This is a genomic window from Devosia submarina, from assembly GCF_003056345.1.
GTDB classification, from domain to species: Bacteria; Pseudomonadota; Alphaproteobacteria; order Rhizobiales; family Devosiaceae; genus Devosia; species Devosia submarina.
This window is the reverse complement of record NZ_PYWB01000006.1, coordinates 56,287-113,957: the sequence shown is the minus strand read 5'-3', so window position 1 is coordinate 113,957 and position 57,671 is coordinate 56,287. Positions and strand designations below refer to the sequence as shown.

52 protein-coding genes (2 of these 52 only partly in view) are annotated in these 57,671 nt (G+C 60.3%); 17 read left to right on the top strand and 35 right to left on the bottom strand.

Annotation, left to right across the window (positions count from 1 at the left end; all coding sequences use genetic code 11):
- Nucleotides 1–276, top strand: the 3' portion of a protein-coding gene (locus tag DDE77_RS10135; RefSeq protein ID WP_108397354.1) for a CinA family protein. The gene continues 222 nt to the left of window position 1, outside the view; the window shows 276 of its 498 coding nt (coding positions 223–498); its start codon lies off the left edge, out of view; its stop codon occupies nucleotides 274–276.
- Between the two features lies 1 nt (nucleotide 277).
- Here DDE77_RS10135 and DDE77_RS10130 read toward each other — a convergent pair whose 3' ends face one another.
- The 9 genes from DDE77_RS10130 to DDE77_RS10090 form a co-directional block, all read right to left on the bottom strand.
- Entirely contained in the window at nucleotides 278–718 is a 441-nt protein-coding gene (locus tag DDE77_RS10130; protein ID WP_108397353.1) for a type II toxin-antitoxin system RatA family toxin, read from the bottom strand.
- A gap of 137 nt (nucleotides 719–855) precedes the next feature.
- Nucleotides 856–1,809, bottom strand: coding sequence for a lipoyl synthase (lipA, locus tag DDE77_RS10125; RefSeq protein ID WP_108397352.1), 954 nt, complete (start codon nucleotides 1,807–1,809; stop codon nucleotides 856–858).
- 74 nt (nucleotides 1,810–1,883) lie between these two features.
- Complete coding sequence (locus DDE77_RS10120) at nucleotides 1,884–2,924, bottom strand: Gfo/Idh/MocA family protein (protein WP_108397351.1); 1,041 nt, start codon at nucleotides 2,922–2,924, stop codon at nucleotides 1,884–1,886.
- 179 nt (nucleotides 2,925–3,103) lie between these two features.
- Nucleotides 3,104–4,543 (bottom strand): dihydrolipoyl dehydrogenase, encoded by a 1,440-nt coding sequence (gene lpdA / locus DDE77_RS10115; protein ID WP_108397350.1) that lies wholly within the window; start codon nucleotides 4,541–4,543, stop codon nucleotides 3,104–3,106.
- A 27-nt stretch (nucleotides 4,544–4,570) separates the two neighbouring features.
- Nucleotides 4,571–5,212: an SGNH/GDSL hydrolase family protein gene (locus DDE77_RS10110; protein ID WP_108397349.1), complete on the bottom strand. Its 642-nt coding sequence runs from the start codon at nucleotides 5,210–5,212 to the stop codon at nucleotides 4,571–4,573.
- 13 nt (nucleotides 5,213–5,225) lie between these two features.
- Entirely contained in the window at nucleotides 5,226–6,632 is a 1,407-nt protein-coding gene (locus DDE77_RS10105; protein ID WP_108397348.1) for a pyruvate dehydrogenase complex dihydrolipoamide acetyltransferase, read from the bottom strand.
- A gap of 11 nt (nucleotides 6,633–6,643) precedes the next feature.
- Nucleotides 6,644–8,008: a pyruvate dehydrogenase complex E1 component subunit beta gene (locus DDE77_RS10100; RefSeq protein ID WP_425430745.1), complete on the bottom strand. Its 1,365-nt coding sequence runs from the start codon at nucleotides 8,006–8,008 to the stop codon at nucleotides 6,644–6,646.
- A gap of 124 nt (nucleotides 8,009–8,132) precedes the next feature.
- Complete coding sequence (gene pdhA, locus DDE77_RS10095) at nucleotides 8,133–9,152, bottom strand: pyruvate dehydrogenase (acetyl-transferring) E1 component subunit alpha (RefSeq protein ID WP_108397346.1); 1,020 nt, start codon at nucleotides 9,150–9,152, stop codon at nucleotides 8,133–8,135.
- A 115-nt stretch (nucleotides 9,153–9,267) separates the two neighbouring features.
- On the bottom strand, nucleotides 9,268–9,666 hold the full coding sequence (locus DDE77_RS10090) for an FtsB family cell division protein (protein WP_108397345.1): 399 nt from the start codon (nucleotides 9,664–9,666) through the stop codon (nucleotides 9,268–9,270).
- Nucleotides 9,667–9,767: 101 nt separating this feature from the next.
- Between DDE77_RS10090 and DDE77_RS10085 the strand changes: the two genes are divergently transcribed.
- Nucleotides 9,768–10,364, top strand: coding sequence for an exopolysaccharide biosynthesis protein (locus DDE77_RS10085; RefSeq protein WP_157959762.1), 597 nt, complete (start codon nucleotides 9,768–9,770; stop codon nucleotides 10,362–10,364).
- 7 nt (nucleotides 10,365–10,371) lie between these two features.
- On the opposite strand, the gene DDE77_RS10080 is transcribed toward DDE77_RS10085, so the two are convergent.
- From DDE77_RS10080 to aspS, 4 genes are all read right to left on the bottom strand, one after another.
- Nucleotides 10,372–10,662, bottom strand: a complete 291-nt coding sequence (locus DDE77_RS10080; RefSeq protein WP_108397343.1) for a Dabb family protein — start codon at nucleotides 10,660–10,662, stop codon at nucleotides 10,372–10,374.
- The gene (locus DDE77_RS10075; protein WP_281261298.1) at nucleotides 10,659–12,944 is read right to left on the bottom strand and encodes an NADP-dependent malic enzyme; all 2,286 of its coding nucleotides are present in this window, start codon (nucleotides 12,942–12,944) and stop codon (nucleotides 10,659–10,661) included. The genes DDE77_RS10080 and DDE77_RS10075 overlap by 4 nt, the downstream gene beginning before the upstream one ends.
- A 104-nt stretch (nucleotides 12,945–13,048) precedes the next feature.
- On the bottom strand, nucleotides 13,049–14,650 hold the full coding sequence (locus tag DDE77_RS10070) for an EAL domain-containing protein (RefSeq protein ID WP_157959761.1): 1,602 nt from the start codon (nucleotides 14,648–14,650) through the stop codon (nucleotides 13,049–13,051).
- Nucleotides 14,651–14,793: 143 nt separating this feature from the next.
- Nucleotides 14,794–16,584 (bottom strand): aspartate--tRNA ligase, encoded by a 1,791-nt coding sequence (aspS, locus tag DDE77_RS10065; protein ID WP_108397341.1) that lies wholly within the window; start codon nucleotides 16,582–16,584, stop codon nucleotides 14,794–14,796.
- 185 nt (nucleotides 16,585–16,769) lie between these two features.
- On the opposite strand from aspS, the gene rnd reads away from it, so the two are divergent.
- Both rnd and DDE77_RS10055 read left to right on the top strand, forming a co-directional pair.
- Nucleotides 16,770–17,939 carry a ribonuclease D gene (rnd, locus tag DDE77_RS10060; protein WP_108397340.1) on the top strand — a complete coding sequence of 390 codons (1,170 nt, stop codon included), beginning with the start codon at nucleotides 16,770–16,772 and terminating at the stop codon, nucleotides 17,937–17,939.
- A 62-nt stretch (nucleotides 17,940–18,001) separates the two neighbouring features.
- Entirely contained in the window at nucleotides 18,002–18,361 is a 360-nt protein-coding gene (locus DDE77_RS10055; RefSeq protein WP_108397339.1) for a DUF1622 domain-containing protein, read from the top strand.
- Between the two features lies 1 nt (nucleotide 18,362).
- Here the strand turns inward: DDE77_RS10055 and DDE77_RS10050 are convergent, their stop codons facing one another.
- Genes DDE77_RS10050 through DDE77_RS10035 form a run of 4 tightly spaced genes read right to left on the bottom strand, consistent with a single transcriptional unit; the run spans nucleotide 18,363 to nucleotide 23,866 of the window.
- On the bottom strand, nucleotides 18,363–19,898 hold the full coding sequence (locus DDE77_RS10050) for a Ppx/GppA phosphatase family protein (RefSeq protein ID WP_108397338.1): 1,536 nt from the start codon (nucleotides 19,896–19,898) through the stop codon (nucleotides 18,363–18,365).
- Between the two features lie 3 nt (nucleotides 19,899–19,901).
- Nucleotides 19,902–22,067 (bottom strand): RNA degradosome polyphosphate kinase, encoded by a 2,166-nt coding sequence (locus tag DDE77_RS10045; protein WP_108397337.1) that lies wholly within the window; start codon nucleotides 22,065–22,067, stop codon nucleotides 19,902–19,904.
- Nucleotides 22,060–22,806 carry a P-loop NTPase family protein gene (locus tag DDE77_RS10040; RefSeq protein WP_157959760.1) on the bottom strand — a complete coding sequence of 249 codons (747 nt, stop codon included), beginning with the start codon at nucleotides 22,804–22,806 and terminating at the stop codon, nucleotides 22,060–22,062. The genes DDE77_RS10045 and DDE77_RS10040 overlap by 8 nt, the downstream gene beginning before the upstream one ends.
- The gene (locus tag DDE77_RS10035; protein ID WP_108397335.1) at nucleotides 22,775–23,866 is read right to left on the bottom strand and encodes an AI-2E family transporter; all 1,092 of its coding nucleotides are present in this window, start codon (nucleotides 23,864–23,866) and stop codon (nucleotides 22,775–22,777) included. The genes DDE77_RS10040 and DDE77_RS10035 overlap by 32 nt, the downstream gene beginning before the upstream one ends.
- Nucleotides 23,867–24,023: 157 nt before the next feature.
- Here DDE77_RS10035 and purM point away from each other — a divergent pair, with 157 nt between their 5' ends.
- Together purM and purN are read left to right on the top strand one after the other, a co-directional pair.
- Nucleotides 24,024–25,100, top strand: coding sequence for a phosphoribosylformylglycinamidine cyclo-ligase (gene purM, locus DDE77_RS10030; protein ID WP_108397334.1), 1,077 nt, complete (start codon nucleotides 24,024–24,026; stop codon nucleotides 25,098–25,100).
- A gap of 44 nt (nucleotides 25,101–25,144) precedes the next feature.
- Entirely contained in the window at nucleotides 25,145–25,690 is a 546-nt protein-coding gene (gene purN / locus DDE77_RS10025) for a phosphoribosylglycinamide formyltransferase (RefSeq protein WP_425430744.1), read from the top strand.
- Here the strand turns inward: purN and DDE77_RS10020 are convergent.
- The 3 genes from DDE77_RS10020 to DDE77_RS10010 form a co-directional block, all read right to left on the bottom strand.
- Entirely contained in the window at nucleotides 25,671–26,576 is a 906-nt protein-coding gene (locus DDE77_RS10020; protein ID WP_108397332.1) for a 5'-methylthioadenosine/S-adenosylhomocysteine nucleosidase, read from the bottom strand. The two genes, purN and DDE77_RS10020, sit on opposite strands and share 20 nt — an antisense overlap.
- Before the next feature lie 84 nt (nucleotides 26,577–26,660).
- Nucleotides 26,661–26,951 (bottom strand): DUF4260 domain-containing protein, encoded by a 291-nt coding sequence (locus DDE77_RS10015; protein WP_425430743.1) that lies wholly within the window; start codon nucleotides 26,949–26,951, stop codon nucleotides 26,661–26,663.
- 497 nt (nucleotides 26,952–27,448) lie between these two features.
- On the bottom strand, nucleotides 27,449–28,480 hold the full coding sequence (locus DDE77_RS10010) for an aldo/keto reductase (protein ID WP_108397543.1): 1,032 nt from the start codon (nucleotides 28,478–28,480) through the stop codon (nucleotides 27,449–27,451).
- 263 nt (nucleotides 28,481–28,743) lie between these two features.
- Between DDE77_RS10010 and DDE77_RS10005 the strand changes: the two genes are divergently transcribed.
- Together DDE77_RS10005 and topA are read left to right on the top strand one after the other, a co-directional pair.
- A complete protein-coding gene (locus tag DDE77_RS10005; RefSeq protein WP_108397331.1) occupies nucleotides 28,744–29,145 on the top strand; it encodes a hypothetical protein in 402 nt (133 codons plus the stop codon).
- Between the two features lie 125 nt (nucleotides 29,146–29,270).
- On the top strand, nucleotides 29,271–31,907 hold the full coding sequence (topA, locus tag DDE77_RS10000) for a type I DNA topoisomerase (protein ID WP_108397330.1): 2,637 nt from the start codon (nucleotides 29,271–29,273) through the stop codon (nucleotides 31,905–31,907).
- An 856-nt stretch (nucleotides 31,908–32,763) separates the two neighbouring features.
- Here the strand turns inward: topA and DDE77_RS09995 are convergent.
- Complete coding sequence (locus tag DDE77_RS09995; RefSeq protein ID WP_108397329.1) at nucleotides 32,764–33,810, bottom strand: dipeptidase; 1,047 nt, start codon at nucleotides 33,808–33,810, stop codon at nucleotides 32,764–32,766.
- A 411-nt stretch (nucleotides 33,811–34,221) separates the two neighbouring features.
- Between DDE77_RS09995 and rnr the strand changes: the two genes are divergently transcribed.
- The 3 genes from rnr to rpmG all read left to right on the top strand — a co-directional run bounded on the left by rnr (nucleotide 34,222) and on the right by rpmG (nucleotide 37,406).
- The gene (gene rnr / locus DDE77_RS09990; RefSeq protein ID WP_108397328.1) at nucleotides 34,222–36,504 is read left to right on the top strand and encodes a ribonuclease R; all 2,283 of its coding nucleotides are present in this window, start codon (nucleotides 34,222–34,224) and stop codon (nucleotides 36,502–36,504) included.
- 4 nt (nucleotides 36,505–36,508) lie between these two features.
- Nucleotides 36,509–36,904, top strand: a complete 396-nt coding sequence (locus DDE77_RS09985; RefSeq protein ID WP_108397327.1) for a DUF983 domain-containing protein — start codon at nucleotides 36,509–36,511, stop codon at nucleotides 36,902–36,904.
- Between the two features lie 334 nt (nucleotides 36,905–37,238).
- Nucleotides 37,239–37,406 carry a 50S ribosomal protein L33 gene (gene rpmG / locus DDE77_RS09980; RefSeq protein WP_056233989.1) on the top strand — a complete coding sequence of 56 codons (168 nt, stop codon included), beginning with the start codon at nucleotides 37,239–37,241 and terminating at the stop codon, nucleotides 37,404–37,406.
- A gap of 399 nt (nucleotides 37,407–37,805) precedes the next feature.
- Here the strand turns inward: rpmG and DDE77_RS09975 are convergent, their stop codons facing one another.
- Together DDE77_RS09975 and DDE77_RS09970 are read right to left on the bottom strand one after the other, a co-directional pair.
- Nucleotides 37,806–39,176 carry a PleD family two-component system response regulator gene (locus DDE77_RS09975; RefSeq protein WP_108397326.1) on the bottom strand — a complete coding sequence of 457 codons (1,371 nt, stop codon included), beginning with the start codon at nucleotides 39,174–39,176 and terminating at the stop codon, nucleotides 37,806–37,808.
- An 80-nt stretch (nucleotides 39,177–39,256) separates the two neighbouring features.
- The gene (locus DDE77_RS09970; protein WP_108397325.1) at nucleotides 39,257–39,628 is read right to left on the bottom strand and encodes a response regulator; all 372 of its coding nucleotides are present in this window, start codon (nucleotides 39,626–39,628) and stop codon (nucleotides 39,257–39,259) included.
- Nucleotides 39,629–39,728: 100 nt separating this feature from the next.
- On the opposite strand from DDE77_RS09970, the gene DDE77_RS19435 reads away from it, so the two are divergent.
- The 6 genes from DDE77_RS19435 to DDE77_RS09940 all read left to right on the top strand — a co-directional run bounded on the left by DDE77_RS19435 (nucleotide 39,729) and on the right by DDE77_RS09940 (nucleotide 44,692).
- Nucleotides 39,729–40,007, top strand: a complete 279-nt coding sequence (locus DDE77_RS19435) for a DUF3572 family protein (RefSeq protein ID WP_281261297.1) — start codon at nucleotides 39,729–39,731, stop codon at nucleotides 40,005–40,007.
- Between the two features lie 3 nt (nucleotides 40,008–40,010).
- The gene (locus DDE77_RS09960) at nucleotides 40,011–41,360 is read left to right on the top strand and encodes a DNA polymerase IV (RefSeq protein ID WP_108397324.1); all 1,350 of its coding nucleotides are present in this window, start codon (nucleotides 40,011–40,013) and stop codon (nucleotides 41,358–41,360) included.
- Nucleotides 41,332–41,790, top strand: a complete 459-nt coding sequence (locus DDE77_RS09955) for a RidA family protein (RefSeq protein WP_108397323.1) — start codon at nucleotides 41,332–41,334, stop codon at nucleotides 41,788–41,790. The genes DDE77_RS09960 and DDE77_RS09955 overlap by 29 nt, the downstream gene beginning before the upstream one ends.
- Nucleotides 41,791–41,916: 126 nt before the next feature.
- Nucleotides 41,917–43,092 carry a GNAT family N-acetyltransferase gene (locus DDE77_RS09950; RefSeq protein WP_108397322.1) on the top strand — a complete coding sequence of 392 codons (1,176 nt, stop codon included), beginning with the start codon at nucleotides 41,917–41,919 and terminating at the stop codon, nucleotides 43,090–43,092.
- A gap of 54 nt (nucleotides 43,093–43,146) precedes the next feature.
- Nucleotides 43,147–44,271 carry a hypothetical protein gene (locus DDE77_RS09945; RefSeq protein ID WP_108397321.1) on the top strand — a complete coding sequence of 375 codons (1,125 nt, stop codon included), beginning with the start codon at nucleotides 43,147–43,149 and terminating at the stop codon, nucleotides 44,269–44,271.
- Nucleotides 44,272–44,275: 4 nt separating this feature from the next.
- Nucleotides 44,276–44,692: an HIT family protein gene (locus DDE77_RS09940; protein WP_108397320.1), complete on the top strand. Its 417-nt coding sequence runs from the start codon at nucleotides 44,276–44,278 to the stop codon at nucleotides 44,690–44,692.
- A 174-nt stretch (nucleotides 44,693–44,866) separates the two neighbouring features.
- Here the strand turns inward: DDE77_RS09940 and DDE77_RS09935 are convergent, their stop codons facing one another.
- The 12 genes from DDE77_RS09935 to nuoI all read right to left on the bottom strand — a co-directional run.
- Nucleotides 44,867–45,553, bottom strand: coding sequence for an ABC transporter ATP-binding protein (locus DDE77_RS09935; RefSeq protein ID WP_108397319.1), 687 nt, complete (start codon nucleotides 45,551–45,553; stop codon nucleotides 44,867–44,869).
- Entirely contained in the window at nucleotides 45,546–46,850 is a 1,305-nt protein-coding gene (locus DDE77_RS09930; RefSeq protein WP_108397541.1) for an ABC transporter permease, read from the bottom strand. Before DDE77_RS09930 ends, DDE77_RS09935 begins: the two co-directional genes overlap by 8 nt.
- A 59-nt stretch (nucleotides 46,851–46,909) precedes the next feature.
- Complete coding sequence (gene proS, locus DDE77_RS09925; protein WP_108397318.1) at nucleotides 46,910–48,259, bottom strand: proline--tRNA ligase; 1,350 nt, start codon at nucleotides 48,257–48,259, stop codon at nucleotides 46,910–46,912.
- A gap of 435 nt (nucleotides 48,260–48,694) precedes the next feature.
- A complete protein-coding gene (locus DDE77_RS09920; RefSeq protein WP_108397317.1) occupies nucleotides 48,695–48,943 on the bottom strand; it encodes a DUF1467 family protein in 249 nt (82 codons plus the stop codon).
- A 52-nt stretch (nucleotides 48,944–48,995) separates the two neighbouring features.
- Entirely contained in the window at nucleotides 48,996–50,669 is a 1,674-nt protein-coding gene (locus DDE77_RS09915; protein ID WP_108397316.1) for a ribonuclease J, read from the bottom strand.
- Between the two features lie 71 nt (nucleotides 50,670–50,740).
- On the bottom strand, nucleotides 50,741–51,571 hold the full coding sequence (locus tag DDE77_RS09910; protein ID WP_108397315.1) for a biotin--[acetyl-CoA-carboxylase] ligase: 831 nt from the start codon (nucleotides 51,569–51,571) through the stop codon (nucleotides 50,741–50,743).
- A complete protein-coding gene (gene nuoN / locus DDE77_RS09905; protein ID WP_108397314.1) occupies nucleotides 51,572–53,017 on the bottom strand; it encodes an NADH-quinone oxidoreductase subunit NuoN in 1,446 nt (481 codons plus the stop codon).
- A gap of 9 nt (nucleotides 53,018–53,026) precedes the next feature.
- Complete coding sequence (locus tag DDE77_RS09900) at nucleotides 53,027–54,601, bottom strand: NADH-quinone oxidoreductase subunit M (protein ID WP_108397313.1); 1,575 nt, start codon at nucleotides 54,599–54,601, stop codon at nucleotides 53,027–53,029.
- Nucleotides 54,602–56,704, bottom strand: coding sequence for an NADH-quinone oxidoreductase subunit L (gene nuoL, locus DDE77_RS09895; protein WP_108397312.1), 2,103 nt, complete (start codon nucleotides 56,702–56,704; stop codon nucleotides 54,602–54,604).
- A gap of 11 nt (nucleotides 56,705–56,715) precedes the next feature.
- Nucleotides 56,716–57,024, bottom strand: a complete 309-nt coding sequence (gene nuoK, locus DDE77_RS09890; protein WP_108397540.1) for an NADH-quinone oxidoreductase subunit NuoK — start codon at nucleotides 57,022–57,024, stop codon at nucleotides 56,716–56,718.
- Between the two features lie 15 nt (nucleotides 57,025–57,039).
- Nucleotides 57,040–57,648, bottom strand: coding sequence for an NADH-quinone oxidoreductase subunit J (locus DDE77_RS09885; RefSeq protein WP_108397311.1), 609 nt, complete (start codon nucleotides 57,646–57,648; stop codon nucleotides 57,040–57,042).
- 11 nt (nucleotides 57,649–57,659) lie between these two features.
- Nucleotides 57,660–57,671, bottom strand: partial view of an NADH-quinone oxidoreductase subunit NuoI gene (nuoI, locus tag DDE77_RS09880; protein WP_108397310.1) — the end only. Its footprint extends 477 nt past the window's final position; the window shows 12 of its 489 coding nt (coding positions 478–489); its start codon lies off the right edge, out of view — the gene reads right to left on this strand; the stop codon is at nucleotides 57,660–57,662.

Here is a 57,671-nt window from a genome sequence, read left to right as displayed (position 1 = left end):
GGCGCTGTCAGCAATCAGGTCGCCCGCGCTATGGCCGATGGTGCCCGCAACACCGCCCGCGCAGATTATGCCGTTGCGGTCACCGGCATTGCCGGGCCCGGCGGCGGCAGCGAGAAGAAGCCGGTGGGTCTAGTCTATGTGGCTGTCTCGTCCGAACTTGCCACGGTCGTCATCGAACACAAATTCGGCGACCTCGGCCGCGACGGCATCCGCAAGGCCACCGTCAGCGCGGCGCTCGACCTGGTGCTGCAGGTGCTGACCAGCGACGCCGACTAGCCTAGCCGAACCGCCGGTCCGCCTCTTCGCAGAACGCCCGCATGATTTCTTCCTGCTTGGCCGCAAAAGCCGGCTCAGCCACGGCGGCGATGAACACGTTGGAAATCTTGAAGTCGATCTCGAACCGCACGCGCGTGCCCTGCCCTTCGGGCTCAAAGCTCCATACGCTGTCGAGATAGGAAAAAGGCCCATCCACCGCCTTGGCGCGGATGGTCAGCGCTTCGGGATCGATCGTTACCCGGCTGGTATAGGACTGGGTGATCGGTCCAAAGAACAGCGTCATCTTGGCAAGCAACACCCTGCCATCCCCCGCCGCCGGATCAGGCCGCAGCTGCATGGCCTTGCAGTTGGGAATGAAGCGCGGATAATCGTTCATATCGGCAACGATCTCGAACATGCGCTGCGGCAGGTGCGGCACATGCCGCTCAAAAAAACGCTTCATGGATCCATGTTCTAGCAGACATTTTCAGTAGACCTCATCCTGAGCCTGTCTAAGGACGAGGTCGTGGCGGGTCCGGCGAAGCGACCTCGTGGTTCGACAAGCTCACCATGAGGTCTGCCCCTAACCGTGAAGTGCACTTACCGCCCCAGCTTCGCCAAGCGCGCAGCCTTGAGTGCCGCGAAATCCTCCCCCGCATGGTGCGAGGACCGCGTCAGTGGGCTCGATGACACCAGTGAAAAGCCCTTCGCCGTAGCCACGGTGGCATAGGACTTGAACTCTTCGGGTGTCACGAACCGCTGCAGCGGATAGTGCTTCTTGGTCGGCTGCAGATATTGCCCGATGGTCAGGAAATCCACATCAGCCGAACGCAGATCGTCCATCAGCTGGAGCACTTCGTTGCGCTCTTCGCCCAAGCCAACCATGATCCCCGACTTGGTGAACATGGTCGGATCGAGCTCCTTGACCTTCTGCAAGAGCCGGATGGAGTGGAAATAGCGCGCGCCCGGCCGCACCTTGAGGTATTTGGACGGCACGGTTTCGAGGTTGTGGTTGAACACATCAGGCTTGGCCGCCACCACGATCTCCAGCGCGCCTTCCTTGCGCAGGAAGTCCGGGGTCAGGATCTCGATGGTCGTACGCGGATTGCGCGCGCGGATCGCCAGGATCACATCGGCAAAATGCTGCGCCCCGCCATCAGCCAGATCGTCACGGTCGACGGACGTGATTACCACATGCTCCAGCCCGAGCTTCTCGACAGCCAAGGCCACCTTCTCGGGCTCACTCGGATCGAGGGGGCCTGGCATGCCCGTGCGCACATTGCAGAATGCGCAGGCGCGGGTGCAGATCTCGCCCATGATCATCATGGTCGCGTGCTTCTTGCTCCAGCACTCCCCAATATTGGGGCAGCCCGCTTCCTCGCACACCGTGACCAGACCGTGCTCACGCACGATCTGCTGGGTTTCCTTGTAGACCGGCGAGCCCGGTGCCTTGACGCGGATCCAGTCGGGCTTGCGCAGCACGACGCTGTCGGGCCGATTGGCCTTTTCGGGGTGGCGCGGCCGAAGGGCCGAAATGTCAATGAGCGTAACCAATTTTTGGTCCTGACTGGGCGTAATGCCCGTTATATCGCTCCCAATGCGGGCCGGTTCAACCGGCCTCGTTCAACCTATTGCAAGATCTCGGCGAGTTCGACCCAATCGCCACCCCGTGAAGCCGACAGGATCGTCGCCTGCACCAGCGCGAGGGAATGCAGATTGTCCTCGCCCGAACTGAAGCGCGCAGGCACGGCGCCTGTCTCGATCACGCGCGCAATCGTCGCAAGAGTGCCTTGTCGATCCGAAAACTCCAGCTTCTGCAGCTCCACCGGACTTGCTTCACCATCTCGCGGCTGCAGGCTCAAACGGTCCGGCCCTGCCTTGCCCATGAAGTGATCGCGCGATGTCCAGAAGATCTGCCCTTCCGAGCAATCCATCGTCCATTCACCAGCCCATGGCGTCACAGGTCCGCTGCTCATCCAGCTACCGCGATAGGATACGATCGTGCCCTTTTCGAACTCCAGCGTCGCCACCCCGATAGGATGGTGCCCAAAGGGGCTCGCCGGCGGATTCCACGTACGGCAGGACACCTGCTTGGCATTGTCATTCAACACCATGCGCATCAGGTCGAAATGGTGGATCGACATGTCAGCCAGCAGCGGATCGGGCATGTCCCAGTAGCGGTAACCCTGGCTCGGCGCATGGCGGCGGAAGTCTATCGAAACCAGATTCACCGGTCCGAACTTCTGCGCGCCGATCAGTTCGGTCGCGGCGATTGGCGCTGGCTGGAACCGGTAGTTCTGGCTGACCATCAGCACCCTGCCCTGCGCCTTTGCGAGCTGCACCAATTCCTTGGCCTGCGCAATCGTGGAAGCAAACGGCTTTTCCACCAGGACACTCAGGCCCAGTTCCAGGCAGCGCTTGGCTACGGGATAATGCGCCTCGGTCCGCAACGTGCAGATCGCAAGCTCCGCCTCCGAGGACTTCACGGCCTCTTCGAGATTGGTGAACAGCAGCTTGTCCGGCACGCCGAGCTCGCTTTTGACGCGCTCGGTGGCTTCTGGATTGCTATCCACATACCCCACCATCTCGATACTGGGAACTTTGGGGATAACTTCCTTGGACCAGTCGAAACCCCAATGTCCCAGCCCGATCTGAATTGCCTTGACCATGTGGATAACTCCTTGTTCAGCTGGCTATTTGGACGTTGTTTTAATCAGCAGGTTTATCGCCACCACGATGTCACCGCGGCCTTGCGCCGGAATCCATCCCGAGATGGTACCGGCTTAGCCGATCTCGAGACGCCCCCGGCTCCAGGCCGGGGTGACCTGAAGCTTGTGGGCGGAGAGGCTCAAATATTCAGCGCGCGTCCATAAGCATCGAGCACGCTTTCCTTCATCGTCTCGCTGAGCGTGGGATGCGGGAAGATGGTGTGGATCAGCTCTTCCTCTGTTGTCTCGAGGTTCATCGCGACAACGAACCCCTGGATCAACTCGGTCACCTCGGCGCCCACCATGTGCGCGCCCAGCAATTCACCCGTCTTGGCATCAAAGATGGTCTTCACCAAACCATCCGGCTCACCCAAGGCAATCGCCTTGCCATTGCCCACAAAGGGGAACCGCCCGACCTTGATCTCGCGGCCAGCTTCCTTGGCTTTGGCTTCCGTCAACCCGACGCTCGCGACTTGAGGCTCGCAATAGGTGCAGCCCGGAACCTTGGTTTTGTCTAAGCCATGCACATTCAACCCGGCGATCTTTTCAACCGTGATCACGGCTTCATGCTCGGCCTTGTGTGCCAGCATGGGTGGGCCAGCCACGTCGCCGATGGCCCAGATGCCATCCACACTGCTCTTGCCATATTGGTCGATCACGATGGCGCCACGCTCGGTTTTCACGCCAATCGTTTCAAGCCCGATGTTCTCGATATTGCACTGCACGCCCACGGCCGAGATTAGCTTCTCGCCTGCGATCTGCTGCTTGGAGCCATCCTTGAGCTCCACATGCGCGACGACGCCTTCGGCAGTCTTCTCAACCTTGGCGACCTTGGCATCGGTCAGGATCTTGATGCCGCGCTTTTCCAGCCGCTTGCGCGCGAGGCCCGCAATCTCGACGTCCTCCACCGGCATGATCTGCGGCAGCAGCTCAATGATCGTAACTTCAGCGCCCATGGAGCGGTAGAACGACGCGAACTCGACGCCAATGGCACCCGAGCCCATCACCACCAGCGACTTGGGCATGGCAGCCGGCTTCATCGCCTCGAAATAGGTCCAGATCTTGTCCCCATCAGGCTCGATCCCCGGCAGCACGCGAGGACGCGCACCCGTGGCAATGATGATGTTCTTGGCCTTATAGGTGCCCTCGCCCAAGGCGTTCTTCGGCACGGGACCCTGCGGCTGCACGATCGGCTTCTTGGTCGGCGCAACACGCACTTCACCAGGCTTGGTGATGACAGCCTCGCCCCAGATGATGTCGATCTTGTTCTTCTTCATCAGGAACTGCACGCCATTGTTCATCTGCGCGGCAATGGCGCGCGAACGCTTGACGACTCCGTCCATGTCAAAGCCGAACTGGTCGGCCGTAAGCCCATAGTCCTTGGCGTGGCTCATATGGCCATAGATCTCGGCCGACCGCAGCAACGCCTTGGTCGGGATACAGCCCCAGTTCGAGCAGATGCCAGCCATGTGCTCGCGCTCGATGATACCTACCTTCATGCCCAGCTGCGCACCACGAATGGCGGCCACATAGCCGCCCGGGCCGGCGCCGATCACGAGAAGGTCGTATTGGTCAGCCATTTGGGCCTCCAGAATGGTCTAGTCGGGTCACAGACCCAGCATTTGTGTAACGAGCGGCGCAAGTCCCTCGCCAATGGCGCGGGTATTGGCCGGATCAAGATGAACGCCATCGGCACGATCGGCAACCGCCACGCTCGCGGCGTTGAAATACCCGGCGCCAAGCTCATTGGCGACGCGGCTATAGTAGAAGTCGAACAGCTTTGCTTCGTCTGCCCGCGGTGCAAACATCGGGTGCAAATCGACGTGGTCGGTCTCCACCGTCAACGGCGGCGCCACCACGATCACCTGCGGAACAGGCATTCCCGCGTCGTAAGGATGAGTGCGCACAATCTGGACCAGCCGCTTGATCCCCATGGCGGCGCCAAAGGCGGTGCCATTGAGGTAAACCTTGAGGTCATTGGTGCCGAGCATGATGATGACAAGGTCGAGCGGCTTGTGGCTTTCGAGCAAGGTCGGCAACACGCGCGCACCATTGCGATCGGCAGCGTTCGAGAAATCATCGAACACTGTCGTGCGCCCGCCAAGTCCCTCGGCAATCACGCGCGCCTTCCCACCCAGCGCTGTCTCCAGCGCCGTCGGCCAACGATCCTCATAGGCATGCCGCTGCCCATTGGGCTGCGGATTGGCCCCAAACGTCAAGCTGTCGCCAAAGGCGAGAATGGTTTTCATCGCCAGACCGCCCTTAAGCCAGCATCATGACCGGGTTTTCGATCAGCCCCTTGAACACGCCGAGCACTTCTGCGCCAAGCGCACCGTCCACTGCACGGTGATCGCAGGAGAGCGTCACAGTCATGAACTGGCCAATCTTGATCTGCCCATTTTCGGGATAAACGCGCTCCTCGCCCACACCAACGGCCAGGATTGTGCCATGCGGTGGGTTGATCACTGCCGAAAAATGCTTGATGCCGAACATGCCCAAATTGGAAACCGAGGAGGCACCGCCCTGGTATTCATGCGGTGCCAGCTTCTTGCTCTTGGCGCGGCTTGCCAGATCCTTGACCTCTTCGGAGATCTCGCGCAGCGTCTTGGTGTCGCAAGACTTCACCACCGGCGTGAACAGCCCACCCGGCACCGCCACGGCAACCGCGACGTCACTGCGCTTATGGTAGAGGATAGAGTCCCCTGCCCAGGTGGCGTTCGCCGCAGGCACGCGCTGCAGCGCCACGGCCCAGGCCTTCATCACGAAGTCATTGACCGAAAGCTTGAACGCGGGCTTGCCGTCCTTGCCCTTGGGGGCAGATGCATTGATCTGCTCGCGCGCCGCCATCAACGCGTCGATCTTGCAGTCGAGCGTCAGATAGAAATGCGGCACGGTCTGCTTGGATTCGGTCAGGCGCTGCGCCACGACCTTGCGCATGCCATCGTTGGGCACGAGCTCGTAGGAGCCTTCTGGATAAAGCGCCAATACCTGCGCCTTGGTCATGCCACCAGCTGGAGCTGCGCCACCAGCAGCTTGTGCAGTTACGGGCGCCGACGCTGCGGCCTTGAGCGGCGTCTTGCCAGACTTGGCGGCTTCCACGTCCGATTTCACGACGCGTCCCTTGGGACCCGAACCAGAAATCGCTGACACATCGATGCCAGCTTCCTTGGCGAGCCGTCGCGCCAGCGGGGAGGCAAACACCTTGCCGCCCTCGGACTTGCTGGCTGGAGCCGCAACTGCCTGGGGAGCGCTGCTCCCTGTGTTGCTGTTGGCAACCGGAGCGGTCGAACCCGTCTGCGTGCCCTTGTCATACATAAGCGTACCAGCATCGGCCTTGGGCGAATCTGGCTTTGGCGCTTCGGCTTTTGGTGCCCCGGCAGGCTTTGGTGCCTCCGCCTGCGGTGCAGGCGCTGCATCAGCGCTTTCGCCTTCCTGCAGCAGCACGGCGATAACGGCGTTGACCTTCACGCCCTCGCTGCCCTCGGCAACCATGATCTTGCCGATCTTGCCCTCGTCCACGGCCTCGACTTCCATCGTGGCCTTATCGGTTTCGATCTCGGCGATCACGTCACCGGAAGAAACGCTGTCCCCTTCCTTGACGTGCCACTTGGCGAGCTTGCCCTCTTCCATCGTGGGAGAAAGGGCCGGCATGGTAATATTGATCGGCATCCCAGATCTCCTTACGAGCGGTAGGTGACAGCGTTAACCGCGGCCACCACTTCATCGACGTTCGGCAGCGCCAGCTTTTCCAGGTTTGCCGCATAGGGCATCGGCACGTCCTTGCCGGTGACGCGCATCACAGGCGCGTCGAGGTAGTCGAACGCCTGTTCCATCACGCGGGCCGACAGCTCGGCGCCGATACCGCCCTGCGGCCAGCCTTCTTCCACCGTCACAAGGCGACTGGTCTTCTTGACCGACTCGATCACCGTGTCGCTGTCCATCGGCCGCAGCGTGCGCAGGTCGATCAATTCCACATCGACACCTGCATTGACCAGGATTTCGGTTGCCTGCGTCGCATAGCGCATGCCCATGGAAAACGACACGATGGTCACGTCAGCACCCTTGCGGGCGATACGCGCCTTGCCGATCGGCAGCAGGAAATCGTCCATTTTGGGCACAAGGCCGGTGGAGCCATAGAGAATTTCGTTCTCGAGGAACACGACCGGATTGGGCGAACGGATTGCCGATTTCAGCAGCCCCTTGGCGTCTGCCGCACTATAGGGCGCAATCACGGTGAGACCCGGCACATGCGAATACCATGCCGAGAAATCCTGGCTGTGCTGCGCACCTACGCGCGCCGCTGGACCGTTCGGGCCGCGGAACACCATGGGAGCCGTAACCTGGCCACCGGACATATAAAGCTGCTTGGCCGCCGAGTTGATGATCTGGTCAATTGCCTGCATGGCAAAGTTCCAGGTCATGAATTCAACGATGGGCTTCAAGCCAGCAAAGGCCGCACCAACGGCAAGGCCCGCGAAGCCGTGCTCGGTAATCGGCGTATCAACCACGCGCTCGGGCCCGAACTCTTCGAGGAGATTCTGCGTGATCTTGTAGGCGCCCTGATACTGGGCAACTTCCTCGCCCATGATGAAGACGTCCTTGTCGCGACGAAGCTCCTCGGCCATTGCCTCGTTCAGCGCCTGGCGAACGGTCATCTCGACCATTTCCACGCCCTCAGGCAGGTCCGGATCGTTCTGCGCAGCAAACTTGGGCGCCTCGGCAGCAGCCGGAGCAGCCTTGGCTTCCGCCGGCACGGTCGCAGCGTCGGCTACGGGCGACTGCCCCTGCGGATCGGACGATGTCGTCTGCGCCGCGCTCTGCTTGGCTTCGCCCAGCTCTTCATCCTCTCCCAGCACCAGCGCGATGGGAGTATTCACCTTCACGCCCTCGGTGCCTTCCTCAATCATCAGGGACTGCACGGTGCCGCCATCGACAGCTTCCACTTCCATGGTCGCCTTGTCGGTCTCGATTTCGGCCAGCACATCGCCGGGTGAAACAGTGTCACCGACCTTGACCAGCCATTTGGAGAGCTTGCCCTCCTCCATGGTCGGCGACAGCGCAGGCATCAGGATTTGAGGCATTGGAGCTCTCCAGCAATGAGACGCCGGGCATCGGGAGCCACACGGCGGGCAGATGGGTCAATATTGGGCATACAAGCGCCCGCTTGGGTCAGGCGCTGATGGTTATGTCGGTCCACAATTCGGCTGGATCGGGCTCTTTGTCGTTGGTCGCAAAGTCAGCCGCTTCCGTCACAATGGCGCGAATCTCGTTCTCAATCGCCTTGAGCTGCTCTTCGGTCTGCACGCCGTTTTCCAGCAGCCGCGCCTTGACCTGCTCGATCGGGTCGCGCTCCTGGCGGTACTTGGTCACTTCGTCCTTGGTGCGATATTTCGCCGGATCGGACATGGAGTGCCCGCGATAGCGATAGGTCAGCATTTCCAGGATGTATGGGCCCTGCCCTGAACGCGCATATTCAATGGCCCGCTGCGCTGCGTCATAGACCATGCGCACATCCATGCCATCGACCTGCTCGCCCGGAATGTCGAACGAAGCGCCGCGCTTGGAGAAATCGGTCGTCGCCGCGGCGCGCTCGATCGAGGTGCCCATTGCGTATTTGTTGTTTTCGATGATGAACACAACAGGCAGCTTCCAGAGCTTTGCCATGTTGAAGCTCTCATAGACCTGGCCCTGATTGGCCGCGCCGTCGCCGAAATAGGCGAGCGACACCGAATTATCGCCTCGGTATTTCGCGGCGAAAGCCAAACCTGCGCCGAGCGAAACCTGGGCGCCCACAATGCCATTGCCGCCATAGAATCGATGCTCGTTTGAGAACATGTGCATCGAGCCGCCCTTGCCCTTGGAAAGGCCGCCCTGGCGTCCGGTGAGCTCGGCCATGACGCCCTTGGGGTCGAGCCCCATCACCAGCATGTGCCCGTGGTCACGATATCCGGTGATCTGCGCGTCCTTGCCCTTCTCCGAAGCCATGGTGACGCCGGTCACCACCGCTTCCTGGCCGATGTAAAGGTGGCAGAACCCGCCAATCAGGCCCATGCCATACATCTGGCCGGCCTTTTCCTCGAAACGCCGGATCAGCAGCATTTCGCGATAGGCTTCGAGGTCCTGCTCGGGAGTGAACTGGGGAATATTGGATTGTGTGCTAGCCTGGGTGGCCACAGCTTTACGCGCCATAGAAAAACGCTCCGCAGGGAAATGATTTGCCGCTTGGCCCGACTTGGCCACATCGGCGCATCATAACGCAAGGCACTGGCAGAACACAATGCTCCAGCGGAAAACGAAACCCTATCTAAAGCGTTGGCACTGCTGAGTTTATCTCATTTAACCGATCTTCGGTTATTTCATCGAATGAACCAGATAGTGGTTTACCCGAGTCAGGATGGACCATCACCACTACATCATCTGGATGGGCCATGTTCAACAGCGCTCGGGCGCGTTCAGTGATGATATCAGGATCAAGCCGCCGTGTATCCATCAGCGTTGCCCGATGCCGATAAGCATCGATCTCCGCCTGCAAAGCAGCCGATTTGCCCTTGAGCTGATCGATATCCAGAAGAATCTGGGTACGATTCTCGATGCCGAACTGCCCACCGATAGCCGAAAATGCCAGATAGCCTTGGAAGCTCAAAAGAGCAGCGGTGAGCGCCAGCGGGCGCCATATGGCAGGTCGTTTGAGACGGGTGGGCATGGGTCACCAATGAACGCATCGTGATTATGCCGCGCTATCGCTTAACACATCGTTTCCCATTATGCGGTGAGGCTGGCTTTGTCGCTCCTTGGGGAAAACGCTTGAACGATCAACCAACTATCTCCGATCTCCTGGAGCAGATCAGCAGCCGCGTCGAGCAGGACCAATCCCTATCCATTGGCACGATCGAGGCAGTCGCGGGCCGGCGTATTGCGGGGCCCATGCTGTTCTTTCCGGCCATGCTGGTGGTCTCGCCACTCAGCCTTGTGCCCACTCTGCCAACCTTTGTCGCCGTCCTGACGATCCTGGTGGCCGGCCAGATCGTTCTGGGCCGCAAGACCATATGGCTGCCGCAGAAAATTCGCTCGGCCAAGCTGTCGGGAGAGCGCGCCGCCAAGGCTCTTGGCTTTATCAAGCCCGCTGGCCGCTTGCTTGATCGGATCAGCCGTCCGCGTCTCACCATGCTGACAGCAGACCCTGGCCAACGCCTTGTCGCCCTCATCTGCATTTTGGTGGCGCTGACCATGCCACCCATGGAGCTGGTGCCCGGCGCATCAACTACGGCCGGCAGCGTCCTGGCAGCACTGGGCCTGAGCCTGACCACCCGCGACGGCGCATTGCTGCTGCTCGCCCTGGGCGTCATGGCAGCGGGGGCCGGAATGCTGGCCTATCTCGTCACCAAATGGCTGGGCATGTAGGTCCCGGTCAAACCGGGACGTAGTCAATCTCGAGGAACCGCTCCACTTCCGGCTCCCAACGGTCCCGCACAAACGCGACATGGTCGGGATGATCATTATAGCCCGAATAGGCAGCCTGATCGACGAACTCCATGGAGAAGCCGAACGCATAGTCGTTCTTGGGGCTCACCTGCCGAAGCTGCTCGAACTTTTCCACACCGGGAATGCCGGCCAGCACCTTGGCATCTCGCAGGAACGCGGCTTCCTCAGCTGAACCCTGCGCGTGCTTGAGCGTGAAAACCACGGTGTGGCGGATCATTGGTCGACTCCAAGAGCTTCGGTGGCAGCGATCGCAGCCATATTGACGATGCCACGGCTGGTGCTCGATGGCGCCAAAATATGCGCCGGCGCCTTGGGACCCATCAGGATCGGCCCAACGCCCTGAGCATTGTTGGTTTCTTTCAGCAACGTCATGGACAGGTTCGCTGCGTCCAGATTCGGGAAGATCAGCAGGTTTGCTTCACCACTCAGGATGCTGTCCGGAACATAGCGCTCGCGCAGTCCCTGGTTCAGCGCAACGTCGCCCTGCATTTCACCTTCAACGATCATGTCGGGCGCGATCATCTTGAGCCGCTTGTAGACCTCGCGCATCTTGTAGGCGCTGTCGCCGTCGCGCGAACCAAAATTGGAATAGCTCAGCAGAGCCACCCGAGCCTCGATGTTGAAGCGCTTGAGGTGGTTACGCGCCTGCAACGCTATACCCACGATCTCGTCGGGTGTCGGGTCCATGTTGACATAGGTGTCGGCAAGGAAAAACACGCCACGCGGCATAATCAGCATGGACAGCGCCGACGCATCCACAAGTCCTTCCTGCAGCCCGATCACCGAACGGATATCGCGCACGTGCTTGATAAACCGTCCTTGAAGGCCACAGATTAGCGCATCGGCCTCACCGCGCTTGACGGCAAGGCTTCCGATCACAGTCGTATTGGTGCGCACGACCTGCCGCGCCGTATCGGGCGTCACCCCATCCCGGCCCACCAGCGAGTGGAACAGGCTGACATAGTCACGGTAACGCGGATCGTCCTCGGGGTTGATAATTTCGAAATCCGTACCCGGACGCAAATTGAGCCCGAACCGCTCGATACGGGCTTCGATCACCGACGGACGCCCGATCAGGATCGCCCGGGCAATGCGCTCTTCCAGAAGCACCTGCGTTGCCCGCAACACACGCTCGTCCTCGCCATCGGCGAAGGCAATGCGTTTATTCTGTCCCTGTGCCCGGTCGATGATTGGCTTCATGACGAGGCCCGAACGGAACACAAAACGGTTGAGGCTGTCCTGATAGGCCGACCAATCTGAAATCGGGTTCTTGGCAACGCCAGACTCCATCGCCGCGCGTGCCACAGCCGGCGCAATGCGCAAGATCAGCCGCTGGTCAAACGGATTGGGAATGATGTGGTCCGGGCCGAACACCGCCGGCGCCCCCGAAGGCGAGCTTTCCAGCCCCGGCTCATGTGCCAGCTTGGCAATCGCCCGCACAGCCGCCAGCTTCATTTCCTCGTTGATCGTGGTCGCCCCTACATCAAGCGCACCGCGGAAGATAAACGGGAAGCACAGGACATTATTGACCTGATTGGGGAAGTCCGAACGCCCGGTACAAACCATTGCGTCCGGCCGGATCTCCTTGGCCAGTTCGGGCATGATCTCGGGATAAGGATTGGCCAGCGCCAGGATAAGCGGCTTGGGCGCCATCTTGGCCAACATCTCGGGCTTCAGCGCGCCGGCCGCCGAAAGGCCCAGGAATATGTCTGCGCCCTCGATCACTTCGGCAAGCGTCGTCGCATCGCTGGTACGGCGGAATTGACCACGCCATTTGTCGTTCACATCATTGCGCTTGTGGGTGACAAGACCATCCTTGTCGGCCACCCAGATATTCTCGTGCTTGGCGCCCAGCGCCACCAGCACATTGAGGCACGCAATGGCCGCGGCTCCTGCCCCAGAGGCGCAGATCTTAACGTCCTCGATGCGCTTGCCCTTGAGCTCGAGCCCGTTGAGCACAGCGGCGCCCACAATAATGGCAGTGCCGTGCTGATCGTCATGAAAGACGGGGATGGGCATGCGCTCGCGCAGCGCTTCCTCGATCTCGAAGCAGTCGGGCGCACGAATATCTTCAAGATTGATGCCGCCAAAGGTCGGCCAGAGCGGCGCCACAGCGTCAATAAATTTCTGCGGGTCCAGCTCATCAATCTCAAGATCGAAGACATCGATCCCGGCGAACTTCTTGAACAGGACCGCCTTGCCTTCCATCACCGGCTTGGACGCCAGCGCCCCGATATTGCCCAGGCCCAGCACCGCCGTGCCGTTGGAGATCACGGCCACCAAATTCTGGCGCGACGTATATTTACCCACCACATCGGGGTTTTCGGCGATCTCCTCGCAGGGAGCTGCTACCCCCGGAGAATAGGCCAGCGCCAGGTCGCGCTGGTTTCCGAGTGGCTTTGTCGGCTGAATCTCGAGCTTTCCCGGCTTGGGAAATTGATGGAAATGCAGCGCCGCTTCACGCAGGGCTTTCCGCTGTTCGTTGATATCAGTCGACACGAATGGTCCTCCCGGCTGGCCCGCCCAGAACAGGCCTTTGCGCGCTTCGTGCCACCAATCGCCCACGATGAAAAGACCTTAGTTCGGCAAGTGCGCCCAAAGGCCTATGCCGCAGCGGCAACAACGCCTTCTATGCGGCTGCGGGTCTTTTTGGTGGCATGAAGCGCCAGCGCCAATTCCTTGAAGGCACCCACCTTGAGTGCGGGCGCAAAGATAAAGCCCTGTGCCTGCACCACTCCATGCGAGCGCAGATAGAGCGCCTGCGCCTCGGTTTCCACGCCCTCAGCCACGATCTCGCAATTCATGTCCTTGGCCAGGGCAATCAGCCCATCGAGCACGGGCACCTGCGCCGTGTCCGGCTTGACCATGTCAACGAACACGCGGTCGATCTTAATGATGTCGACGCCCAGCGTGCCGATATAGGCAAGGTTGGAATGCCCTGTTCCCGCATCATCCAGCGCCAGCTTGCACCCAAGCGCATGCAGGCCTGCAATAACGCTGGAGGCGACAGTCGAATTGGCCAGCGGATGCCGCTCGGTGATCTCAAACACCAGCTGGCGCATCGCGATCTTGCTATTGCCAAAGATCGCGTCGACATCGTCCACAATGCCGGCATCACGGAAATGCCCTTCAAACAGATTGATGGACACCTTTATGTTCGGCATCTGCTGGCAGATATCGCCCAGATCGTATTTCACCTGCTGCATCAGCGACAGGGTCATGGGGATGGCGAGGCCCGTCACCTCGGCGTAGTCGATAAACGCACCGGGCGGCACCACCTGCCCGTTCTTCTTTTCCCACCGGCACAGCACTTCGCAGCCCTCGAGCTCGCCCGTGCGCAGATTGATAACCGGCTGATAATAGGGCCGGATTTCACCGCGCGATATCGCCCGCTCCAGATCAAACGCGGGGACGCGCGACTTGCGAACGAAGTGAAGCGCCAGCAGAAGGAAAGACGCACTCATCACGCAGCTGATGATCGTGAAAGCCACATCAAGATCCGCATAGCCCGCGCGCGCTACAGAAAAGGGCACGGCATATTCCGCCTGCAGCGGCAGCTCGCCCGCAAATACGCGCTCGCTGATGAAATCGCCTTCCGAGTGCTTCTCGTCAAACGCTTTGGTATCCCCAACAGCCATTACGCTGGTACCGTTGGTGAGGACGATCCGCAGCATTGCCGCACCATCCAACCCCTTTGCCAAAGCCGTTTCGCTTTGCCCCAGCAGCGGCACAAAGGCCGATACCTGCCGGGTCGCTCCAAACGCCTGCGTGATCTTGAGCGCTGGAACGCTCATGCCGCCCAGCCGCACCACCGTCATGGTTTCCGTGCGCCCCGGAATGGGCAGGGTTTCCGACACGGGCGAATAGTCCACCTTACGTCCAAGCGCGTCGCAATATTGGACACGGTCCCCATTCTCCACCAGCAGCTGCTTGAGATTGATGCTGGTTTCAATTGCACGCTGCGCATTGGCCACAAAGGTCGGCGTGCACAGGGAAGGACTATCCGCCAGAACCATGCGCAAGGAGTCGATCGCGCCAGCTGCGCCAGATTCTACCTGCGAAGTAATGGATCCAAGATATTGCAGCGCCGCCGCTTTTTCGCGCCCGCGCACATACCCGTCCAGCAAGTGGTCAACGGCAAGGATCGGCAGAAACGCCAGGATTGCGCCCACCAGCATCAGGATATGGGAGTATCGCGATCTCAATGGACGAATCCAAACGGCTGCTTCAGAGCTCCATGGCTACCAACCAGCCTTTAACGCACCATTAACGTTGTTTAACCCAGCGCAAACGAAAGAGGCAGGCACCCAGTGCCCGCCCCTATTCAATACCGGTTCTGCGGAACTTTTCAGCTCTGCGGATTGAGCCGGATGCCCAGCTCCCGCAATTGCTTGGGTGCCGCAAGGCTTGGCGCACCCATCAGGAGGTCTTCGGCTTGCTGGTTCATCGGGAAGGCCGTGATCTCGCGCAGATTCTGCACGCCGCACAGCAGCATTACGATGCGATCGACACCGAATGCCGCCCCGCCATGCGGCGGCGCACCAAACTGGAACGCCCGGTACAGCCCGCCGAACTGTTCTTCCACTTCTTCGCGGCTCTTGCCCGTCAGCTCAAACGCGCGAACCATGGTTTCCGGCAGCTGGTTACGGATCGATCCCGAAGCAATCTCGTAGCCGTTGCAAACCGCATCATACTGATACGCCTTGATGGTCAGAGGGTCCTGACCGTTGAGTGCATCGATCCCGCCCTGCGGCATGGAGAAGGGATTGTGCGCAAAGTCGATCCGCTTTTCCTCTTCGCTCCATTCATAGAACGGGAAGTCCACGATCCAGCAGAGCGCGAACTGCTCGGTATCGACTACGCCAAGATCGGTCCCAACCTTGGTGCGGGCGTCCCCGGCAAACTTGTAGAACTTGTCCGGCCGCCCCGCGACAAAGAACACCGCATCGCCATCGCCCAGGCCCAGCTGCGCCTTGAGCGCAGCCGTGCGTTCCTCGCCGATGTTCTTGGCGATCGGCCCGGAGCCCTGCCCGTCCTTGAAGAAGATATAGCCCAGACCCGGCTGGCCTTCGCCCTGCGCCCAGGCGTTCATGCGATCACAGAATGCGCGCCCGATAGGGTCAGCGCCCGCCTTGTTCTTGGCCGGAATGGCCCAGACTTCTACCTTGGGGTCGGCCTCGATCTGGTTGGCGAAAACCTTGAACCCCGAACCCGCGAAATGCTCGGTCACCGCCTGCATTTCGATTGGGTTGCGCAGGTCGGGCTTGTCCGAGCCATATTTGCGGATAGCCGTGTCATAGGGAATGCGCGGCCAGTCCTTGGTCACGCGCTTGCCCTCGGCGAACTGCTCGAAAATATCGGTGATGACCGGCGTCATCGTGTTCCAGACGTCTTCCTGCGTCACAAAGCTCATTTCGAGGTCGAGCTGATAGAACTCGCCAGGAAGGCGATCGGCACGCGGGTCTTCGTCGCGGAAGCACGGCGCGATCTGGAAGTATCGGTCGAACCCTGCCACCATCAGCAATTGCTTGTATTGCTGCGGTGCCTGCGGCAGCGCAAAGAACTTGCCGGGGTGAATGCGGCTGGGCACGAGGAAGTCGCGCGCCCCTTCAGGAGAAGAAGCCGTCAGGATCGGCGTCGAATATTCGGCAAACCCCTGCTCGGTCATCCCTGCGCGCATCGCCGCGATGATCTTGGTGCGCTTGACGATGTTGGCGTGCAGCTTCTCGCGGCGTAGATCGAGGAATCGATAGCGCAGGCGCACGTCCTCGGGATATTCCTGATCCCCAAACACTGGCAGCGGCAATTCCTTGGCCGCCGAAAGCACTTCGAGCTCACGGATAAACACTTCCACCGTGCCAGTCGGCAGGTTCGGGTTCACCGCCGCCGCATTGCGCAGCTTCACCTCGCCATCGATGCGGATAACCCACTCGGAGCGCACCTTTTCCACTTCGGCAAAAGCCGGGGAATCGGGGTCCACAACAGCCTGGGTAATCCCGTAATGATCGCGCAGATCGATAAACAGCAGCCCGCCATGGTCGCGGATACGGTGCACCCACCCGCTCAGGCGCACTGTTTCGCCAGCATTATCAGCCGTGAGAGCTCCGCAATTGTGCGAACGGTAGCGGTGTGTCGTCATGGCAAAGCTCTCGAAAAGGGCGGATTCTCGGGCCGGAAAAGCGCATGGGACACCTCACTTGTCAAGCGGGAGCGGGCTACGGAGCTATGCGCGCTAACCCTGTTCCAGTTCAGGCAAATCGCTTCTGGAGTGAGAAGAGTTCACCTGCTAGTAACGATATTGACGAATTTAAGACGGACTTTGGTATGGACCTTATACTCGCCACGAATGTGCTTGCTGCGTTTTGCGAGCGGGCAAAGCAATTTGATTTTGTTACGGTCGATACAGAGTTCCTCCGCGAAACCACTTACTGGCCCAAGCTGTGCCTGATCCAGGCTGCAACCGACGATGAAGCCGTGCTGATCGACCCGTTGGCCGATGGGATCGATCTTACGCCGTTTTTTGCGCTGCTGGCAGACCCTGCGGTGACCAAGGTGTTCCATGCCGCCCGGCAGGACATCGAAATATTCGTCAAGCTCAGCGGCAAGGTTCCCGTCAATATCTTCGATACCCAGATCGCCGCCAGCGTGTGCGGATTTGGCGACAGCATTTCCTACGACAATCTGGTGCGCTCGATCGCGGGTGTGGAACTCGACAAATCCTCGCGCTTCACCGATTGGTCCGCTCGCCCGCTCAGCGAGAAGCAGCGCCTTTATGCGCTGGCCGACGTCACTCATCTGCGCGATATCTATCGTGAACTGCGCAAGCAGGTTGACGCCACCAAGCGTTGGGACTGGGTCGAGGATGAACTCGGCATCCTGCGCAGCATCGACACCTATGTGATCCAGCCCGAACAGGCCTGGGAACGGCTCAAGATGAAGATCAACCGTCCGCGTGACCTTGCAGCGCTCAAGAAACTCGCCGCCTGGCGCGAAAAGCGCGCGCAGGACACTGACCAACCCCGCAGCCGGGTCCTCAAGGACGATGTGCTGTTCGAGCTCGCCCAGCAGCGCCCGCTCACCCCCGACGCCTTCGAAAAATTGCGCGCCGTGCCCCGTGGCTTTGGGCGCTCTTCGGCTGCAGCCGAGATCATGGCCTTGGTGCGCGAAGTCGAAGCCCTGACCAAGGCGGAACTACCGACCATGCCCGAGCGCTATCGCGGCCCCTCCCCCAAGGGTGCCGTCGGTGACCTCCTTCGCGTCCTGCTCAAATCCGTAGCCGAGCAACACGGCGTCGCCGCCCGCATCATCGCAACGTCAGACGACATCGACGCCCTGGTGCTCGACGACGATGCTGATGTTCCGGCCCTCAAGGGCTGGCGCCGCAAGCTCTTCGGGGAAAAGGCACTCGACATCAAGCACGGCCGCATCGGCCTTGTTGCCACCCGCAAGGGCGTGGTCGAATTTGCTGTCAAGGATGCCGTTCCGGCCGAGTAACAATCGGAACGGCCATCGCCGCCTCTCGTTCTGCAGCAGATCTTGCCGGACGGGAGCAGTCGATGAACGAAGTATTCAGCACGTCGCTTGACGTGATTACCAAGGCCGTTGAAGCCCTCGGCGTCCTGATTATCGTCATCGGCGCCATATTCGCCTTGGCCAGATATCTTCAAAACACCGGCGCGAGCGACGCCTACCGGCAGCTCCGATCCACCCTCGGGCGAGCCATTCTTCTTGGACTAGAACTGCTCGTCGCCGCCGACATCATCAATACCGTTGCCATTGAGCCCAGCCTGGACAGCCTTGCCATTCTGGCAGGCATCGTACTGATCCGCACTTTCCTCAGCCTTTCGCTAGAGGTCGAGATTGACGGGCGCTGGCCGTGGCAGCGGGATCGGCAATCGGGCGGGCAGCGCGACTAGATCAGCCGATCCGAACTTCCGTCGACTTGAACCCCGCGACATTGCCGAACTGCTCCAGCCGTCCGCGCAAATGCTCGCCATCCAGAAACTCGAGGTCTGTCGGCAAAACAAGCGTTAGCCGGCTGTCTTCGGCCTCGAACATTATGCGCGGCAGAATGCCGGGCATTGCCGCCGTCATGGGATAGGCGACACGGAACAGCGCTCCGATCAGGCGCGCACGCGGCCCCATGTCCTCCTTCATCAGCCCTGCAAGCGCATTGGCGGCCTTGCTCTTGAGCCCGTCATACCGCAGGGCAATGATCTGCGCGAGGAAGGCCCGGCCGGCATGATCCACCCCGGTGAGCGATCCATAGGCCACCGCGTCAACGCTCTGCGGCCCGCGATAATCCGGATGCGCACGCCAGCCAATATCCGCCAGCAGGCACGCAACCGTCCGGAGCCGCGTTTGCTCAGCTGTTTCGCTTATCCCCGCCGCTGCCAGGAACTGCGCGGTAAACTCCACCAGATCGTCCGCATGGGCCGGCGAGCGCGAGCGCAGCACCGATAGTTCTTCGGCACCCTGGATCAGCGGATCGATCTGCTGTTCATCCGGATCAAGCTTGCCATAAAGATAGCCTTCGCGCACGCCAAGCGCCGAGAACACCACATTGGCAAAATGCCCGGCCTTCAGCAATTCCTGCATCACGGCGGCCCCGAAGGGCACCAGTTCACGCCTTGACGAACTCACATGCTCGGCACCGTCATAGCCCTTGAGCGATCCTGCGCTGATGATCTTGTGGCAAAACTCGATCATCTCGTCGGCGTCAACCACATAGTTCTGCACCATGTGGAGCGGATAATCACTTACGATCTGGTGCAGCTTGGCGAGCGAACGCCAGGTTCCACCCACCGCCACAAAGGACAAGCCCTTTGTTGCCTTGCCCAATCCCGATTTTTCCAGCCGATGGCGAACTATGCTTGCAGCCTTGCTGGGCGAGCCATTGCTGTCGTCCTGCAGGCGAATAACCCCAAGCTGGTGCGATTGCCCGCCCGTGTCCTTGCCCTCCGAAATCGTGGAAAGCTCGAGGCTTCCCCCGCCCAGATCGCCCACAACCCCGGCAAAGTCGGGCATCCCCGCCACGGCGCCCAGCGCTGCATAATGGGCTTCCTCTTCCCCGCTCAGCACCTGCACCGGATTGTCCATCAGCGCCTCAACGGCGCTCACGAACTCGTCGCGATTGGCCGCATCACGCACGGCGGACGTTGCCAGCACATAAACCTTGCCCACCCGCATCATGCGCGCAACCAGGGCAAAGCGCTTTATGGCGTTGAGCGCCTGGGCGACATTGGCATCGGCCAGCCGTCCTGTCTGCCCAACACCGCGCCCCAGGGCACAGGCGGATTTCTCGTTGTAAAGTGGCGTCAGCGCCCGCGCATGGCGCTCATAGACAACAAGGCGCACCGAGTTCGACCCGATATCGAGCACTGCGACCGGCTGGGCGCCCTTGATGCGCCCTTGCGCGGTTGGATCGGCGTCAACGCCCCAGAAATGATTCAAGCCTCAAGCCTCGTCACCCTCGACCATGCCGGCGCTGCCACGGCCGGACAGCGAAGGATTGGTCATGAAATAGTCGTGCGCATTAAAGGGTTCCTCCCCATCTGCAACCCGCATGCGATGTGAGCTGCCATCCGGCAGCACTTCCCAGCTCTGCTGATTGTCTTTGAGATAGGCAACCAGAATCCGATCCAGGATCTGCTTGTGCACCGTGTTATTGAGGATCGGCACCATCACCTCGACGCGCCCATCGAGATTGCGACCCATCAAATCCGCCGAGGAAATATAGACTTTCGCCCGTGGGCTCGGCATCGGCTCCCCGTTACCGAAGCAATAAATGCGGCTGTGTTCAAGGAACCTGCCCACCACCGATTTCACCCGGATATTGCTGGAGAACCCCGGGATTCCAGGCCGCAGGCAGCATATGCCGCGAACAATCAGATCGACCTGCACCCCGGCCTGGCTCGCATCATAAAGCGCATCGATAATCTGGGGATCCACCAGCGAGTTCATCTTGAGCAGGATACTGGCGGGCTTGCCCGCCTGCGCCAGTGCGATCTCGGCGGCGATATTGTCCAGCAGCGTCAGCCGCAGATTGACCGGCGACACGGCAATAGTCTCCAGCTCCGTTGGTCGCGCATAGCCAGTGATGAAGTTGAACACCCGCGCCACGTCTCGCGTAATCGCCGGATCGATCGTGAAGTAACTCAGATCGGTATAAATCTTGGCAGTGATCGGGTGGTAATTGCCCGTTCCGATATGGCAATAGCTGACGAGCTTGCCCTTTTCGCGCCGCACCACTTGGCTCAGCTTGGCATGCGTCTTGAGTTCGATAAACCCGAACACCACCTGCGCCCCGGCCCGCTCCAGATCGCGCGCCCAGCGGATATTGGCTTCTTCGTCAAAACGCGCCTTGAGTTCCACCAGGCACGTCACCGACTTGCCCGCCTCTGCCGCCAGCACCAGCGCCTTGATGATGGGGCTGTCCGAGGACGTGCGATAAAGCGTCTGCTTGATCGCAACCACATCGGGGTCACGCGCAGCCTGCATCAGGAATTGCGCCACCACGTCGAAGCTCTCGAACGGATGGTGCACCAGAATGTCCTTGGCGCGAATCGCCGCAAAACTATCCCCGCTATAGTCGCGAATGCGCTCGGGGAACCGCGCATGGTATGGCGTGAACTTCAGGTCCGCCCGCTCGATGTCACAAACTTTGCGCGCGTCGGCGAGCCCCAGAAAACCCTGCACCTCGAACACATCGGCCTCGGTCACCCCGAGTTGCTCCCCGATCGTGCGCTGCAGCGCGCGCGGCATGGAGCTCTCGATTTCCAACCGGATCACCTGCCCGCGCCGGCGCTGCCGCAAGGCCGTTTCGAATTCCACCACGAGGTCGGCGGCCTCATCGTCGATTTCGATTTCGCTGTCGCGAATAACCCGAAACGCGCCAGAGCCCACAACCTGATGCCCCGGGAACATTTTGTGAAAGAACAGCTTCACCAGCGTGTCGATGGTCACGACTTCGCTGCGACCATCGGACACCAACCCGCTGGGCAGATTGATGAAACGGTCCAGATTGCCCGGAATACGCACCAGCGCCGTCAGGTGCATGTCATTGTCAGGTCGCTTGAGCTCAAAGGCCAGCGCCAGCCCCAGATTAGGAATAAACGGAAACGGATGCGCTGGATCGACCGCAATCGGGGTCAGCACCGGAAAGATTTCTTCCCGGAACAGCTTTTGCAGATATTCGACCTGGTCGGCGGTGAGATCGTTCGCCTCATGGATCACCACGTTCTGCGCCAGCAATTCCTCGCGCAGGTTTTTCCAGTGATCCTGCTGCTCCAGCTGCAGATGCTGGGCAAGAGTCGCGATTTCGTCGAGCTGCTCGGCCGGTGAAAGCCCGTCGGCACTTTGCTTGGCGAGCCCTGCGCGCACCTGCCCCTTCAGGCCTGCCACGCGTACCATGTAGAATTCATCGAGATTGTTGGCCGAAATGGACACAAACCGCAGCCGCTCGAGCAGCGGGTGATTCTGGTTGCCCGCTTCCTCCAGCACGCGCATGTTGAACTGCAGCCAGCTTACCTCGCGGTTCACAAACCGGGCCGGGCTCCTGCGCAGCGCCTCGATATCGGCATGGGACGCTTCGGCTTCAACGAATTCGCTGATTTCATTCATCGTCTTCTGTGTCCCAATCCTCTTCCGCGCTCGCCTCGCCCCGTTCCGCGCGCCGCAAATCGAGCGCTTCGGCCGCGATCCGGCGATTTATCGCGCTCCCACGAGCCATTGCCAGCCTATCCATCACGTCAGCCAGAATCACGACCTCTTCTGCGGACCGCTCCATGCGGGCCACCAGATAGGCAATGATTTTGGGATCAACCTTGATCTGGCGATCGGTGAACAATTTCACGAACATCTGTGACAACTGGATGTCATCGCTGATCTCGAGCGTAAAGGCCGTCGCCCGGCGCACGCGAGAGCGCACATCGGCCGTTGCCAGTGGCCATTGCCCCACATCCTCGCGCGCCGTCAGCAGCAGGGGGCGTCCATCGCGCATGGATTGGTTGAGGAGATGAAACAGCCCCGCCTCATCATAGCCGGCGCGATCCGCATCCTCCACGATAAGGGGCCGATTGCCCCCTTGCGTGGCCAGCGCCTCCAGATCACCAAGCCCCGCAAAAACGGCGCCGCTCCGATCTGCAAAGATCCGCGCCAAATGCGACTTCCCCGATTTGGGCGGCCCGCTCAGCAGCGTCACGGGGTCGGGCCAATGGGGAAACGCCATGATCCGGCTATGGGCCAGCCGGTTGCCTTCGCCCACCAGAAAGTCCGCCTCGCCCTGGGCCGGCGTATGCCCCAGCTCGAAAACAAGCTGCGCAGCACGATCAGACACTGTTGGCGTCACCGTCGGAGCCATTACTATGTCCCTTGTAGAGGGCACTCTGCTTGTATTTCTTTACGCCATACCGCACCAGCACGCCAACGATTGCAGCGAGCGGCACGGCCAGCAGCAGCCCAACAAACCCGAACAGCGCGCCAAACGCCAAAAGCGCAAACATCAGCCACACCGGATTGATGTTGATGCTGCCGCCCACAAGCTTGGGGTAAAGAATATTGCCCTCGATGAACTGCCAAACAAGGAACACGGCCGCCACTGCGACCACCATCCAGTAATTGGGCCAGAACTGCACCAGGGCAATCGCGATCGAGAGCCCAAAGCCCACCACCGCACCCACGAACGGCACAAAGCTCAAAAGCCCCGCAATGATGCCCACGGCCAGTCCGAAATTGAGCCCCAACAGGCTGAGCGCCGTCGCATAATAGGCCGCGTCGATCAGCAGAACACCGCCCTGCCCCCGGATCACACCGGCCATGGAATCATCGATATCCCCAAGGATGCCGTTGATTTCCCCCTTGGTTTCCCGCGGCAGCAAATCCTGCAGACCCCGGATCATGCCTTCCCAATCAAGCAGCAGGTAAAACGCCACCACCGGCGTCAGCACGGTAAAGCCGATGACGCTGACGCCGGTGAGCCCGATATTGACCAGCTCAGCCGGCAGCGTGGCAATAAACACCAGCGCTTGCCGCGCCAGATCGGAGATCGACGCCTGCACCTGCGCCGCCCGCTCCGGCCCCAGCCATTCATTGATCTCGGGCGACCAGCGCGCCACCAATTCCTGCAGATCCGTGACATAGCCCGGCAAGCGCTGGATCAACCCGATGATCTGCTGCCCGATCATCGGTAGCAGCATCACAAACAGGCTCACCACAATCGCTGTGGCGCTAAGCAGCACCACACTGGTCGCCAGCGCCCGGTTGAATCCCCATTTCTGCAATTGGTTGACCAGCGGGTTCAGCAGATAGGCCAAAGCCGCGCCGACCACGAACGGCAGGAGGATGCCGCGGAACAACCAAAGCAGCAGCACCAGCACGACAAGGAACGCAATCCAGATCAGGACGTGATTTCGAAGTGTCATGGTGCCGAGCGGCCCTTGCGTCGGGATGGTTGAAAAGCTATCAGGCCGCTGGGGACCAATACATCTTTGGTCCTAGCTTTTGGCTGGGGAATTGGCAATCGCGCAGTCTCCGTGCCACAGGCTTTGCGCACTCTTTCCCCGTTCTGGTCCGAGGCACATGTCTGATCCGCAAAACCCGACACCAAACGGTCTTTCATACAAGCAGGCAGGCGTCGATATCGATGCCGGCAACGCGCTGGTTGAAGCGATCAAGCCCGCCGTTCGTTCCACGCGCCGCCCCGGCGCCGATGGCGAGATCGGCGGCTTTGGCGGCCTTTTCGATCTCAGAGCCGCAGGCTTCGTGGACCCCGTCCTTGTCGCTGCCAACGACGGCGTCGGCACCAAGCTCAAGATTGCCATCGACACGGGCAATCACGACACCATCGGCCAGGACCTGGTCGCCATGTGCGTCAACGACATCATCGTGCAGGGCGCCGAGCCGCTCTTTTTCTTGGATTACTTTGCCACCGGCAAGCTCGACGTGGCGCAGGGCACGGCCATCGTCAACGGCATAGCCGAAGGCTGTCGCCTCGCCGGCTGCGCCCTGGTCGGCGGCGAAACCGCTGAAATGCCCGGCATGTACCACGGCAATGACTACGATCTCGCAGGCTTTGCCGTAGGCGCCGCTGAACGCGGCACGCTCCTGCCCAGCCCCCTGATCGCCGAAGGCGACACCCTGGTCGCGCTCGCCTCCTCGGGCGTTCATTCCAATGGCTATTCGCTGGTCCGCAAGATCGTCGAGCTCTCGGAGCTCCCTTGGTCCGAGCCCGCGCCCTTTGCCCCCGGGCAGACCCTCGCTGAAGCCCTCCTCACCCCCACCCGCATCTACGTCAAGTCGCTTCTGTCAGCCCTTAAGGCCGGCATCGGCATCAAGGCGCTGGCCCACATCACTGGCGGCGGCTTCATCGACAACATCCCCCGCGTTCTGCCTGATCACCTCGCAGCGCATGTCGATCTTTCGGCGATCACCCCGCCAGCAGTCTTCGGCTGGCTCAGCCGAACCGGCGGCATGGATGAGCGCGAAATGCTGCGCACCTTCAATTGCGGCGTCGGCATGCTGGTAGCCGTCTCGCCGCTCGACGCCGATCGCCTCATCGCACACCTGACCGATATGGGCGAAACCGCCGCTATAGTGGGCCACCTTTCCCCACGCACTGGCGAAGCCGTGACCTTCCAGGGCAAGCTCGCGCTGTGAACCGCAAGCGCGTCGCCATCCTGATCTCGGGCCGCGGCTCCAACATGTCGGCCCTGATCGAGGCTACCAGGGCACCGGACTACCCTGCCGAAATCGTCGGCGTCCTGTCCAACCGCGCCGCCGCGCCCGGCCTCGCCGTGGCCGCCGCCGAAGGCATCGCCACCGCGTCTCTGGCGCAAAGCAAATTCCCCAGCCGCGACATGTTCGAAGATGTCATGACGCAGATTCTCGAAAGCTGGGACGTGGACCTCATCTGTCTCGCTGGCTTCATGCGCGTCCTGGGCGAGGATTTCGTCGACCGCTGGGCCGGGCGGATGATCAACATCCATCCCTCGCTCCTGCCGCTTTATCGCGGCCTCAACACCCATGAGCGCGCCCTTGCCGACGGCGCCACCAAATCCGGCTGCACCGTTCATTTCGTCACCCCCGGGCTCGACGAAGGCGCCGCGATTCTCCAGGCCGAAGTGCCCATCTTGTCCGGAGATACGCCCGACACCCTGGCCGCGCGTATCCTGGTCGAGGAACACCGCATCTATCCCGAGGCGCTCAAACTCCTTGCCTCAGGCAAGGTCACGGCAATGCCGCAATAAACGCTCGGACCACGGCGGCCGAATTGGCCGACGCCAGTCCCATGAACGTGCTCATCTGATTTTCACCCTCGCCACCGCCGGCCAGGTCCGAAAGTGAGCGGAAGGCGATAAACGGCACCTCATTGGCATAGGCCACATGCGCCACCGCTGCGCTTTCCATGTCCAGCACGCGAGCCTCGAACGTCTCGAAGGCATACTCCCGGAACTCGGCATTATCTACAAAAGCCGCGCCCGACACGCCATTTCCGCCCACATGGATGCTGGGCGCTGTCGAAAGGCATTGCGCCTCTTCAACGCAATCAGCGAGCTTGACCTCGCCCGCCACCTTCTCGGCAACAGCGAGCAAGTCCGGATCAACCGCAAACCAGAACTTGGACTCAGGCTCCCCACCGGCTTTCGTCACATCTACATTCTGGGGAAAGATCATCCCGTAATTGGGAAAAGGCGCCTCCAGAAACGGCGGCGGCGTAAATGCCCCATCCACTTCCCGCGCAAAAATAGCGTCGAGATACTGTCCCCATTGCTGGGGAACGATCACGTCCCCGATATGCCGCTCTGGATCAACCCCGCCCGCAATCCCTGAAAAGACGATGCTCTCTATGGTGAAATGATCCAGCGCCAATTGCGAAGTCATCGCCGCATTGACCATGCTGACACCGGTGAGAAACAGCACCACCGGCTTGCCCTCGATCGTCCCAGTGGCAAACACCGTCCCATTCACTGTGTAGTCCTTGCGATCGCTCAGCGCCTCCTGCAACGCCACCCACTCCGGCGCAAAGGCCGACATAACGGCGATACGCGAGGTCGTGTCCAGTGTTTCGGCGCCTACAGCCGTACCGGCCATGAGGGATAATCCAGCCAGTGCAGCTAAACCCAGTCTGCGCATCTAATGCTCCTTAATTGATCAGACCCGCCCATTGATCATCAATTAAGCAGCGCTCGCAAGTCCCTCGCGAGCGCTATCTGCATTTCATCCAAGATGGGTTTTTTTGAACCCATCCGGCCGCTTGAGCCCAAAGCCCAGCATCCGGTCAAGCCCGATATGGCCCGCCCAGATCAGCGCGAGCGACACCGCCGCACTCCACCCCAGCCCCGTGCCAACCAAGGCCAGCGCAGCTGGCGTGAGGTAAGTATGCCCAAGATTATAGACTGCGGCACCCAGCCGCTTGTCCTTGGTATAGCCTAGCATGAAGAGGTCGGGCGCAAGGAACAGCAGGGCAAACAACCACCAATTGCCGCCCAGGGCTGCAAACCCCCACATTGCCAGCACCAACACCAGGGCGCCTTCGAGCTGCAAAATCTGCTTGATCGGCTTTGGCATGGTCTTGAGCCGCGGCTGGGTTGCTTCTGAGTAAATCGAGGTCATGAGAAATCTCCTGTGTTGGAGAAAATCTAATCCCCCTTCCGCTCACCGCCCATTCGCCAAAATCCCAGACCCGCCAAACAAAAATGAATAGCGCTGCCTTTCCCCCCGGGAAGTAAAGGTATCAAGGGCGGTGGAGCAGCAACTACCACCAGCCCCGCTATCCGCCACAGCCCCGATCCAGCCAACCCACCGCGCCGCCCTCGGGCTAGACCCGAGGGCCACCCTCGGCAAACACAATTGCTTAGACGCGGGCTCGAAGAACGGCCCTTGGGGTGCAAGGGCGGAACGGCGTTCATCTATTTGTCCGCTCTCTTCCTCCCTCCCCCTTGAGGGGAAGGGTCGAGCGTGGGGTGCTGAAGCAGCCAAACGCTCCTATTGCAGAAACGAACCCCTTACCGGCCGCCTTCCATCTTCCGGTTCCGCTGCCGCTGCCCACCTTCGCCATAGGGGTAATCCGCCACATTGGGCGCACTCGCCGCATTGAGCGCATTCATCTCCTCATCGCTGAGCTTCAACTCAGCTGCCTGGAGATTATCCGCCAATTGCTCCGTTGTCCGCGCTCCTAGGATCACCGACGTCACCGCCGGCCGCGCCGCAACCCAGGCCAGCGCCACCTGCGCCATGGATACGCCGCGCGCCTTGGCAACATCTTCCAGCGCACCGATTACGTGCCAGGTGCGCTCTTCCGCATTGCGCTTTTCGAAGGCCTCCATGCCGCGCTTGGGGTTCTCGCCCAGCCGCGTGGCGCCGCTCGGCATCTGGTCGCGCTTGTACTTGCCCGACAGCCAGCCGCCCCCCAGCGGCGACCACGGCAGCAGCCCGATATTGGCATCAATAGCTGCCGGCACGATCTCGTGCTCGATGTCGCGCGCCAACAAATTATATTGCGGCTGCAGCGTCACCGGCGGCTGGAAATTGCCCGCCTTGGCGATCCAGACCGCCTTGGTCAGCTGCCAGCCCAAGAAGTTGGAAAAACCATAATAGGCAATCTTTCCGTTACGGATCGAGTCGTCCAAAAACCGCAGTGTTTCTTCCAGCGGTGTCAGCGCATCAAAGGCATGCATCTGATAAAGATCGATATGCTCCACCTGCAGGCGCTTGAGCGACGCATCTAGCGCCTCCTGCAGATTCTTGCGCGACAGCCCCAAATGGTTGGGCCCGTCGCCCATGGGGAAGCGCCCCTTGGTGGTGATCACCAGATCCCGCAGAATGCCCGGCTTGCTCTTGAGCCAGCGCCCGATAATTTCTTCCGAAACCCCGTCGCTATAAACATTTGCCGTATCCAGGAAATTGCCGCCAGCCGCGACATAATCGTCCATCAGCCGAAACGAAGTCGCCTCGTCCGATTCCTTGCCGAACGTCATGGTCCCCAGGCAAAAATTGGTAACGATGGCGCCGCTATTGCCGAGCTTGCGGTACTCCATGGAATAGTCCTCCTCCTTGGCTTTGGTTCGCCACAACAGTCGCAGCCACCTTCTCGTTGCACGAGCAAACAGGTTGAAGGGGGTGAGCTGGGGCAAGGCGCCCGAACGGGCGCACGGGGGAAGTGCACCACATGCCCGGCTGGCTGGCAAGTGCAAGCTTGCATACCTCTTGCGAGCTGTAGCGAGGCTTCGAAATTCGGATTATTTTACCGCGCTCGCTTTGGGACCTGGAGGGACGGGTCCGCCGAGCATTGGAGGGAATAATGCCTAAGATCTCGCACCTGTTTTTCAGGACGGCCGTGCTGTTCCTGATTGTTGGTATCGGCATGGGGCTGCAGATGGCTATTACGCAGAACCACAACGTGGTCGGCGCCCACGCCCATGTCAATCTACTGGGCTGGGTCACATCAGCCATTTTCGGCGGCTATTACGCGCTCAATCCTGCCAGAGCCGAAGGCCGGCTACCAATGATTCACTATGGGATCTATACACTGGGCGTCGTCCTCATGGGCCTTTCGCTCTACCTGCTGCTGCAGGGCAATACCGCCATGGAGCCCGTTGTGGCCGTCAGCTCGCTGATCACCTTTGCTGGTGTGCTAATCTTTGCCTGGACCGTGTTCATGCCACAAAACGCCACACTCGGCCGCGCTGCCAAGCTCGCCTAGGCCAACCATACTGCCCGGCACTGGCCACCCGCACCGGGCAGTCTCTTTCGAGTGCCCGTTGACACCGCACCCGGCCTTCACCATGTTGCGCGACTTCTCACTAAGCGTTGCGGAACGGGTACTCCATGAAGGTCGTCGTCGTTGAAAGTCCGGCTAAGGCCAAGACAATCAACAAATATCTAGGTTCAGGTTATGAGGTCCTGGCCTCCTTCGGTCACGTCCGTGATTTGCCCGCCAAAGATGGCTCGGTCCGTCCCGACGAAGATTTTGCCATGTCCTGGGAGGTTGATACCGCCTCCCGCAAGCGCCTGAGCGACATTGCCTCTGCCCTAAAGGGTGCCGACGGCCTTATCCTCGCAACCGACCCTGATCGCGAAGGCGAAGCCATTTCCTGGCACGTCCTTGATGTGCTGCGCCAGAAAAAGGCCCTCAAGAAAGACGTGCCCGTGCAGCGCGTCGTCTTCAACGCCATCACCAAGGATGCCGTCACTGCGGCCATGGCCAAGCCGCGCGACATCGACATGCCGCTGGTAGACGCCTACCTCGCTCGCCGCGCCCTCGACTACCTCGTCGGCTTCACCCTCTCGCCCATCCTCTGGCGCAAGCTGCCGGGCTCCCGCTCAGCCGGCCGCGTGCAGTCCGTGGCCCTGCGCCTTGTCTCCGATCGCGAAGCCGAGATCGAAAAGTTCAAGCCCGAGGAATACTGGTCCGTCGAAGCCAAGCTCGCCCAATCGGGCAAGAGCTTCCTCGCGCGCCTCTTTTCTGTCGATGGCAAAAAGACTGACAAGCTCGACATCAAGACCGGCGAGAACGCCGCCGAGCTCAAGCAGCTGATCGAATCTGGCCAGTTCAACGTTTCGTCCGTTGAAAAAAAGCCCACCAAGCGCAATCCCTACGCGCCCTTCACCACCTCCTCGCTGCAGCAGGACGCATCCTCGCGCTTAGGGCTATCGCCCAACCGCACCATGCAGATCGCCCAGCGCCTCTACGAGGACGGGCTGATCACCTATATGCGTACCGACGCCGTACAGATGGCGCCCGAGGGCATTTCCATGGCCCGCTCGGTGATCGGAAAATATTTCGGCGAGGAATACCTCCCCGAAAAGCCGCGCATCTATCAATCCAAGGCCAAGAACGCGCAGGAAGCGCACGAAGCCATCCGTCCCACCGACATGTTCAAGCGGCCCGAGAACCTCAATCTCGATGCCGATCAGGCCAAGCTCTATGGCCTGATCTGGCGCCGCACGCTCGCCTCGCAAATGCGCTCGGCCGAGATCGACCGCACCACGGTGGACATCGCCGTCAACGTGCCCGGCCGCGCTGTCGAGCTGCGCGCCGTCGGCTCCGTCGTCACCTTCCCAGGCTTTCTCAAGCTCTATGGCGTCGAGGTCAAATCCGACGAGCCCTCCGAGGACGATGAGGACAGCCGCGAGCTGCCCCCGCTCAAGGTTGGCGACAAGCCCAGCCTGCAGCAGGTCGACATCGAGCAGCATTTCACCCAACCGCCCTCGCGCTACACCGAGGCGAGCCTGATCAAGAAGATGGAAGAGCTCGGCATCGGCCGCCCTTCCACTTATGCCGCAACCCTCACCACCCTCAAGGACCGCGACTACGTGCGCCTCGAGGGCAAGGCGCTGCACCCCGAAGATCGCGGCCGCATCGTTACGGCGTTCCTTGAATCCTTCTTCACGCGCTATGTTGAGTACGATTTCACGGCGCACCTCGAAGAACAGCTCGACCAGGTTTCCGCCGGCGACATCGACTACAAGCAAGTGCTGCGCGATTTCTGGCGCGACTTCACTGCCGCCACCACCGAGATCAAGGACCTTCGCGTGTCCGAAGTCCTCGACGCGCTCAATGACCTGCTTGCCAGCCGCATCTTCCCGCCCAAGCCGGACGGGTCCGATCCGCGCCTCTGCCCCACCTGTGGCGAAGGCCAGCTTTCGCTCAAGCTTGGCAAGTTCGGCGCCTTCATCGGCTGCTCCAACTACCCCGAATGCAAGCACACCATGCAGCTCTCGGACGCCGCCTCCGGTCAGTCCTCCGAGGCCGCAGCCGGCAATGGCGTGCTGGGCGTTGATCTGGAATCGGGCGAAGAGGTCTTCCTCAAATCTGGCCGCTTCGGTCCCTACGTCCAGCTCGGCGACAGCAAGGAAGCCAAGCGCTCCTCCCTGCCCCGCGGCTGGGATCCGGCGTCACTAACCCTCGAAAAGGCCCTCCAGCTCCTTTCGCTGCCTCGCGATGTCGGCCTGCACCCCGAAACCGGTCTGCCCATTACGGCGGGCCTCGGCCGCTACGGCCCGTTCATCCTCCACGACGGCAAATACGCAAATCTGCCCGACGTGGAAGAAGTCTTCACCGTCGGTCTAAACCGCGCCGTCGACCTCCTCGCCCAAAAAGCCGCTGGCGGCTTCAAGCGCGGTGGCACGGCTGTTGCGGCCATCCAGACCTTCGAGCACGACAACGGTCCCATCACCGTCCGCGCCGGCCGCTACGGCCCCTATGTCAATCAGGGCAAGATCAACGCCACCATCCCCAAGGACATCAAGCCGGAAGACGTAACGGCGGAACAAGCCCTCGAATGGATCGCGGCCCGCGCCGAAGCCACCGGCACCAAGGTCAAGAAGGCCCCCGCCAAAAAAGCTGCTGCCAAAAAACCAGCCGCCAAGGCCACGGCTGAAAAGAAGCCCGCGGCGAAAAAGGCCCCCGCCAAAAAGGCCGCACCCAAAAAGACCGTCAAACCCGAAGACGTGCCGTTCTAGTCAAACGCTCTGCAACCACCACGCCGCCCTCGGGCTTGACCCGAGGGCCATTCTCAACCCGGCGCAATCTGCCAATACAGATCATCCCACTCCGGATTGCCGCGCTTGATCAGCGCATCCTTCCACGCGCGTACATAGTGCCTGACGTTCCGCTCGCGCTGTACGCCAAATACATGCTTTGATGCTCCTCGAAGTGCACGAGGAGATGACACTGATGCTTGCGTGTGAAGCTTGGCACACACACGCCACCCGGCACCTTCCCGCGCCACACCCGGCAGTAGACCTCATGGTGAGCCTAACATACCACGAGAGCTTGCCCCAGGCTTGCCCCGGGGTCGTGCCCCAAATCTATTCCCACGCTCGCCACCCCGCCCCCAAAACAAAAGAGCCCCGATCTTCCGATCGAGGCTCTCCTGTTTGAATCGGGGCGAGCGCCTAGCTTTCAGCGCTCAAGCCCCTGCGGTGCCGTCATTGCTGGCTGACACCGCTGCCGCCATCATGGCCATCCCACTGGGGAAAGCCATGGGCGTTTGGTCGCACTAGCGGCGCCGTGGCGCCGTTGGCGGATAGCCTTGAGGTTCCACGCCCTTCTCGCCTTCAGCGGTCGCAAACAGATGTTCGGGAATACGACTGGGGGACGAATAGCTGGCCATGCACCATGGGCACCGAACGGCGGCGCGCGGCCGGGGTCCAGCACATGATTGGCAAAGCCTGAGGGAACGCATAAAAACCTCCTGTCTTCCTGCGCCAAGCGGCCGGAAGCTGCAAAAATGAACACTAAAAAACGGGACGTGCCTGGGCACGCCACAGACATAGTGACGAACCCTATGGCTTCAATGAGTTGTTTTGCCGCGCTCTAGCCGATCGTGCGCTCGATCATGCTAAGCCAATTGCCCAAGGCGATCTTTTCCACCAACGCCCGACCATAGCCCTTGTCCAGCAGAGCCCCCAAAAGCTTGGGCACACCGGTCACGTCCCCGATCTCTCCGGGCACCATCGCCCCATCGAAATCACTTCCAAGCGCCACGCCATCTTCCCCCAGCGCCTCGATCAGCCCATCCACATGGCGCACCATCAACTCGATCGGCGTATCGGCCACGAACCGGCCATCCGGCCGCAAGAACCCCGTCGCAAAATTCAGCCCCACCATACCGCCACTCTCGCGAATGGCCGCCAATTGCCAATCCACCAGGTTGCGCGCGTGCGGGCAGATGGCATGAACATTGCTGTGCGTCGCCACTAATGGGTGCGTTGAAATTGCCGCCACGTCACGAAACCCGGCCGCATTGAGATGCGACAGATCGATCATGATCCCCATCTGGTTGCATTGGCGCACCAGTGCCTTGCCGGCGTCCGTCAGCCCTGGTCCGATATCGGGATCAGCATTGTGCCGAAACGGTACACCCGTCCCGAATGCATTGGCCCGACTCCAGGTAATTCCCACGGACCGCAACCCCGCAGCATAAAGCACATCCAGCGAGCGGAATTCCGTATCAATCGCCTCGGCACCCTCGATATGCATGACGGCGGCAAGCTTCCCCGCCCCGATCGCCGCCTCGATCTCCCCACGGCTCCGGCAGACGCCCACCGCCCCCATGCGCTCCAGCCGCAGCAAGACCGACGCCATTCCATTGGTCGATGCCTGCGCCTCGGCCATGTCCAACTCCGGCGGCAATTGCCCGTCCGAAGCCGCGGCCGTCCCCACCGTCCCGGCCAGGCTCCCCTTGATCGGCGGCGGGAACATGGCGAAAAACCCACCTGCCATTCCGGCAGCCCGCGCCCGTGGCAAATCAATATGCCCGCCCTTGCCCCCCTCCACGAAAGCCGCCTCCCCGCTCCCTGCTGGCAACTCCAGCAAGCGCAGCAGCGTGTCATTGTGGCCGTCGAAAAAAGGAATGGTCATAAGCGGAATCGTCTTTCTGTTTGATCGGGCAGTTCACCCCCAGCCTGGTCTGGCCGCAAGAGGAAGGGTGAACCATGTGGCAGCCCACGATCTCTCCCCACCACCAACTGTCACCCTCGGGCTTGACCCAAGGGCTCTACACTTCAGGCACTCTCCCCAATGTACCAAAGTCCCCATGATGCCGTTCCAAAGGCCTCACGGTGAGCCTGTCGAACCACGAGGCCGCGCGAGCGCAGGCTGGGAGTGCCACGCTCTCATGGTTCGACAAGCTCACCATGAGGCCCACCGAGCCAAACCGCACCGCTCCCCACTCCATGACACCTCACGGAACCAACCCGCTCGTCCACCCCTTCATTTGGCAAACCGGCCGCCATCACCTATCTATCACCCTAACCACAACGAAAATCCCCCATGGCCAAGCCAACAACAAAACCAAAAAACACCTCCGGCCCCAAGCGCACCCGCAAGCCTTCCGCCGATGCGCTGCCCACCCGCGAGCAGCTGCTCGAAGCCCTTGCCGAGCAAACCGACATCAAGGGCAAGCGCGACCTCGCCAAGATCTTCGGTATCCGCGGCGACATGCGTCGCCCCTTCAAGGCCATGCTCAATGAGCTGGAGGGCGAAGGCATCATCACGCGCACCCGCAAGGCGTTGCGCCGCACCGCCGCTCTGCCCCACGTCACTGTTCTTGATATTCCCACCGACGCCGATCCGGACAATCTCCACGCCTTTCCCGCCCAGTGGAACGAGGAACAGGGCGAAAAGCCTCGCGTCCAGGTGCTTGGCGGCCGCGACGCCCGCGTCGTTCCCGCGCCGGGCGATCGGATCCTGGCCCGCATCGATGCCGGCGAAGGCGAGCCTCCCGCCTACACCGCAAAGGCGATGAAGATCCTCGACAAGCCCCGCCGTGCCCATATCGGCATTGTGCGCATGGACGAAGATGGCGCCCGCCTTGTTCCCGTGGATCGCAAGCAAAAGGAAATGCGCATTCCGCCCGGCGATCTTGGGGACGCCAAGGACGGCGATCTCGTGGAAGTCGACGTCAAGCCCGCGGGCCGATTGATGATTCCCCGCGCCCGCGTTACCGCCGTTATCGGCAATCCAGCCTCCGAAGGCGCGATCAGCCTCATCGCCATCCACGCGCTCGAAATTCCCTATCGCTTCCCTGCCTCCGTTATTCGCGAAGCCGAACAAGCCGAGGAAGCGAGCCTCAAGGGCCGGGAAGACTGGCGCGACGTTCCGCTGATCACCATCGATCCGCACGACGCCAAGGACCACGACGACGCTGTTTATGCCGAACTGGACACCGACGAAAACAATGCCGGCGGCCACATCGTCACCGTCGCCATTGCCGACGTCGCCGCCTATGTCCGGCCCGGCACAGCGCTCGATCGGGAAGCCTATCTGCGCGGCAATTCGGTTTATTTCCCCGACCGCGTCGTGCCCATGCTGCCCGAGCGCATCTCCAACGAGCTTTGCTCTCTCAAGGAAGGCCAGCCGCGCGCGGCCCTTGCCGTGCGCATGGTCATCGGTGCTGACGGCAAGAAGCGCAGCCACAGCTTCCACCGCATTTTGATGCGCTCTGCCGCTGGCATCAGCTACCAGCAGGCCCAGGCCGCCATCGACGGCACTCCGGATGACAAGACCGGGCCTTTGCTCGAGCCCATCCTGCGCCCGCTCTTTGCCGCCTACGAAACCATGACCAAGGCTCGCGACAACAGGGGCCCGCTCGATCTCGACCTACCCGAGCGCAAGATCATTCTCGATGAAAAGGGAATGGTGAAGGACATTCGCATTCCAGAGCGGCTCGAAGCCCATCGCCTCATCGAAGAGATGATGATCGCGGCCAACGTCGCTGCCGCCGAGACACTTGAGCAAAAGCGCTCGCCGCTGCTTTATCGCGTCCACGACGAGCCGAGCAGCGAAAAGCTCCAGTCTCTGCGCGACTTCCTTGGCTCGCTCGATATAGCCGTCAAGAAATCGGACAATGTCCGCACATCCGACTTCAACGGCATACTTGCCCAGGCGCGCCGGGCCGGCAATATCGACCAGGTCTCCGAGATGGTGCTGCGCTCCCAGGCGCAGGCTGAATATGCCGCCGAAAACTACGGCCACTTCGGTCTGAACCTGGATCGCTACGCCCACTTCACCTCGCCCATCCGCCGCTATGCCGATCTCATCGTCCACCGCGCCCTGATCCGCGCCGAGCGCTTTGGCGATGATGGCCTCAGCGACAGCGAAGTGGAAAAACTGGCCGGCATCGCCCAGCACATTTCGGCCACCGAACGCCGCGCCATGAGTGCCGAGCGCGAAACCTCCGACCGGCTCCTTGCGCAATTCCTGTCTAGCCAGATCGGTGCGCGTTTCGAGGGCCGCATCTCCGGCGTCACCCGCTCCGGCCTCTTTGTGCGTCTGCTGGAAACCGGTGCCGATGGCTTCATCCCAGCCTCCACTCTCGGCCAGGATTACTATCGCTACGCCGAAGACCAGCAGGCAATGGTTGGTGACAGGACGGGCGAGAAATTTGGCCTCGGTGATCCCGTAACCGTGCGGCTACTGGAAGCGGCACCCGTCGCCGGTTCCCTCCGCTTCGAGCTCCTCTCGGAAGGAACACGCGGCAATCCGTCATCTAGCAAACGCACGATCAGGCGACCATCTAGGGCACAAGCGCTCAGGGCGCGCAGAAAGAGGTGACGTGATGTCCAGCAAGGCGAAAGCAATCAGCAACCGGAGCGCCGGTCAGGCCATGTGGCGCGGCACCTTGTGCAAGTGTCCCCATTGTGGCCAGGGCAAGATGTTCCGCGCCTACCTCAAGGTGGCCGAACATTGCGACGCCTGCGGCGAACAGCTCAATCTCCACCGCGCCGACGATTTCCCGCCCTACATCGCAATCACCATTGTAGGCCATCTGCTGGTCGCGGTCATGCTCCACCTGGACATGGTCTACCACATCAATCCCCTCACCTACATGTACACCATGATCCCGCTTGCCGTGATCCTGCCCCTGGCCATCCTGCCCTCCATCAAAGGAGCGATCGTTGGCCTGCAATGGGCCAACGGCATGTACGGCTTCGGCACCGGCCAGGTGGACTAAACCTCGTAGCACTGACCACTTCGCTCACCCACCCACCACTCGTCACCTCGGGCTTGACCCGAGGGCCCTGTACTTGGCTATCGCGCAATCAAGTGCAGACCCCTTTGGTCAAGCCCAAGGGTGACGACCTTTGCCAGCCAACCCAGCCCCAGCAGCCCTCATGGTGAGCATGTCGAACCACGAGGGCGTGCCCAGGACTTGACCCGGGGGCATGCGCAAACCGGCGCCCCCCACGCCACTCCCCCATTGACATTCAACCAAAATTCACTAGGTTGCGCCCAAATTCCGGCGCCCGGGTTTCCGCGGCGCCTTCGCTATTCAAGAGGACTAACAAATGGCCAAAGCCGCCTCCGTAAAGATCAAGCTCGTGTCGACGGCTGATACTGGCTACTACTACGTCACCAAGAAGAACGCCCGCACCCAGACCGAGAAGCTCTCGTACAACAAGTACGACCCGGTTGTGCGCAAGCATGTCGAGTTCAAGGAAGCCAAGATCAAGTAATCTGGCGCCTGCTCGCTTCAGGAACACGAAAGCCCCGCATCCACCATGCGGGGTTTTTTGTTGTGATTATCGGCCTGAATGTGGTGCCAAACGCTAACAGTCTGTTAGCATGAAGACCCGATCGGTTATGTCATCGAGAGGGGAGTGGCTGGTCCGGAGCGGCTTGTCGAAGAGGCCACTCTGTCCGCTTCCGGACCAACCGCCCTACGGGACTCAGGAGTTGCGGCGGACCTGAGAGAGCCGTAGGGAACTCGCCGGCGAGCGCCCTGTCGGCTGGCTCGCTGCGTTGAATTCAACCTACTCTTCGCCTCAAAAAACTCAAGGTTTTCCGGCGCTTCCGTGCCGATAACCCTTTGTTAATTATAACAATTAACCCTAATGCGCACAATTAAGCAGAGTTTAGGCGGCGTCAAACACCACCCGGTTCCGCCCCTCGCGCTTGGCCCGATACAGCGCCACATCCGCCCGCTTGATCAGCGATTCAGGCGTATCCGACTGCGCCTCGTTGAGCGTCACACCGGCGGACACCGTAACGGCCAATTGCCGCTGCGCCCCGATATCGAACTGCCGCTCCGAAATCGATTGCCGCACCCGCTCCGCAATGGCTTCGGCCTGCCGGTAATCAGTGTCGGGCATCAGCACGACGAACTCCTCACCGCCGAATCTGCAAGCTAAATCAACGCCCCGTATGTTCCGCTTCAACCGCGCCGCGAACTCCTTTAGCACGGCGTCGCCGATGTCATGGCCGTAATTGTCGTTCACCGACTTGAAGTGGTCGATATCGAGAATCATCAAGGCCATGTCGCGGTCTTGGCTCTGCGCCTTGCCCAGCATCACCCCAAGATGTCGGTCGAAATAGCGACGGTTATAAAGCCCTGTCATATCGTCCGTAACGGCCATCGCCATGGTATTGTTGACACTTTGGCGCAGCTCAAGGGCATAGCGATGCCGTCGGATTTGCGTGCGCACACGGGCGGCGAGCTCATTGCGCTCCACCGGTCGGGTGATGAAATCATTGACGCCCAGATCCAGCGCCCGCACCACGCGCGGCTTGTCCGCATCGTCCGACACCAGGATGATTGGCAAGGTGCGCGTATGCTCTACCGTGCGGATCTGCGAGCAGACACGCAGCGGATCGAAATCGGCTAGCGCCATCACGACGATAGCCAATTCATAATGCTCGCCAGTGACTTGGAACACGGCATCTGCCGGTTGCGTCAAGATATCCACCCTGTGTTCAGGGCTGAGATAATTCTTCATCCGCTCGGCATGGCGCTGGTCGGTGTCGATAACCAGAATGGAGCCGCCACTTGTGCTGATCATATCCATGGCGCGGATTGCGTCTTCCACCGCGATTTGCTGGCCAGTCATCGCGCGGGCACGCAGTTCGTCGGTCAATGCCTTGAGCCGGACAAGGCTTTTGACGCGCGCCAGCAGCTGCACATCGTCAACAGGCTTGGTGAGAAAATCATCGGCCCCCACTTCAAGCCCCCGCACGCGGTCGGAGGGTTGGTCCAGCGCCGTGATCATCAAGACGGGCAAATGATGAGTCTTGGGAGAACTCTTGAGCCGTTTGCAGACTTCGAACCCGTCCATTTCAGGCATCATCACATCGAGCAAGACGATGTCGATGTCCGAACTCGCACAGATATCCAACGCCTGTTGCCCGGATGTGGCCGTGACCACTTCGAAATATTCCGCCGTCAAACGCGCTTCCAGCAAGCGGACATTGGTCGGGATATCGTCAACAATCAGTACGCGTGCGGTCACTCTTGGCCTCGGAACGTGCTTCGTCCACCCACAGCGTCCACAGTGGGTTTCAGACGCCCAACCGCACTCAAGCGAGCCGGTCAGGCCGGGCCAATGTAGCGGGCAATAGTTTCCAGAAAGTGTGGCACGGAGATCGGCTTGCTGATGTAACCCTCACATCCGCCTTGCAGAATCCGCTCTTCGTCGCCTTTCATGGCGAACGCCGTCACCGCAATAACGGGGATATGGGCAAGCTCGTCATCATCCTTGAGCCATTTGGTCACAACCAGTCCCGAAACCTCGGGCAGTTGGATATCCATCAAGATGAGATCGGGAAGATGCGCACGCGCAAGATCAAGTGCCTCCATACCGTTGCGGGTCTGGATCACGGCATAACCCCGCGATTCGAGCAGATCGTTGAAGAGCTTCATATTGAGCTCGTTATCTTCCACGATCATAACGGTCTTAGGCATTCAATATTCCTCGCACCGCCAAGGTGCCAGCAGCCCTTCGCTTCGCCACCATCTTCAGATAACATTAAAACTGTTTACAAAATACCAAACGAGCCCGTCCGTGCCCCGCACCGAAAAAGCCGAGCTGTCCGTCGCGAGGCTAGCAGACATTTGTTTGAGCTTCCTTGCTGAAAATCCTGAGGAATTGCTGGGCTTCATGCAATATGCGGGCCTCGACCCCGCAACATTGCGCGCTTCGGTGGGTTCCCCTGCGCTCGAGCGTGGGTTGATCGACTATGTCGCGGCCAATGAGTCGCTTCTGCTTGCGCTTTGCGCCAATAGCGGGCTCACTCCTGAAGACTTCATGCGTGTGTGGCATCGGATCAATCCAGCGGGGTAGAAAGTGGCCAAAGATTGGCTCTGCCGCGATTGCCTGGCCTATGCCGCGGCAGCCCAGGCGCCAGCGCGCTGCCCTGCCTGCGGCTCGCCGCGCCTCGTCTGCCACCAGGAACTGCTGAGCCTTTCCATCGCCCATGTCGATTGCGACGCCTTTTACGCGTCCATCGAAAAGCGCGACAATCCTGAGCTACGCGATAAGCCCCTCATCATTGGCGGCGGCACACGCGGCGTTGTTGCCACCTGCTGCTATATCGCCCGCCAGTCCGGCGTTCGCTCCGCTATGCCCATGTTCAAGGCTAACCAGCTTTGCCCCGATGCCGTGGTCATCAAACCCGACATGGCTAAATATGCCGGCGTCAGCCGCCAGATTCGCGCCATCATGGACACGCTGACTCCCCTCGTCGAACCCCTCTCCATCGACGAAGCATTCCTTGACCTTTCCGGCACTCAGGCTCTACACAAGGCCCCTGCTGCAATCGTCCTCGCCCGCTTTGCCCGCGCAGTGGAAAAGGAAATCGGCGTCACCATCTCGGTCGGCCTCAGCCACAACAAATTCCTCGCCAAGATCGCCTCTGACCTCGACAAGCCGCGCGGCTTCGCTGTGATCGGGGAAGCCGAAACCATCCAGTTCCTCGCGCCCAAGCCCATCAGCATGATCTACGGCGTGGGCAAGGTCTTCGCCGAAACCCTGCGCAAAGATGGGCTCCTGACCATCGGCCAGTTGCAGGACGAACCACCCGAAAACCTCATGCGTCGCTATGGCGAAACCGGCGCGCGCCTCGCCCGGCTCGCCCGTGGCCAGGACAGCCGCCGCATCTCGCCGGACGGCGAAATGAAAACCGTCTCGTCCGAAACCACTTTCAACGCCGACATCGCTTCGCTTGAAGCGCTTTCCACAGAGCTGCTCAATGTGTCCGAGCGCTTGTCCGAACGCCTCAAGGCCAAAAGTCTGGTTGGCGACACTGTAACGCTCAAGCTCAAATCCGCGGGCTTCCGCTTGCGCACACGCGCGCGGCACTTGATGATGCCAACCCAGCTCGCCAGCGTGATCTACGAGACGGGCCTATCCTTGCTGCAGCGGGAAGTGGACGGCACCGCTTTCCGGCTGATTGGAATCGGCATTTCCGGTATTGATAAGGCCGACGGCATCGATCCCGCAGATCTGCTGGAGCCCGCAATCGCGCGCAAGGCCGCGGCCGAACGTGCCATGGACAAGGTGCGCACCCGCTTCGGCCGCGAAGCGGTTATTCGCGGCAAGCTTTATGGGCGCAAGCCCAGCCGCGCGCCGCTCGACATTGACGACGACCAAAAGAAGGCAAGACCAGATGACCAGCCCAATCGAGAAACTTCGTGAATACGGCTTCGAGCTGCCCGCCCCCAAGGCGCCCGTAGCCAGCTACGTTCCCGTTACGCGCACCGGCAACATCCTCTATGTTTCCGGCCAGATTTCCGCCAACGAACAAGGGGTGGTCACCGGGCGCTTGGGCGATAACATGAATGTCGTCCAGGGCGGCAATGCCGCAGAACTCGCGGCCCTTAACGTGCTCAGCCAGATCGTCCACATGGGCGGCGTCCCGCTCGAAGAGATCAAGCGCATCCTCAAGGTCACCGTCCTGGTCGCCTCGACCCCTGAATTCACTGAACAGCACCTCGTCGCCAATGGCTGCTCAAACCTGCTTGTCGGCGTGCTTGGCGACAGGGGCAAGCATGCCCGCGCCGCTTTCGGTGTCGCCTCCCTGCCCTTCGGCGCTGCCGTTGAGATCGAGGCCGTAGTCGAAATCTGACCGCCGGATCAAGTTCTGGCGAGCGTCGGGAAATTCGTGACGGCCCGGGCGATTAGGTCCAAGCTTGCAGCTGGAGCCGCCCGGTCCCATATCAGCTAGATCGTCCCGAAGGTTACAGTCCCGACCTTGCCAGCCACCTCATTCAAGGCCACCATCCACCCCTCGACGGCCAGCATACCGGCCGCTGTATGGAACAGTCTTGTCCCCTCCACAGAAGGGGTGACGGATAATCCATTTCTCGATCACGCCTTCTTCCTGTCCTTGGAAGAATCCCGCTGTGCCACGGGTCGCACCGGCTGGCAGCCCCAGCACATCCTGCTCAGCAACAGCGCAGACCAGCCGCTGGGCCTCATGCCGCTGTTCCTGAAATCCCATTCCATGGGCGAATATGTGTTCGACCATGGCTGGGCCAACGCCCTGGAGCGCGCCGGCGGCAGCTATTACCCAAAGCTGCAATGTTCCGTGCCGTTCACTCCGGCGACCGCACCCAAGCTGCTCGTCCCTTCCGCCGACCCCGAGGTAAAAGCCGCCCTCCTCGCCGCTGCCCAGCAGTTGGCGATCCAGCGCGAAGCATCCTCCGTCCACGCCACCTTTGTGCCCGAGAGCGAAGCCGACGAAGCGCAATCCGGCGGCTGGCTCAAGCGCATGGATACCCAGTTCCACTGGCACAATCAGGGGTTCGGGAGCTTCGAAGAGTTTCTCGAAACGCTGTCCTCCCGCAAGCGCAAGACCATTCGCCGCGAACGCCGCGATGCCCTGGCCGACGGGCTCTCCGTGCGCTGGCTCAGCGGCAGCGACTTGCAGGAACATCATTGGGACGCCTTCTACGAGTTCTATGAGGACACGGGCGCCCGCAAATGGGGCCGCCCCTACCTCAACCGCGAATTCTTCTCACGTCTCAATGAGACCATGGCCGATCGCATCGTCCTGATGCTCGCCTATGACGGACCAATCCCCATTGCTGGCGCCATCAACTTCGTGGGCAAGGACCGCATTTTCGGTCGCAATTGGGGCTGCACCCGCGACGTGCCGTTTCTTCATTTCGAACTCTGCTACTACCAGGCTATCGACTACGCGATCGCCCACAAGCTGGCCGTTGTGGAGGCTGGCGCCCAGGGCGAGCACAAGCTCGCGCGCGGCTACGAGCCTTCAACGACCTATTCCGTGCACTGGATCGCTCATCCTGGCCTGCGCGAGGCTGTGGCTGATTTCCTCCAGCATGAACGCGCCTCTGTGGAGCATAGCCAGGAGATCCTTGATCAGTTCACGCCCTTCCGCAAGGGCGAGCGCACCGGCCACTAGGCGCGGCGACATCGGCACTTTCCCATTCCAGCCAAGAGCCTTAAGTAAGGGCCCATGATTTGGGACATTGCAATTTTTCTGGCACAGGCCGCCCTGGTCTTTGTTCTTTCCACCGCCCTGTTCGATGCGCTGCATTGGACGCTGCACAAATGGGAAAAGTCGCGTTTCCCCCTGCTGCGCAAGCTTTCGTCCTGGCACTGGGTTCACCACAAATTCCTGGGGCTCGATATGCAGGTGAACCCAGCCTATGCGCGCGCCAACATCTGGTTCCACATCCTGCCCGAATACATCACCTCTATGCTGGGCACGCTGGTTTTCCTGCTGGTGTTCCCCTGGCCGCCGATCGCTGCCGTGGCCGTGATCCGCACGGTGATGCTGGTGAAAACGCTGCAGGAAGAAGGCGTCGACTTCAACCACATGGCTATGGACCGCGTTGGAGGCCAGCAAGGCCTTTTATGGGTCGACAACAACTACCACGCCATGCACCATGTTTATCCGCACAACTTCTTTTCGTCCTTTGCCAATGTGTTTGACATGATCGCCGGCACATCCTGCCAAATTCGCGGCCGCCGCTTTCTTGTCACTGGCGCCGGTGGTGCATTCGGTTCGGCCATGGTGGCCAAGCTCACCGCTCTCGGAGGCATCGTCGAGACGGCGAAATCAGGCGTGGATTTTTCAGCCGGCAACTATGCGGCTATGGCTGAAAAGCTGGAACGAGCCGATGTCCTCGTCTTGTCCCACGGCGCCAAGACCGATGATTGCTGGAACGCAAACTTCGTCACCTTCCGCGACCTCACCGAACTTTTCACCGAAATCGGTAAGTCCCGCCTGACCCCTCCGGAAGTCTGGGCCGTCGGCTCGGAGGCCGAGTTCCACGGCGACATGGGCATGCCCGAACTCAAGGACTACGCCGCCTCCAAGCGGGCCTTCGCCTACCAAGCCCTGGAATACTACCAGTCCAATGCCCTCATATACCGGCACATCGTGCCCTCGTCCTTCACCTCCGCCATGGGCAAAGGCCCCATGAGCGCCGCAACGGCGGTAAACATCGCCATGTTCTTTATCCGGCGCGGCTTCCGCTATGTGCCGGTTACGCTCACTGGCCTTGCCGTGCTCAACTATTTCCGTTTCCGCTTTGGCCAGAAGCGCGCCCCTGAAGCCCTCAAACCCGCCGAGTAAGCCGATGACCTATGATCCGTCCAACATCTTCGCCAAGATCATCGCCGGCGAAATTCCGTCGCACAAGGTTTTCGAGGACGATACCGCCTTGGTCATGATGGATATTTTCCCGCAGTCGCGCGGGCACACGCTGGTCATCCCCAAGGCGCAATCACGCAATTTGCTCGATGCAGACCCGGCGGCACTCTCCGCTGTCATGCCGCTGGTGCAGCGCGTCGCCAAGGCGCTTATGCAGACCACCAAGGCTGGTGGCATCCGGCTGGCGCAGTTCAACGAAGCCCCTGCCGGGCAAACCGTCTTCCACCTGCACTTCCATCTTATCCCCGCCTTTGAAGGCGTTGCCATGGGCGCCCACGCCTCCGGCAGGGCAGACGATGCCGAATTGGCGCAACTGGCAAAAAAGATCGCCAGCAACCTCTAGAGCCGCCTATAGCACTTTCACAGCCGCCAGGTGTCGCTCCAAACACCGCCTGGGCCACCCGAACAAGTCGGGTGGTGACGCTCATTAATTTTCGATCGTCATTGCCCGGCTTGTCCGGGCAATCCACATCCGGCCCGTCCGCAAGCATCAAGCCAGGGCTACTTCAACAACCACCTAGAGCAGGTGATCCACCACCAACCCGCCTTTAAGCGTAACAATACGGTCTGCCCGGCGCGCCAAATCATGATTGTGCGTCGCAATCAATGCAGCCGCACCTTCGTTCTTGATCAGATTGGCCAGCGCGCCAAAAACAATGTCACTGGTTTCTGGATCAAGATTGCCGGTGGGCTCATCGGCAAGGATTACCTTGGGATGATTGGCAGCAGCACGTGCAATCGCCACCCGCTGCTGTTCACCGCCCGATAGCTCGGCGGGGCGGTGGCTCGCCCGTGGACCGATCCCGAGCAAATCAAGCAGTTCCATGGACCGCTTGTCCGCCTCTGCCTGCCCCTTGCCGGCGATAAGTTGCGGCATGGAAACATTTTCGAGCGCCGTAAACTCCGGCAGCAAATGGTGGAACTGATAAACGTAGCCTACGGTCGAGCGCCGCAACTGCGTCCGCCCGCGATCACCCAGATTGCTGGTCTTGATCCCCACGATCTCGACTTCACCGCTCTGCGGGCTCTCCAGAAGGCCCGAAAGGTGCAGCAGGGTTGATTTACCCGCGCCCGAAGGCGCAACCAGCGCCACCAGCTCACCCGTATTCACCGTCAGGTTTGCTGCTTCAAGTACACGAACAATCTTATCCCCCTGACCATAGTGCCGGTGCACATTGGTCAGTACGAGGTGTGGCTTACTCATAGCGCAATGCCTCTACTGGATCATATTGCGCAGCGCGCCATGCAGGATAAAGGGTCGCGAGAAAGCTGAGGCCAAGAGCAAGGCACACCACGACCGTCACCTCGACCGGATCGGTTTTTGACGGCAAGGAGGATAAAAAGAATACTTCTGGCGGAAAAATAGCGACCCCAAGCGTATTGGAGATGAAGGCCCGCAAGGGTTCTGCATTGGCCGCAACGATCAGCCCGAGCCCAGTTCCCACCAGCGTTCCGATTACGCCGATAGTTGTCCCCGTAATGGAAAAGATCCGCATAATGGCGCCCTGCGAGGCACCCATGGTGCGCAACACGGCAATATCGGAGCTCTTGTCCTTCACAAGCATGATCAGGCTGGAAATGATGTTGAACGCGGCCACCAGGATGATCATGGAGAGGATCGTGAACATCACCACCCGCTCAACCTGCAGCGCCGAAAAGAACGTTTCGTTGCGCTGCTGCCAATCCGTCAGGATCAGCGGTCGGATCGGGGAAGCCTGCATCCGCTCGCGAATCGTCGCAGTATCATCGGGGTTGGTAATGAAGATCTCGGCCGCGGTCGCCTCGTTGATACGCTCATATGCGGCATCAATCTCTTCGTCGCTCGCGAGTGGATCAAGCTGCTCGAACCCCGGGCGTAACACCTCGGTGAACATCTTGAAATAGTCCTGCGCCGGCTCGAGCGGCATGTACATAAAGAAGCTGTCGAATTCGACCATGCCCAAATTGAAGATGACATTGACCGGATAGGACTTGATCTGCGGCGTCGTCCCAAAAGGAGTCATCGCCCCATCCGGGTTGATGATCTGCACCTGGTCGCCAAGCGACACGCCCAGGGTTTGCGCCAGGCGGTAGCCAATGGCAACGCCGCGGCTCTCGTCCCAGCCATCCCAGCCACCCTGCTCCGCCGCGCCGTACAGCAGCTTCAGCTTCTGCAAGTTTTCCTCGTTCATCCCCCGCACGGTGACGCCGGTAGAATTGCCCTTCCCCGAGGCCAGCACCTGGCCCTCTACGAAGTAAACGGCAAAATCTACCCCGGGAATGTTCTGGATCGTTGCGATGGTCTCTTCGTAGTCGGTGAACTTGCTTTCAATGGGATAGGCCGTGAAGTGCCCGTTGAGCCCCAGGATCTTGGTCAGCAGCTCCGCCCGGAACCCGTTCATCACCGACATCACGACGATCAGGGTCGCGACGCCGATCGCAACCCCAACCATGGTTAGGCTGGCGATTACGGAGATAAACGCTTCCTTGCGTCGCGCGCGCAGATAGCGCCCCGCGACCATCCACTCAAAGCGCGAAAAGGGACGCGTGCCCTTGTTCAGAAGCGGCGGCGCCGTATCGGTCAAATGTCGGTCTTTCTTTGCGGTTCGATGAGGCCTTTGAGCCGCGCGACGGCGTCAGCGATCGGCAGCGTTTCGCGCTCCCCGCTCTTGCGATGCTTGATCTCGACTTCGCCGGACTTGAGCCCACGCGGTCCAAGGATGATCTGGTAGGGAATGCCCACTAAATCGGCCGTCGTGAACTTGGCCCCTGCCCCCTGGTCGCGGTCGTCATAAAGCATGTCGAGCCCGGCAGCGTTCAGCTCCCCATAGAGCTTGTCACAGGCCGCATCGCACTCCGCATCGCCCGCCTTGAGGTTGATCAACACGGCCTCAAACGGCGCCACGCTGACAGGCCAGACAATGCCCGCATCATCGTGGCAAGCCTCGATAATGGCGGGAACCAGCCGTGTCAGCCCGACACCATAGGACCCCATATGCACAACGACCTCCTTGCCGTCCGGCCCCGTCACGGTTGCCTTCATGGGTTCGGAGTACTTGGTGCCAAAGTAGAAAATATGGCCAACCTCGATGCCGCGCGCCGAAACGCGGAATTCCTCGGGCACGGCGCCCTCATATTCCGCCATGTCGACCATGTCCTCAGTTGCCGCGTAAAGCGACGTCCAATCATTGAAGATCGGCTTGAGGTCACCCTGAAAGTCAGTGTCGGGGCCGGGAATGGGCTTGTCCAGCAGGCGCTTGTCGCAGAACACCGCGCTTTCGCCCGTTTCTGCCAAAACGATCCACTCATGGCTGAGATCACCACCGATCGGCCCCGTATCCGCCCGCATCGGAATAGCCGTCAGCCCCATTCGCGCATAGGTACGCATATAGGCCACGAACATGCGCTCATAAGCTCTAACGGCCTCTTCCTTGGTGAGGTCGAAGGAATAGGCGTCCTTCATAAGGAACTCCCGGCTGCGCATGGTCCCAAAGCGGGGACGCACCTCATCGCGGAACTTCCACTGGATGTGGTAGAGATTGAGCGGCAGATCCTTGTAGGACTTCACAAAGCTGCGGAAAATGTCGGTGATCATCTCCTCGTTCGTAGGCCCGTAAAGGAACTCGCGCTCATGGCGATCCTCGATGCGCAGCATCTCCTTGCCATAGGCCTCATAGCGCCCCGATTCACGCCAGAGGTCGGCCGACTGAATGGTCGGCATCAGCAATTCGATCGCGCCGGAGCGGTTCTGCTCCTCCTCGATGATCCGCTGCACCTTCATCAGCACCTTGTAGCCCAGCGGTAGCCACGAATAGAGCCCCGACGCCTGCTGGCGGATCATGCCGGCACGCAACATCAGCCGATGCGAAACTATTTCCGCTTCCTTCGGAACGTCGCGTAACACTGGTAAGAAATACCGGGACAGGCGCATGGGAACTCCCGAAAGAAACAATCGACTCAAGCTTTTCGTGGCGCTCACTCAAACCCTGTTAGACCCTCCGATGCAAGCATGGAAGGCATGCAGAATCTGCGTGACAGCCCCGTAACAACTTGTTAGGGTCTAGATCAATAAAGCTAAGGTGGTTCAAACCGCCGACGTCGACAGCGTCTAGGGAGGAGCGTTGGCAGCGCGCTTCAGTAGCGCACCTAAGACCAGCGTATTGTCGAACAACTAATTCAGCGGGGCCTAGCGCCCCGCTTTTTTATTGCTAAGCTTGAAGGCGCCAAGTCTCTGCCAACCGCTTGCTCGAGAACGATTTCAGCTCTGAGAAACATAACTAGGCATTACAGGCGCTCGACCTTAGCCGAAAAGTCAATACCACCAGCAACCAAGCTGCTCACACGCCGTCTAACGGCAGCCGAACGCTTAGCGGTTCCAGTAGCGGTAAAGGGTTTCGTTGCTCAGCCCCCAGAACAGCAGCGCTGTCAAGATCGCTGCCAGAGCCGTTGCTGCGAGCATCCTGCGGACCAAGGCAGGGGTGACCGGTGCCCCGGGTTCGGTGCCGGCCACAATCTCACCTGCCTCGTGCTGGCTGCGCGCGCCGATCGGCAACACAGCCACAAAGCTGATCCACCAGACAACAAGGAAGACTGCAATAATGGAAATGACCGGCATCACTGCCTCCCTTGCTCGAACTGCCGCACTGATAGCGTCAATCTGATCAGAACTACACCCTGTGCACGAACACAGAAACGTTTGGCTTGCGCCCCCAATAGGCGTTCACCTCGTTCCGGATCGCCTTGAACAGAGCCGAGTTCAGAACTTCGGTATCGCTGCGGCGCTTGGGCGGCATCGACTTGAGGACGCTGCCTACCGTATCTTCCACCAGATCATTCAGGGACTCGTCGTCCGTTTCCGGCAACCCCTCGATCACGAGATCTGGGCCCGACACGATGTGCCCATTGCTGTTGACGCAAAGGCTCACCACCACATGTCCGCCAAAGGAAAGGCGCCGGCGCCCCTTGACCCCGGACTCCTCCGGCGTGCAAAGCACTAGCCCATCGAGGTAAAGCTCGCCAGTGCGCACCTCGCCTGGGAAAGCCATTGGTTCGGGGAAAAGGCGAACCATGTCCCCATTGCGGGCTTCGCAGACATTGGGAATGCCTGCCTCGCGCCCTAGCTTAGCATGCGCCTCTAGGTGCACCGCTTCTCCATGCACTGGCACCAGCACTTCGGGCTTCACCCATTCATAGAGCCGGCGCAATTCCCCACGACGCGGATGGCCGGTCACGTGGACCAGCCCGTCATTGGCGGTCACAACTTCCACGCCCTTGTCGATGAGCCTGTTCTGGATGTCGATGACTTCGCGCTCATTGCCCGGAATGGCCCAGGACGAGAAAATCATCCGATCGCCTGCATTAAGATCAATCACCGGATGCTCGCCCCGTGCAATGCGTGCGATGGCGGCTCGCGCCTCACCCTGGCTGCCCGTGCAGATCAGGACAATCTTGTTTCGGGCCAGCGTCTTATAGGCATCCTGGTCCAACAAGGGCGGGAGCCCCTCTAGCATTCCCAGTTCCTTGGCGATGCCCATGATGCGGTGCAGCGACCGCCCGGACATAACCACCTGGCGGCCAGCCTTTTCAGCCGCGCGAACGATGGACACTACCCGGCCGACATTGGAAGCAAAGGTGGTAACAGCCACCCGGTTCGGCGCATCGGCGATCAAGGCTGCAAGGTTTTCACCCACTTCCGCCTCGCTCGGGCTCTCGCCTTCCTTGACGGCATTGGTGGAGTCACAAACCAGGGCCAGCGGTGTCGAACGATCCTCACCGATCTGCTGCAAGCGCGCCACGTCGGTGGGCGCGTTAAGCACCGGCGTGGGATCGAGCTTCCAGTCGCCCGTATGCAATACGCGACCGACAGGCGTGCTGATCAGCAGGGCGTTCGATTCAGGAATGGAATGCGCAACGTTGATCGCTTCAAGCGTAAACGGGCCAATATTGAACGGCTTCCCTGGCTCCATGATGGTGACGTCGACATTCTCGACGATACCGTCCCCTGCCCGTTTTGCCGCCAGCATCGCGGCCGTAAAAGGCGTGCAGTAAACTGGCTTTTCGAAACCAGGCCATAGGTCGAGAACCGCACCATAATGGTCTTCGTGGCTGTGGGTCAGAATGAGGGCTAGAACATCATCAGCCCGTTCCTCCAGGAACTCCGGGTTTGCCATAATGAGTTCAATCCCCGGCAGGTCTGGCCCGCCGAAGGTGACGCCACAATCCACCACAATCCATTTACGCGAGCGCTCCGGTCCAAACCCGTAGGCGCCCATGTTCATGCCAATTTCGCCTACCCCGCCCAGGGGCACGAAAACGAGTTCATCCCTTTGGTTTTGAGCCATGGGTTTGTCTCTCCTTGTCGAGCGCAACGCCGGAGCGATCATTGGTCGCCGGTCGCCTGCGTTAATGATGGTCAGCTTCGGGCGCTGGCCGTTGCCCCAAAATGCACATCGCCTGCAGTAATGGCGACGCGACGGTTGTCGTCTGACCTCACAATGAGGCGCCCGGCACCGTCGATCGTTTCAAATATGCCCCGGAGCACATCGCCGTTCTGGTTCACCGCCACCGGCGAACCAATCCCCGCGGCAGCACCGCGCCATTGATCCAACACAGCCGCAACACCGCGGCTGTCATCCCACAAGGAAAACGCATCAACCCAAGCTTCACTCAGGGCCAGGAACACATCTTCGGTCGTGCGGCTGACACCTAGGTCAGCCAAGCTGGTTGCGGGGTAAGGCAGCCCCACTGGCGCCGAAACCACATTGACGCCAATTCCGACGGCAATTGCGTGCTTCCCCTCAGGAGATTTGCTCGCCTCGAGCAGAATGCCGGCAAGCTTGGCGCCATCGGCTAGCACGTCATTGGGCCACTTGAGCGCGACACGCGCCTCGCCAGCCAAGGCGTCGGCGCCGTCTAGCCCGATCTTTACCAAGCCCCTGGGCAATATATCTGCCAGTGCCGATTTCAGTGCCACACCGGCAACAAAACCCAGCGTGGCTGAAAGGTTAGGATCCACATCCGGGATGATCAACAGGGTGGCAGCGAGATTGCCATGGGGGTTCACCCATTGACGGCCGCGCCGACCCCTGCCTGCTGTTTGTTCCCGAGCGGCAAACCATATTCCGCCTGGATCACCGGCAGCCGCCGCCGCGATTGCCTCGATATTGGTCGAGCCAACGCTGTCAAAGCCGCGCAGCCGATATCCGGCTGCGCGCGCCTTTGGTCCGAGCGAGAACTCGCTCACCTAGAACAGGCTTCCAGCGGCTGTGTGCGCCAAGCTCGCAAGCGGCCCACCTACCGTAAAGAAATAGGTGACGATGAAGAAGCCGGTCACAGCCATGATGATCGTCAATTCGGCAGGTACGGCCTGAAACCGGTGCACCGGTTCATCGAAATACATCACCTTGACGACACGCAGGTAGTAAAACGCGCTAACGGCCGATGCCAGAACACCAATCACGGCAAGCAGGTAAAGCTGAGCGTCGATAGCCGCAAGGAACGCATGCCACTTGGCAAAGAAGCCAGCCAGGGGCGGCATGCCGATCAGCGAGAACATCAGCACGGCCATGATCGCCGCTACGAATGGCCGTCCTTGCGCAGCGCCAGCGAGCTCATCAATGGTTTCCACATAGCCGCCTTCCGTGCGGAACGACAGCAAGCAGGCAAACAAGCCCACCGTCATGGCCACATAGATCGCCATATAGATCGCAACGCCTTCAACGCCCACCTGCGTTCCTGCCGACAGACCCACAAGGGCAAAGCCGACGTGACCGATGGAGGAATAGGCAATCAGGCGCTTGATGGAGCGCTGGCCAATAGCCGCAAAGGCAGCCAGGACCATGGAAGCGATCGAGAGGAAAATAACGATCTGCTGCCAATCGCTGGTGATGCCCTGAAATGCATCCATGACCAGCCGCACAAACATCGACATGGCCGCAACCTTTGGCGCCGCCGCAAAGAATGCGGTGACCGGCGTAGGGGCGCCCTCATAAACGTCGGGCGTCCACATGTGGAACGGCACGGCCGAAACCTTGAACGCCACGCCAGCGAGCACGAACACCACGCCAAAAATCAGGCCGATCGAGCGACCTTCCGAAGCGATGGCGACCACGATCTCCTGCAGATTTGTGTGCCCGGTGAAGCCATAAACAAGCGAGGCGCCATAAATCAGCATGCCGGAGCTGAGCGCACCCAGAACGAAATACTTAAGGCCTGCTTCGGTCGCCTTCGGGTCCTCGCGCTTGATGGCGGCCATGACGTAGAACGCCAGGGACTGCAGCTCCAGGCTCACATAAAGGCTCATCATGTCGTTGGCCGAAACCAGCGCCATCATGCCCAGCGTCGCGAGCAGAGCCAGAATGGAATACTCGAACTTGTGCGTACCGTTCTCTTCAGCGCTCGGGATGGCAAGCAACAGCGTCAGTGCCGCGCCGGCAACCACCAACACTTTCATGAAGCGCGCAAAGCTGTCGGCGATGTAAACGCCGTTGAACAGGACCCCTTCTGCGGGAACAAACAGGATCAGCGCACCAACGACGGCCAGCAACAGTACGGCCGCATAGGACACCAGCAGCGAGCGTTCCTTGTTGATGAACACACCAATCAGCAGAAGCACCACAGTGCCCACTGCAAGCAGCATCTCCGGATACGCGGGAGCAAGGCTCGCGAAATCTACAACGTCTGAGTTCACGGGACTCTCCTAGTGGGAAGCTGCCGGGGCAGCCGCCTCTGTAGCGGCATGCTCTTCGGCTGGTGCAGGCGCAACTTCGCCCAGCTGTGGATTGAGCGCGGTCTGATCCATGCCGATCGACGCGGAATAATGCGCGACCAGATTGTCGACGGCCGCAGCACTGGTGTCCAGGATCGGCGATGGATAGAAGCCGAACACAATAGTCAAGGCGATCAGCGGGTAAAGGATCACCTTCTCGCGCAAGCTAAGGTCGAGGATACCGCGCAGGCTTTCCTTGCTCAGCGCACCCCAGATCACCCGACGGTATAGCCAGAGACCATAGCAGGCCGAGAAGATAACACCGAAAGCTGCGCCAAACCCAACCCAAGTGTTGACCTGGAACACACCCATCATCGTGAGGAATTCACCCACGAAGCCGGAAGTGCCTGGCAAGCCGACATTGGCCATGGTGAAGATCAGAAACGCAAAGGCATAGGCCGGCATGCGTTCAACCAGACCGCCATAAGCGTCAATGTCTCGCGTGTGCATGCGGTCGTAGATAACACCGACGCACAGGAACAAGGCGCCCGACACAATGCCGTGCGAGATCATCTGGAACACGCCGCCCTGAATACCCAAGGCATTGCCGGCGAAGATACCCATAGTCACAAAGCCCATATGGGCCACAGACGAGTAGGCAATCAGCTTCTTGATGTCGGTCTGTACCAGTGCAACCAGCGAGGTCACGATAATGGCGGCAACAGAAAGGAAGAAGATGATGTTCGCAAATTGTGCCGACGCATCGGGGAACATGGGAAGGCTGAAGCGCAGGAACCCGTAACCGCCAAGCTTGAGCAGGATGGCAGCAAGGATCACCGAGCCTGCCGTTGGTGCCTGCACGTGGGCCTCAGGAAGCCAGCGATGAAGCGGCCACATCGGCATCTTGACGGCAAACGACAGGAAAAACGCCCACCAGAGCCATGGCTGCCAGGACAGCGGGAAATCATGGGTCATCAGCTTGACGATATCAGTCGTGCCGCTGTTCCAGTACATGGCCATGATGGCCAGCAGCATCAGAACCGAGCCTGCAAACGTATAAAAGAAGAATTTGTAGCTCGCCTGGATACGGGCCGATCCGCCCCAGATGCCGATGATCAGGAACATCGGCAGCAGAGTGCCCTCGAAGAACACGTAGAACATGGCCAGATCGAGCGTGGTGAACACGCCGACCATCAGCGTTTCGAGGAGAAGGAATACAACCATGTACTCCTTGACCCGCGTTTCCACCGACTCCCAGCTTGCAAGGATGCAGAAGGGCATCAGCAGAGCCGAAAGCACCACGAACAGCACCGAGATACCGTCGACGCCGACACGATAGCCGATAGTGTCGCCGATCCAGGCATTGTTCACAACGAACTGGAAGCCTGGATTGGACGGATCGAAGGCAGCCCACATCCACAAGGACAGGACAAGTGTTACGAGGCTGACCGCGAAAGCCGTCCAGCGGATTGCGCCGAGTGACTCACGGGGGGTGACCAGGATCGCAATGGCCCCAAGCAGCGGCAGCCATGTCAGGATCGTCAGGATAGTATTGTCGAAGGTCATTTAGATCAGTCCCCCGGCCGCAATGGCCCAGGTCAGCAGAGCCGCAATGCCGATCAGCATGGCGAAGGCGTAGTGGTAGAGGTAGCCAGACTGAAGCCTCACAACCCAGGAGGTAACATTCTGCACGCGACGGCCAAGACCCTCGGTCAGCTTGTCGTTGATCAGCCAATCATCGAAACCACGCCAGAAGGCGCGCCCGACCCAAACAGCAGGCCTGACGAAAATCCGATCATAGAGCTCGTCGAAATACCACTTGTTGAGCAGGAACCGGTACAGACCTGGGTTCTGCGCGGCGATACGGCCCGGAACCGCGGGTTCCTTGATGTACATGAACCACGCGGTAACGAAACCGATGATCATGGCGATCGTGGCGCTCCACTTCACCCAAAGCGGCACATGGTGTGCGCCTTCGATGATCTCGTGGTCGACATAGATGGCTCCCGCGAAGAAGTGCTCCACATGTTCCAGGCTCTCGAAGAACATGCTGTAGAACACCGCACCAGACAGCACCGCACCCACTGCCAGCACATAGAGCGGCACCAGCATTACATTGGGTGACTCATGCGCATTGTCATGGGCAGAGCCATGGTGCGCATGATCGTGATGGCCATGATCATGTGCATTGCTGTCGTCAATCGGCTCATGGTGCGTCTCGGCTGCGGCATGTGCCACATCCGGATGAGCAGTGTGCGCATGCTGGGCGTCCCGCGGCGAACCGTGGAACGTCAGATGTATCAGGCGCCAGGAATAGAAGCTCGTGAACACCGCGGCGATCACCAGCAACCAGAAGGCAAGGCTGCCCACATTGCCGCCATAGGCATAAGCAGCCTCGATGATGGAGTCCTTGGAGAAGAACCCGGCAAAGCCAAGGAATGTCCCCGGAATGCCCACACCGGTCAGCGCCAGCGTGCCGATCAGCATCATGGCATAGGTGATCGGGATCTTCTTGCCTAAGCCCCCCATGTTGCGCATGTCCTGCTCATGGTGCATCGCATGGATCACCGAGCCAGCACCAAGGAACAACAGGGCCTTGAAGAAGGCGTGCGTGAAAAGATGGAACACACCAGCCGAGTACGCACCCGTGCCCAAAGCCACAAACATGTAGCCCAGCTGCGAACAGGTTGAATAAGCGATCACCCGCTTGATGTCGTTCTGCACGAGCCCGATGGTTGCCGCAAAGAACGCCGTGATTGCACCGATGACGATGACCACGGTCAAAGCCGTTGGTGAAGTTTCAAACATTGGCGACAGGCGCGCCACCATGAACACGCCCGCGGTCACCATCGTAGCCGCGTGGATCAGTGCCGACACAGGGGTCGGACCTTCCATCGCATCAGGCAGCCAGGTGTGGAGCAGGAACTGCGCCGACTTACCCATGGCACCCATGAACAGGAGCAGGCAAATCACGGTTAGGGCATGCACATCCCAACCCAGGAACCGCATCGTAAAATTGCTCACCGCCGGCAAATTGCTGAAAGCCGTATCGAAATCGACGGTACCAAGCAGCATGAAGCTGCCGAAGATGCCTAGAGCAAAGCCAAAGTCACCAACACGGTTGACCACGAAGGCCTTCATCGCAGCCGCATTGGCCGAGGGACGAGTGTACCAGAAGCCGATCAGCAGATAGGACGCCAGCCCCACGCCTTCCCAGCCAAAGAACATCTGGACGAAATTGTCAGCCGTCACCAGCATCAGCATGGCGAAGGTGAATAGCGACAGATACGCAAAGAAACGGCTGCGATGAGGGTCTTCGGCCATGTAGCCGATGGAATACACATGCACGAGGCTGGAGACGGTGTTGACCACGACCAGCATGATCGCTGTGAGCGTATCGACGCGCAGGATCCAGCGCACATCCATGTCACCGACCTGGATCCATCGCATGACCTCGACCTTGACCGCAGCTGCCTGGCCAACGCCTGCCTCTGCGCCCAAGAGGCCGCCACCGAACGCAACCGGGAGGAACACCACCCAGCTCAGCACGGCCGAGATGATCAACAGGCCCGTTGTGATGTACTCGCTTGGACGATGTCCAATCGTGCGGCCCAGCAGGCCCGCTACCAGTGCGCCAATAAGGGGCAGGAAAACAATCGCTTGAATCATAGCGGTGGTTCTTAGCCCTTCATCATGTTGGCGTCTTCAACCGCGATCGTGCCGCGGTTGCGGAAGAAGATGACCAGCACTGCCAGCCCGATCGCTGCTTCGGCAGCAGCAACCGTCAAGATGAACAGTGCAAACACCTGCCCCTGCAAATCGTTGAGCTCAGCCGAGAAAGCCACCAGATTGAGATTGACCCCCAGCAGGATCAATTCCACCGACATCAGGATGACGATGATGTTCTTGCGGTTGAGAAAAATGCCGAACACGCCGAGCGTGAACAAGATTGCGGCTACGGTCAGGTAGTGACCGAGCCCGATACCCAAGCCCATATTTGCCTCCTACAGTCCTTGACCGCTTTTGACTTTGACCACTTGCATGGTTTCGGATGGACGCCGTGCCACCTGCTTGATCGCATCCTGCCGCTTTACATTGGGCTTGTGCCGCAAGGTCAGCACGATAGCGCCGATCATGGCGACCAGCAGAACCGCGCCCGCACCCTGGAACAGGAACACATAGCGCGTGTAGAGCACCGTCCCCAACGCACGTGTATTATCCATGCCTTCGCTGATCGGCAGCGCCGACGATCCAGCCGCCTCGGGCGAAACCACGAAGCTCCCCGCGACCAGCAGCAGTTCGAGCAAGAGCACGATTCCCACGACCACGCCAATGGGAGCATATTGCAACATGCCAGAGCGCAAGGACGCAAAATCCACGTCCAGCATCATCACGACGAAAAGGAACAGGACCGCGACTGCGCCCACGTAAACCACGATCAGGATCAGCGCGAGGAACTCTGCCCCCGCCAGCATGAACAAGCCGGCTGCATTGAAGAACGCAAGGATCAGAAACATCACGGCATGGACGGGATTGCGCGAAGCAACAACCATCGCAGCCGAGGCGATGGCAACAGCCGAAAACACATAGAAGAAGAACAGCGGAAGGGTCATGCTCTTTCCTCTTAGCGATAGGG

Excerpts from the sequence above, each read along its gene's own strand:
- DDE77_RS10045 (WP_108397337.1), bottom strand. The coding sequence starts at position 22,067 with ATGAATGAAATCAGCGAATTCGTTGAAGCCGAAGCGTCCCATGCCGAT.
- DDE77_RS09995 (WP_108397329.1), bottom strand. The coding sequence starts at position 33,810 with ATGACCATTCCTTTTTTCGACGGCCACAATGACACGCTGCTGCGCTTG.
- DDE77_RS10130 (WP_108397353.1), bottom strand. The coding sequence starts at position 718 with ATGAAGCGTTTTTTTGAGCGGCATGTGCCGCACCTGCCGCAGCGCATG.
- DDE77_RS09915 (WP_108397316.1), bottom strand. The coding sequence starts at position 50,669 with ATGGCTCAAAACCAAAGGGATGAACTCGTTTTCGTGCCCCTGGGCGGG.
- DDE77_RS10005 (WP_108397331.1), top strand. The coding sequence starts at position 28,744 with ATGCCTAAGATCTCGCACCTGTTTTTCAGGACGGCCGTGCTGTTCCTG.
- DDE77_RS09955 (WP_108397323.1), top strand. The coding sequence starts at position 41,332 with ATGACCAGCCCAATCGAGAAACTTCGTGAATACGGCTTCGAGCTGCCC.
- lpdA (WP_108397350.1), bottom strand. The coding sequence starts at position 4,543 with ATGGCTGACCAATACGACCTTCTCGTGATCGGCGCCGGCCCGGGCGGC.
- aspS (WP_108397341.1), bottom strand. The coding sequence starts at position 16,584 with ATGACGACACACCGCTACCGTTCGCACAATTGCGGAGCTCTCACGGCT.
- purM (WP_108397334.1), top strand. The coding sequence starts at position 24,024 with ATGTCTGATCCGCAAAACCCGACACCAAACGGTCTTTCATACAAGCAG.
- topA (WP_108397330.1), top strand. The coding sequence starts at position 29,271 with ATGAAGGTCGTCGTCGTTGAAAGTCCGGCTAAGGCCAAGACAATCAAC.
- pdhA (WP_108397346.1), bottom strand. The coding sequence starts at position 9,152 with ATGGCGCGTAAAGCTGTGGCCACCCAGGCTAGCACACAATCCAATATT.
- rnr (WP_108397328.1), top strand. The coding sequence starts at position 34,222 with ATGGCCAAGCCAACAACAAAACCAAAAAACACCTCCGGCCCCAAGCGC.
- DDE77_RS09920 (WP_108397317.1), bottom strand. The coding sequence starts at position 48,943 with ATGCCGGTCATTTCCATTATTGCAGTCTTCCTTGTTGTCTGGTGGATC.
- DDE77_RS09985 (WP_108397327.1), top strand. The coding sequence starts at position 36,509 with ATGTCCAGCAAGGCGAAAGCAATCAGCAACCGGAGCGCCGGTCAGGCC.
- DDE77_RS10105 (WP_108397348.1), bottom strand. The coding sequence starts at position 6,632 with ATGCCGATCAATATTACCATGCCGGCCCTTTCTCCCACGATGGAAGAG.
- DDE77_RS09930 (WP_108397541.1), bottom strand. The coding sequence starts at position 46,850 with ATGGTCGCGGGGCGCTATCTGCGCGCGCGACGCAAGGAAGCGTTTATC.
- DDE77_RS09970 (WP_108397325.1), bottom strand. The coding sequence starts at position 39,628 with ATGCCTAAGACCGTTATGATCGTGGAAGATAACGAGCTCAATATGAAG.
- DDE77_RS10010 (WP_108397543.1), bottom strand. The coding sequence starts at position 28,480 with ATGGAGTACCGCAAGCTCGGCAATAGCGGCGCCATCGTTACCAATTTT.
- DDE77_RS10080 (WP_108397343.1), bottom strand. The coding sequence starts at position 10,662 with ATGATCCGCCACACCGTGGTTTTCACGCTCAAGCACGCGCAGGGTTCA.
- nuoL (WP_108397312.1), bottom strand. The coding sequence starts at position 56,704 with ATGATTCAAGCGATTGTTTTCCTGCCCCTTATTGGCGCACTGGTAGCG.
- DDE77_RS09940 (WP_108397320.1), top strand. The coding sequence starts at position 44,276 with ATGACCTATGATCCGTCCAACATCTTCGCCAAGATCATCGCCGGCGAA.
- proS (WP_108397318.1), bottom strand. The coding sequence starts at position 48,259 with ATGCGCCTGTCCCGGTATTTCTTACCAGTGTTACGCGACGTTCCGAAG.
- DDE77_RS10055 (WP_108397339.1), top strand. The coding sequence starts at position 18,002 with ATGAACGAAGTATTCAGCACGTCGCTTGACGTGATTACCAAGGCCGTT.
- DDE77_RS10020 (WP_108397332.1), bottom strand. The coding sequence starts at position 26,576 with ATGCGCAGACTGGGTTTAGCTGCACTGGCTGGATTATCCCTCATGGCC.
- DDE77_RS10090 (WP_108397345.1), bottom strand. The coding sequence starts at position 9,666 with ATGCCCACCCGTCTCAAACGACCTGCCATATGGCGCCCGCTGGCGCTC.
- DDE77_RS10100 (WP_425430745.1), bottom strand. The coding sequence starts at position 8,008 with ATGGAGGAGGGCAAGCTCTCCAAATGGCTGGTCAAGGTCGGTGACACT.
- DDE77_RS09885 (WP_108397311.1), bottom strand. The coding sequence starts at position 57,648 with ATGACCCTTCCGCTGTTCTTCTTCTATGTGTTTTCGGCTGTTGCCATC.
- DDE77_RS10035 (WP_108397335.1), bottom strand. The coding sequence starts at position 23,866 with ATGACACTTCGAAATCACGTCCTGATCTGGATTGCGTTCCTTGTCGTG.
- DDE77_RS10120 (WP_108397351.1), bottom strand. The coding sequence starts at position 2,924 with ATGGTCAAGGCAATTCAGATCGGGCTGGGACATTGGGGTTTCGACTGG.
- purN (WP_425430744.1), top strand. The coding sequence starts at position 25,145 with ATGTCGGCCCTGATCGAGGCTACCAGGGCACCGGACTACCCTGCCGAA.
- DDE77_RS09900 (WP_108397313.1), bottom strand. The coding sequence starts at position 54,601 with ATGACCTTCGACAATACTATCCTGACGATCCTGACATGGCTGCCGCTG.
- DDE77_RS10110 (WP_108397349.1), bottom strand. The coding sequence starts at position 5,212 with ATGAAAACCATTCTCGCCTTTGGCGACAGCTTGACGTTTGGGGCCAAT.
- rpmG (WP_056233989.1), top strand. The coding sequence starts at position 37,239 with ATGGCCAAAGCCGCCTCCGTAAAGATCAAGCTCGTGTCGACGGCTGAT.
- DDE77_RS10040 (WP_157959760.1), bottom strand. The coding sequence starts at position 22,806 with ATGGCTCCGACGGTGACGCCAACAGTGTCTGATCGTGCTGCGCAGCTT.
- rnd (WP_108397340.1), top strand. The coding sequence starts at position 16,770 with ATGGACCTTATACTCGCCACGAATGTGCTTGCTGCGTTTTGCGAGCGG.
- DDE77_RS09945 (WP_108397321.1), top strand. The coding sequence starts at position 43,147 with ATGATTTGGGACATTGCAATTTTTCTGGCACAGGCCGCCCTGGTCTTT.
- DDE77_RS09935 (WP_108397319.1), bottom strand. The coding sequence starts at position 45,553 with ATGAGTAAGCCACACCTCGTACTGACCAATGTGCACCGGCACTATGGT.
- DDE77_RS10015 (WP_425430743.1), bottom strand. The coding sequence starts at position 26,951 with ATGTGGGGGTTTGCAGCCCTGGGCGGCAATTGGTGGTTGTTTGCCCTG.